At 68.2% G+C, this 55,984-nt stretch carries 52 protein-coding genes and 1 tRNA gene (2 of these 53 running past the window's edge); 17 read left to right on the top strand and 36 right to left on the bottom strand.

From position 1 onward, the window contains the following. Window positions 1-2,555, bottom strand: the 5' portion of a protein-coding gene (locus E5S66_RS06080; protein WP_138348392.1) for a GGDEF and EAL domain-containing protein. The gene continues 295 nt to the left of window position 1, outside the view; 2,555 of the gene's 2,850 nt are visible here — the first part of the coding sequence; it begins with the start codon at window positions 2,553-2,555; its stop codon lies beyond the left edge, outside the window. Window positions 2,556-2,679: 124 nt separating this feature from the next. On the opposite strand from E5S66_RS06080, the gene E5S66_RS06075 reads away from it, so the two are divergent. The 3 genes from E5S66_RS06075 to E5S66_RS06065 all read left to right on the top strand — a co-directional run bounded on the left by E5S66_RS06075 (window position 2,680) and on the right by E5S66_RS06065 (window position 6,010). Continuing rightward, entirely contained in the window at window positions 2,680-3,270 is a 591-nt protein-coding gene (locus tag E5S66_RS06075) for an RNA polymerase sigma factor (RefSeq protein ID WP_484421927.1), read from the top strand. Continuing rightward, complete coding sequence (locus tag E5S66_RS06070) at window positions 3,267-4,178, top strand: hypothetical protein (protein WP_138348391.1); 912 nt, start codon at window positions 3,267-3,269, stop codon at window positions 4,176-4,178. The genes E5S66_RS06075 and E5S66_RS06070 overlap by 4 nt, the downstream gene beginning before the upstream one ends. 71 nt (window positions 4,179-4,249) lie before the next feature. After that, window positions 4,250-6,010 (top strand): ABC transporter transmembrane domain-containing protein, encoded by a 1,761-nt coding sequence (locus E5S66_RS06065; protein ID WP_138348390.1) that lies wholly within the window; start codon window positions 4,250-4,252, stop codon window positions 6,008-6,010. 55 nt (window positions 6,011-6,065) lie between these two features. On the opposite strand, the gene E5S66_RS06060 is transcribed toward E5S66_RS06065, so the two are convergent. Then, window positions 6,066-6,683, bottom strand: coding sequence for a YdbL family probable chaperone protein (locus E5S66_RS06060; RefSeq protein ID WP_138348389.1), 618 nt, complete (start codon window positions 6,681-6,683; stop codon window positions 6,066-6,068). 34 nt (window positions 6,684-6,717) lie between these two features. After that, window positions 6,718-8,739: a translocation/assembly module TamB domain-containing protein gene (locus E5S66_RS06055; protein ID WP_138348388.1), complete on the bottom strand. Its 2,022-nt coding sequence runs from the start codon at window positions 8,737-8,739 to the stop codon at window positions 6,718-6,720. A gap of 33 nt (window positions 8,740-8,772) precedes the next feature. On the opposite strand from E5S66_RS06055, the gene E5S66_RS06050 reads away from it, so the two are divergent. After that, window positions 8,773-9,465 (top strand): Hpt domain-containing response regulator, encoded by a 693-nt coding sequence (locus E5S66_RS06050; protein WP_138348387.1) that lies wholly within the window; start codon window positions 8,773-8,775, stop codon window positions 9,463-9,465. A gap of 72 nt (window positions 9,466-9,537) precedes the next feature. On the opposite strand, the gene pgi is transcribed toward E5S66_RS06050, so the two are convergent. The 6 genes from pgi to pcnB all read right to left on the bottom strand — a co-directional run bounded on the left by pgi (window position 9,538) and on the right by pcnB (window position 15,244). Further along, window positions 9,538-11,061, bottom strand: a complete 1,524-nt coding sequence (gene pgi, locus E5S66_RS06045; RefSeq protein WP_138348386.1) for a glucose-6-phosphate isomerase — start codon at window positions 11,059-11,061, stop codon at window positions 9,538-9,540. 5 nt (window positions 11,062-11,066) lie between these two features. Beyond that, complete coding sequence (panD, locus tag E5S66_RS06040; RefSeq protein ID WP_038053446.1) at window positions 11,067-11,447, bottom strand: aspartate 1-decarboxylase; 381 nt, start codon at window positions 11,445-11,447, stop codon at window positions 11,067-11,069. A 112-nt stretch (window positions 11,448-11,559) separates the two neighbouring features. Further along, a complete protein-coding gene (panC, locus tag E5S66_RS06035) occupies window positions 11,560-12,420 on the bottom strand; it encodes a pantoate--beta-alanine ligase (protein ID WP_138348385.1) in 861 nt (286 codons plus the stop codon). 56 nt (window positions 12,421-12,476) lie between these two features. Continuing rightward, the gene (gene panB, locus E5S66_RS06030; protein WP_138348384.1) at window positions 12,477-13,292 is read right to left on the bottom strand and encodes a 3-methyl-2-oxobutanoate hydroxymethyltransferase; all 816 of its coding nucleotides are present in this window, start codon (window positions 13,290-13,292) and stop codon (window positions 12,477-12,479) included. 66 nt (window positions 13,293-13,358) lie between these two features. After that, a complete protein-coding gene (gene folK / locus E5S66_RS06025; protein WP_028839436.1) occupies window positions 13,359-13,862 on the bottom strand; it encodes a 2-amino-4-hydroxy-6-hydroxymethyldihydropteridine diphosphokinase in 504 nt (167 codons plus the stop codon). 20 nt (window positions 13,863-13,882) lie between these two features. Further along, window positions 13,883-15,244 carry a polynucleotide adenylyltransferase PcnB gene (pcnB, locus tag E5S66_RS06020; protein WP_138348383.1) on the bottom strand — a complete coding sequence of 454 codons (1,362 nt, stop codon included), beginning with the start codon at window positions 15,242-15,244 and terminating at the stop codon, window positions 13,883-13,885. A gap of 117 nt (window positions 15,245-15,361) precedes the next feature. Here pcnB and E5S66_RS06015 point away from each other — a divergent pair. Then, a tRNA-Glu gene (locus E5S66_RS06015) sits at window positions 15,362-15,437 on the top strand. A gap of 273 nt (window positions 15,438-15,710) precedes the next feature. Here the strand turns inward: E5S66_RS06015 and E5S66_RS06010 are convergent. The 9 genes from E5S66_RS06010 to E5S66_RS05970 form a co-directional block, all read right to left on the bottom strand. Further along, window positions 15,711-20,150 (bottom strand): DEAD/DEAH box helicase, encoded by a 4,440-nt coding sequence (locus tag E5S66_RS06010; protein WP_425472187.1) that lies wholly within the window; start codon window positions 20,148-20,150, stop codon window positions 15,711-15,713. Window positions 20,151-20,282: 132 nt separating this feature from the next. After that, window positions 20,283-21,419 carry a cyclopropane fatty acyl phospholipid synthase gene (gene cfa / locus E5S66_RS06005; protein ID WP_138348382.1) on the bottom strand — a complete coding sequence of 379 codons (1,137 nt, stop codon included), beginning with the start codon at window positions 21,417-21,419 and terminating at the stop codon, window positions 20,283-20,285. Window positions 21,420-21,458: 39 nt separating this feature from the next. After that, entirely contained in the window at window positions 21,459-22,295 is an 837-nt protein-coding gene (locus E5S66_RS06000; RefSeq protein ID WP_138348381.1) for a DUF3298 and DUF4163 domain-containing protein, read from the bottom strand. Window positions 22,296-22,461: 166 nt separating this feature from the next. Continuing rightward, window positions 22,462-22,671: a cold-shock protein gene (locus E5S66_RS05995; protein WP_028839440.1), complete on the bottom strand. Its 210-nt coding sequence runs from the start codon at window positions 22,669-22,671 to the stop codon at window positions 22,462-22,464. A 221-nt stretch (window positions 22,672-22,892) separates the two neighbouring features. After that, window positions 22,893-23,609, bottom strand: coding sequence for a pseudouridine synthase (locus tag E5S66_RS05990; RefSeq protein WP_028839441.1), 717 nt, complete (start codon window positions 23,607-23,609; stop codon window positions 22,893-22,895). Between the two features lie 30 nt (window positions 23,610-23,639). After that, window positions 23,640-23,912: a GNAT family N-acetyltransferase gene (locus E5S66_RS05985; protein WP_028839442.1), complete on the bottom strand. Its 273-nt coding sequence runs from the start codon at window positions 23,910-23,912 to the stop codon at window positions 23,640-23,642. 23 nt (window positions 23,913-23,935) lie between these two features. After that, the gene (locus E5S66_RS05980; protein WP_138348380.1) at window positions 23,936-24,535 is read right to left on the bottom strand and encodes a rhomboid family intramembrane serine protease; all 600 of its coding nucleotides are present in this window, start codon (window positions 24,533-24,535) and stop codon (window positions 23,936-23,938) included. A gap of 3 nt (window positions 24,536-24,538) precedes the next feature. Then, window positions 24,539-26,167: a POT-type proton-dependent oligopeptide transporter gene (locus E5S66_RS05975; protein WP_138348379.1), complete on the bottom strand. Its 1,629-nt coding sequence runs from the start codon at window positions 26,165-26,167 to the stop codon at window positions 24,539-24,541. 46 nt (window positions 26,168-26,213) lie between these two features. Further along, the gene (locus tag E5S66_RS05970; RefSeq protein WP_138348378.1) at window positions 26,214-26,849 is read right to left on the bottom strand and encodes a glutathione S-transferase family protein; all 636 of its coding nucleotides are present in this window, start codon (window positions 26,847-26,849) and stop codon (window positions 26,214-26,216) included. A 116-nt stretch (window positions 26,850-26,965) separates the two neighbouring features. Between E5S66_RS05970 and E5S66_RS05965 the strand changes: the two genes are divergently transcribed. Then, window positions 26,966-28,741 carry a M14 family metallopeptidase gene (locus tag E5S66_RS05965; RefSeq protein WP_138348377.1) on the top strand — a complete coding sequence of 592 codons (1,776 nt, stop codon included), beginning with the start codon at window positions 26,966-26,968 and terminating at the stop codon, window positions 28,739-28,741. Between the two features lie 4 nt (window positions 28,742-28,745). Here the strand turns inward: E5S66_RS05965 and E5S66_RS05960 are convergent, their stop codons facing one another. Then, window positions 28,746-29,342: a YdeI/OmpD-associated family protein gene (locus E5S66_RS05960; RefSeq protein ID WP_138348376.1), complete on the bottom strand. Its 597-nt coding sequence runs from the start codon at window positions 29,340-29,342 to the stop codon at window positions 28,746-28,748. 64 nt (window positions 29,343-29,406) lie between these two features. Between E5S66_RS05960 and E5S66_RS05955 the strand changes: the two genes are divergently transcribed. The 6 genes from E5S66_RS05955 to E5S66_RS05930 all read left to right on the top strand — a co-directional run bounded on the left by E5S66_RS05955 (window position 29,407) and on the right by E5S66_RS05930 (window position 34,157). After that, the gene (locus tag E5S66_RS05955) at window positions 29,407-29,877 is read left to right on the top strand and encodes a guanyl-specific ribonuclease (RefSeq protein WP_138348375.1); all 471 of its coding nucleotides are present in this window, start codon (window positions 29,407-29,409) and stop codon (window positions 29,875-29,877) included. Continuing rightward, window positions 29,874-30,317, top strand: coding sequence for a barstar family protein (locus tag E5S66_RS05950; protein WP_138348374.1), 444 nt, complete (start codon window positions 29,874-29,876; stop codon window positions 30,315-30,317). Before E5S66_RS05955 ends, E5S66_RS05950 begins: the two co-directional genes overlap by 4 nt. A 9-nt stretch (window positions 30,318-30,326) precedes the next feature. Beyond that, a complete protein-coding gene (locus E5S66_RS05945) occupies window positions 30,327-30,869 on the top strand; it encodes a GNAT family N-acetyltransferase (protein ID WP_138348373.1) in 543 nt (180 codons plus the stop codon). Beyond that, the gene (locus tag E5S66_RS05940; protein WP_028839451.1) at window positions 30,866-31,195 is read left to right on the top strand and encodes a non-heme iron oxygenase ferredoxin subunit; all 330 of its coding nucleotides are present in this window, start codon (window positions 30,866-30,868) and stop codon (window positions 31,193-31,195) included. Before E5S66_RS05945 ends, E5S66_RS05940 begins: the two co-directional genes overlap by 4 nt. Before the next feature lie 176 nt (window positions 31,196-31,371). Further along, complete coding sequence (locus E5S66_RS05935; protein ID WP_138348372.1) at window positions 31,372-33,522, top strand: TonB-dependent receptor; 2,151 nt, start codon at window positions 31,372-31,374, stop codon at window positions 33,520-33,522. 8 nt (window positions 33,523-33,530) lie between these two features. Next, complete coding sequence (locus E5S66_RS05930) at window positions 33,531-34,157, top strand: PepSY-associated TM helix domain-containing protein (protein WP_138348371.1); 627 nt, start codon at window positions 33,531-33,533, stop codon at window positions 34,155-34,157. Window positions 34,158-34,324: 167 nt separating this feature from the next. Here the strand turns inward: E5S66_RS05930 and E5S66_RS05925 are convergent, their stop codons facing one another. Together E5S66_RS05925 and E5S66_RS05920 are read right to left on the bottom strand one after the other, a co-directional pair. Continuing rightward, window positions 34,325-34,930, bottom strand: coding sequence for a HutD/Ves family protein (locus E5S66_RS05925; protein ID WP_246037159.1), 606 nt, complete (start codon window positions 34,928-34,930; stop codon window positions 34,325-34,327). 50 nt (window positions 34,931-34,980) lie between these two features. Next, a complete protein-coding gene (locus tag E5S66_RS05920; RefSeq protein ID WP_138348702.1) occupies window positions 34,981-35,319 on the bottom strand; it encodes a ComEA family DNA-binding protein in 339 nt (112 codons plus the stop codon). A 246-nt stretch (window positions 35,320-35,565) separates the two neighbouring features. Here E5S66_RS05920 and E5S66_RS05915 point away from each other — a divergent pair, with 246 nt between their 5' ends. Beyond that, window positions 35,566-37,074 carry a M20 family metallopeptidase gene (locus E5S66_RS05915; RefSeq protein WP_138348369.1) on the top strand — a complete coding sequence of 503 codons (1,509 nt, stop codon included), beginning with the start codon at window positions 35,566-35,568 and terminating at the stop codon, window positions 37,072-37,074. A gap of 75 nt (window positions 37,075-37,149) precedes the next feature. Here E5S66_RS05915 and E5S66_RS05910 read toward each other — a convergent pair whose 3' ends face one another. From E5S66_RS05910 to E5S66_RS05885, 6 genes are read right to left on the bottom strand one after another with little or no spacing between them, the layout of a single operon-like run. Continuing rightward, a complete protein-coding gene (locus E5S66_RS05910) occupies window positions 37,150-37,545 on the bottom strand; it encodes a type IV pilin protein (protein WP_138348367.1) in 396 nt (131 codons plus the stop codon). A gap of 14 nt (window positions 37,546-37,559) precedes the next feature. Next, window positions 37,560-41,093: a pilus assembly protein gene (locus E5S66_RS05905; protein WP_138348365.1), complete on the bottom strand. Its 3,534-nt coding sequence runs from the start codon at window positions 41,091-41,093 to the stop codon at window positions 37,560-37,562. Window positions 41,094-41,102: 9 nt separating this feature from the next. Further along, window positions 41,103-41,651, bottom strand: a complete 549-nt coding sequence (locus E5S66_RS05900; protein WP_138348363.1) for a pilus assembly PilX family protein — start codon at window positions 41,649-41,651, stop codon at window positions 41,103-41,105. Further along, window positions 41,648-42,691 (bottom strand): PilW family protein, encoded by a 1,044-nt coding sequence (locus E5S66_RS05895; protein ID WP_281278266.1) that lies wholly within the window; start codon window positions 42,689-42,691, stop codon window positions 41,648-41,650. The genes E5S66_RS05900 and E5S66_RS05895 overlap by 4 nt, the downstream gene beginning before the upstream one ends. After that, window positions 42,688-43,134, bottom strand: coding sequence for a type IV pilus modification protein PilV (gene pilV, locus E5S66_RS05890; protein ID WP_171033484.1), 447 nt, complete (start codon window positions 43,132-43,134; stop codon window positions 42,688-42,690). The genes E5S66_RS05895 and pilV overlap by 4 nt, the downstream gene beginning before the upstream one ends. Before the next feature lie 7 nt (window positions 43,135-43,141). Continuing rightward, on the bottom strand, window positions 43,142-43,711 hold the full coding sequence (locus tag E5S66_RS05885) for a GspH/FimT family pseudopilin (RefSeq protein WP_138348357.1): 570 nt from the start codon (window positions 43,709-43,711) through the stop codon (window positions 43,142-43,144). A 113-nt stretch (window positions 43,712-43,824) separates the two neighbouring features. On the opposite strand from E5S66_RS05885, the gene E5S66_RS05880 reads away from it, so the two are divergent. Beyond that, window positions 43,825-44,895 carry a sensor histidine kinase gene (locus E5S66_RS05880; RefSeq protein WP_246037158.1) on the top strand — a complete coding sequence of 357 codons (1,071 nt, stop codon included), beginning with the start codon at window positions 43,825-43,827 and terminating at the stop codon, window positions 44,893-44,895. Between the two features lie 73 nt (window positions 44,896-44,968). On the opposite strand, the gene ppnN is transcribed toward E5S66_RS05880, so the two are convergent. From ppnN to grxD, 5 genes are all read right to left on the bottom strand, one after another. Beyond that, entirely contained in the window at window positions 44,969-46,378 is a 1,410-nt protein-coding gene (gene ppnN / locus E5S66_RS05875; RefSeq protein WP_138348355.1) for a nucleotide 5'-monophosphate nucleosidase PpnN, read from the bottom strand. A 138-nt stretch (window positions 46,379-46,516) separates the two neighbouring features. Continuing rightward, window positions 46,517-49,756, bottom strand: a complete 3,240-nt coding sequence (locus tag E5S66_RS05870) for a TonB-dependent receptor (protein ID WP_138348354.1) — start codon at window positions 49,754-49,756, stop codon at window positions 46,517-46,519. Between the two features lie 203 nt (window positions 49,757-49,959). Beyond that, a complete protein-coding gene (locus E5S66_RS05865; RefSeq protein WP_138348352.1) occupies window positions 49,960-50,553 on the bottom strand; it encodes a YhgN family NAAT transporter in 594 nt (197 codons plus the stop codon). A gap of 133 nt (window positions 50,554-50,686) precedes the next feature. Next, window positions 50,687-51,424: an SDR family NAD(P)-dependent oxidoreductase gene (locus tag E5S66_RS05860; protein WP_138348350.1), complete on the bottom strand. Its 738-nt coding sequence runs from the start codon at window positions 51,422-51,424 to the stop codon at window positions 50,687-50,689. Between the two features lie 2 nt (window positions 51,425-51,426). Further along, the gene (gene grxD / locus E5S66_RS05855; RefSeq protein ID WP_138348348.1) at window positions 51,427-51,750 is read right to left on the bottom strand and encodes a Grx4 family monothiol glutaredoxin; all 324 of its coding nucleotides are present in this window, start codon (window positions 51,748-51,750) and stop codon (window positions 51,427-51,429) included. Window positions 51,751-51,883: 133 nt separating this feature from the next. Between grxD and E5S66_RS05850 the strand changes: the two genes are divergently transcribed. Then, window positions 51,884-52,462: a superoxide dismutase gene (locus E5S66_RS05850; protein WP_138348346.1), complete on the top strand. Its 579-nt coding sequence runs from the start codon at window positions 51,884-51,886 to the stop codon at window positions 52,460-52,462. Between the two features lie 66 nt (window positions 52,463-52,528). Here the strand turns inward: E5S66_RS05850 and E5S66_RS05845 are convergent, their stop codons facing one another. The 3 genes from E5S66_RS05845 to purE form a co-directional block, all read right to left on the bottom strand. Next, a complete protein-coding gene (locus tag E5S66_RS05845; protein WP_138348344.1) occupies window positions 52,529-53,032 on the bottom strand; it encodes a CcdC protein domain-containing protein in 504 nt (167 codons plus the stop codon). 61 nt (window positions 53,033-53,093) lie between these two features. Next, window positions 53,094-54,233, bottom strand: coding sequence for a 5-(carboxyamino)imidazole ribonucleotide synthase (locus tag E5S66_RS05840; protein WP_138348700.1), 1,140 nt, complete (start codon window positions 54,231-54,233; stop codon window positions 53,094-53,096). A 14-nt stretch (window positions 54,234-54,247) separates the two neighbouring features. Further along, window positions 54,248-54,754 carry a 5-(carboxyamino)imidazole ribonucleotide mutase gene (purE, locus tag E5S66_RS05835; RefSeq protein WP_138348342.1) on the bottom strand — a complete coding sequence of 169 codons (507 nt, stop codon included), beginning with the start codon at window positions 54,752-54,754 and terminating at the stop codon, window positions 54,248-54,250. Between the two features lie 60 nt (window positions 54,755-54,814). On the opposite strand from purE, the gene E5S66_RS05830 reads away from it, so the two are divergent. Continuing rightward, window positions 54,815-55,084: a Trm112 family protein gene (locus tag E5S66_RS05830; RefSeq protein WP_138348340.1), complete on the top strand. Its 270-nt coding sequence runs from the start codon at window positions 54,815-54,817 to the stop codon at window positions 55,082-55,084. Beyond that, a complete protein-coding gene (gene nadC, locus E5S66_RS05825) occupies window positions 55,081-55,959 on the top strand; it encodes a carboxylating nicotinate-nucleotide diphosphorylase (protein WP_138348338.1) in 879 nt (292 codons plus the stop codon). Before E5S66_RS05830 ends, nadC begins: the two co-directional genes overlap by 4 nt. 1 nt (window position 55,960) lies before the next feature. Here the strand turns inward: nadC and E5S66_RS05820 are convergent, their stop codons facing one another. Continuing rightward, window positions 55,961-55,984, bottom strand: the end of a protein-coding gene (locus tag E5S66_RS05820; protein ID WP_171033482.1) for an FHA domain-containing protein. 732 nt of this gene lie beyond the right edge of the window; 24 of the gene's 756 nt are visible here — the last part of the coding sequence; its start codon lies beyond the right edge, outside the window; it ends in the stop codon at window positions 55,961-55,963.

Genomic DNA, 55,984 nt, shown 5'->3' with positions numbered 1-55,984 from the left:
ACGCCATGGCTGCGCAGCAGCGCCAGGCTTTCCAGCGTGCGCGGGGCGTCGTCCAGCAGCGCCACCTCGGTGATCTCGATCCGCAGCCGCTCCGGCGCCACGCCCGCTGTCTCCAGCAGCGACAGCAGCCGGATGGCGAAGTCCGGCGCGCGGAAATGCCGCGGCGAGACGTTGATGGCCGCATAGCCGGGCAGCGGATGGCGCGACAGATCCTCGATCACCCGCGCGTACAGCAGCCAGTCGATCTGTTCGATAAGGCCGCTGTCTTCGCCGACGTCGAGGAACTCGCCCGGCACCAGCAGGCCCTGCTGTTCATGCCGCCAGCGCAGCAGCGCCTCCTGGCCCACCGGCTCGCCGGAATCCATCCGCACGATCGGCTGGTAGTACGGCACGAAGCGCTCGGCCTGGATCGCGCGGCGCAGGTCGGTTTCCATGTCCAGGCTGCGGGTTGCCTCGCGGTGCATCTGTTCGTCGAACATCGCGCAGCGGTCGCGGCCGTCGCTCTTGGCGCGGTACATCGCGGCGTCGGCGTCGCGCAGCATTTCCTCGCCGCTGCGGTAGCGCGGGTGCCACAGCGCGATGCCGATGCTGGCGCTGGGAAACAGCTCGCGCCCGGCCACCCACAGCGGCGCATTGAGCGACGAGAGCACGCGCCGGCCCAGTTCCTCGGCCATGCCCGGGCCGTCCAGCCCTTCGGCAAGGATGGCGAATTCGTCGCCGCCAAGGCGCGACACCACGTCGTCGCCGCGGACCGTGCCGACGATGCGCCGGCCCGCCTCGACCAGCAGTTCGTCGCCCGCCGCGTGACCGGCGCTGTCGTTGACCAGCTTGAACCGGTCCAGATCCATGAACAGCACGGCGAAGCAGGCCTGCGGGTCGTCCGCCGCCGCCGTGATCGCACGCGCCAGCCGTTCCAGCAGCTGCAGCCGGTTCGGCAACCCGGTCAGCGCATCGTGCCTGGTCTGGTGGATCAGCCTGCGCTCGGCGCGCATGCGCTCGCCGATCTGTTCGACCAGTTCCGCATTGGTCTCGGCCAGTTCGCGGGTGCGCTCGCTGACCCGCTGCTCGAGGTTGGCATGGGCCTGCATCAGCCGGTCCTGCGCCTGTTTGCGCGCAAGGCTGCTGCCGATATGGAAGGCCACGAAGGTCAACAGGTCCTGGTCGCGCACGCTGAAGTGGATGTCCGCGGAATAGCTCTGCACCGCGATCACCCCGACCACCTTGTCCTCGTGCATCAGCGGTACGCCCAGCCAGCAATGGGCCAGGCTGCCGTGGCTGCGCACCGTGCCCTGCGCCTGCAGCGCCTCGATGCGGGCGCGATCGGCCAGCAGCGGCTTGCCGTTGCCGAGAACGTATTCGGTCAACCCGGCAGCCAGCTTGCGCGGCGCGCGGTCGACGTCGCGTTCGTCCACCGAGTACGGGAATTCCAGCATGCTGCCATCGTCGGAAACCATCGCGATGTAGAAGTTCTGCGCATACAGCAGCTCGCTGACGATGTCGTGGACCTCGGCGTAGAAGCTGTCCAGGCTGTCGCTGGTCATCGACAGCTCGGCGATGCGGAACAGCGCGCGCTGGATCTCCTGCATGCGCTTGCGTTCGAACACCTCCGCCTGCAGCTCCTCGTTGGCGCGCCGCAGTTCGGTGGTGCGCTCGGCCACCCGCGCTTCCAGCCGCCTGCGCGCATCGCGCCGCTCCAGTGCGGTCAGCACATGCTGGGCCACGTAGGCCAGCAGCACGCGATCATCGTCGCTGTAGACATCGGCCTGATGGTAGTTCTGCACCACCAGCGCACCGGCGATGCGCTCGTCGCGGCTCATCGGCACGCCCAGCCAGTCCGCGCTGTCCGGCCCGCTGTCGTCACCGCGCGGGATACCGAACTGCGCGCGCAGTTCCGCCGAGGGTCCGCGCAGGGTGTCGCCGCTGCGCAGCAGGCGCATGGTGAGGGTGTTTTCCTCGTCGGTGACCGGGATTTCCTGATCCGGGTCGTTGCGCCACGGATCCAGCTGGTCGACGAAGTACAGGAAGCGCATCGTCCGGCGGATGTGGTCGTAGAGAACGATGTAGAAGTTCTCCGCATACATCAGCTCGCCGACGATCGCGTGCACCCGCCGCAGCATCACCGGCAGGTCGAGGTTGCTGCCGGCGAGATCGGCGATCTCGTAGAGCGCCTGGCGCAGCTGTTCGGAGCGCTGCAGCGAAGCGATCCGCTGCTCCGCCAGCGCCTGCCGCACCGCCTGCTCCAGCAGCTGCCGCGCACCCGCGAGCCAGTAGCTGGCTACGCCTTCCGGCCACGGCTGCGGATGGCTGGCAACGATGGTCAGGTCCGCGCCGTCCGGGCCGCGCCATTCCTGCCGCAACAGGCCGGCGCCCTGGGCTTCGCCGCCGGCCGAGTCGCTGCCCGCACCCAGCACCGACTGCCGCCATTCCACCCGCACGCACGCGCCCACGGGCAGCGTCTGCGCCAGCGTCCCGGCGATGCCGGCCAACGCGCCTTCTCGCCGCCGCTGGGCGGTTGGGATGGGCGTGGGCGGAATGGAGGCCGAGGAACCGTTCATCTGCGGGACATATTGCCTGCAACGGCAAACCCGCGCCATGCCGGCAAACCCCGCAGCGCCCGCATGGACGTTGGCGGTTTTCATGGACCGCCAACCGCTGCCTGCGCACCCCTTCCCGACAGCCGTGGCTGCCCGTAGGCTGGTGCCGGTGGATGCGCCGGAAAGCAGCGATGAATGCCTGATGCTGGCCTGGGTGGCCGGCGACGCCGGCGCGTTCGAGCAGCTCTACGCCCGCCACCGGCTCAGGCTCTACCGCTACCTGCTGCGCCAGCTGCGCGACAACGCCCTGGCCGACGAGCTGTTCCAGGACGTCTGGCAGCGGGTGATCGCCGCCCGCGCGGGCTGGTCGGTGCAGGAAAAAACCGCGGAAGCCGGGTTCGCCACCTGGCTGTACACCATTGCCCACCATCGCCTGGGCGACCACTGGCGCAGCCTCAAGCATCGCCCCGCCGCACCGGTGGACGCCGACGAGCGGCTGGCGCGGATTGCCGATGCCGACACACCCGAGCGCGTATTGTCGGAATTCGAGCGCCGCCGCCAGCTGCAGCTCGCGCTGGACGGCCTGCCCGAGGAACAGCGCGAGGTGCTGCTGCTGCGGCTGGAGCAGGAACTGACCCTGGAGGAGATCGGCGCAGTGACCGGGGTGGGCCGGGAGACGGTGAAATCCCGGCTTCGCTACGCCATGGACAAGCTGCGCGCGAGACTGCCGTCATGACCCGTCTGCCCCGCCCACCGCTGGATGCCGAGGAGCGCGCGCTGGCCGCGCAGCTGCCGCGTCCGCACGGCCGCGACGAGCCCGGCGCCGGCATCGATGCGCGCATCCTGGCCGCCGCGCACGCAGCCGCGGCAGCACCGGTCCCGGCCGCAAGCCGCAGGCGGCGCTGGCTGGTGCCGGCCGGGCTGGCCGCCTCGCTGTGCCTGGCGGTGGGGCTGGCCTGGCGGGTCCAGCTTGCGCCGCCGGACGCCGCGCCTGCGGCCGCCAGCGCCTACACGGAGCGGGCGCCTGCGGCAGCGCCCGTCGATGCATCGCCGGCACCGCCCGCAGCCGCGGTTGTGGCGGCGCCGGTGCAGCCGGCGCCGCAGCAGGTACCTGTAGCCGCGCCAGCGCCGCCGACTTCGCGCCGCCGGCCTGCTGCCGACGCGGCGCCGATGATCGAGGAGATGCCGTCGGCAACCGCCAGCGCGGCGTCCACGACCGGGATCGCAGCGACCCCGATGGCCGCGTTCCCCGCACCGCCTGCGCCGCCAGCACCGCCCCCGCCGCCAACTGCCAGCGATGCCGCGCCCCGCGCCTTGGCAACCGAATCGGCCGCGGCACCTGCCGCTCGCGTCGCCGCGCCGCCGGCGGCTCCCACCGCCGCCAAGGCGCGTGCCGCCCAGCCGGCAGTGCTGGCCGAGGACGCCGTTTCCGACGCGCCGGAAGCGGACATTCCCCCGGCCACCGCGGATGCGCCGGAAGTGCGCGAGGCGTGGCTGCGCCGGATCGGCGAGCTGCAGCGCGAAGGCCGGATCGCCGAGGCCCGCGCCAGCCTGGCGGAGTTCCGTCGCCGCTATCCGGACGCCGTGCTGCCGGCGGAGCTGCGCGCACTGGAAGCGTCGGCGGCGGAACCGGCTTCGCAATAACCCAACGACCGCTTCACATCCACCTGACCTGGATCGCGGCAACGGCGGGACGCCCCCGGTAAACTGCGCGCATGAACTCCACCGCCCCGGCGCCGGCAAAGGCGCCCATCGGTTCCCTGCGCACGCTGTGGCCCTTCATCCGCCGCCACTCCGGCCTGTTCTCCGCGTGGCTGGTGGCGCTGGCCTGCTCGTCCACCGCCACCCTGAGCCTGCCGGTGGCGTTCCGGCAGATGATCGACCACGGTTTCAGCAGCGGCGCCAACATCGACCGCACCTTCGCCTTCGTGCTGGCGGTGATCGTGGCGCTGGCGCTGGCCACCGCCGCGCGCTACTTCTTCGTCACCCTGCTGGGCGAACGCGTGGTCGCCGACCTGCGCAGCCGCCTGTACGCGCACCTGCTCGACCTCGACGCCGGCTTCTACGATCGCAGCCGCAGCGGCGAACTGGTTTCGCGCCTGACCGCGGATGCCGAACTGCTGCGCAGCGTGATCGCCTCCAGCATGTCGGTGGCCCTGCGCAGCAGCGTCACCGTGATCGGCTCGATGGTGATGCTGTTCGTGACCAGTCCGAAGCTGGCGGCGTGGGCCCTGCTGGGCATCCCGCTGGCGGTGGCGCCGATCGTGATTGGCGCGCGCCGCATCCAGAAGGTCTCGCGCGCCAGCCAGGACCGCATCGCCGACGCCAACGCGCTGGCCACCGAAGCGCTGGGCGCGGTGCGCACGGTGCAGGCGCATTCGCGCGAAGCGTACGAGCGCGGCCGCTACGCACAGGCGATGGCGAGCGCCGTGGCCACCGCGCGCAAGCGCATCGGCGCGCAGGCGCTGGTGACCGGGGTCGCCATCACTCTGATCTTCGGCGCGGTGATCGTGGTGCTGTGGTCGGGCGCGCACGACGTCATCGCCGGCCGCCTCAGCGCCGGCGCGCTGGGCCAGTTCGTGATGTACGCGCTGATCGGCGGCGGCTCGGTGGGCGCGCTGGCGGAAGTCTGGAACGAACTGCAGAAGGCCGCCGGCGGCATGGGCCGCATCCACGAACTGCTGCAGGAAGCGCCGGCCATCGCCGCACCAGCCCAGCCCAGGGCCCTGCCGGTGCCGGTGCGCGGCGAGATCGCGTTCGAGAACGTTACTTTCCACTACCCGCAGCGCCCCGACACCGCCGCGCTGGCCGGCTTCAACCTGCGCGTGCGCCCGGGCGAGACGGTGGCGCTGGTGGGGCCGTCCGGCGCCGGCAAGAGCACCGTGTTCGGCATGCTGCTGCGCTTCCACGATCCGCAGTCCGGCCGCATCGCGCTGGATGGCATCGACCTCCGCGACCTCGATCCCACCGTCCTGCGCGAAGCGCTGGCGCTGGTGCCGCAGGCGCCGGCGATCTTCGCCGCCAGCGCCGCCGACAACATCCGCTACGGCCGGCTGGAGGCCAGCGATGCCGATGTCCGCAAAGCCGCGGAATCGGCCGAGGCCGACGACTTCCTCGACGCCCTGCCCGACGGTTTCGCCAGCGAGCTGGGCGAACGCGGCGCGCGCCTGTCCGGCGGCCAGCAGCAGCGCATCGCCATCGCCCGTGCGCTGCTCAAGGACGCGCCGGTGCTGCTGCTGGACGAGGCCACCTCGGCGCTGGACGCGCACAGCGAGCGCGCCGTGCAGACCGCGCTGGAACACCTGATGGAAGGCCGCACCACGCTGGTGGTGGCGCACCGCCTGGCCACCGTGCTCAAGGCCGACCGCATCGTGGTGATGGACCACGGCCGCATCGTCGCCGAAGGCACCCACGCCGAACTGCTGGCGCAGGGCGGCCTGTACGCGGAGCTGGCGAAGCTGCAGTTCCTCGACTGACGGCGCAAAACAAAACGCCCGGCATTGCCGGGCGTTCTGCTTCACCTGCCTGCGCTTACTTCTGCTTCCAGCTGCCGCCGGACTGGTACCACCAGCCGGCCTTCGCGCTGGCGATCCACTGCTTGGCGAACACGCCGCGAATCTGCTCTTCCCACTCCGGATGGCCGTTCGCCACCGCCACTTCGCGATAGACCGCCTTGCGGTCGCGGTTGTCGTCGGCAACCGCCGAGTTCATCGCCACGCGATCCTTCAGCTCCACTTTCGAGGCGTCGCGCACGGTGATCAGGCCGTCGGCGGTAAAACCCAGTGCGCCGCTGTCGAAGCCCGCGCGCAGGGTCGCGTTGAAGCGGGCTTCCATGCGCGACTGGATGGCCTGGATGGCCGGCGTCTTCAGGCTGATGTCGGGCGCGGACTGCGCGCGCGCGCTGCCGATGCCGACCAGCGCCCACGGGTCGATACCGGACAGGTCCAGCTCGATGCGACGCTCCAGCATCGCCATGCCGCCACCGGCCGGGGGTTCCTTGATCTCGACCTTGTCGGCTTCGTTGATGACCTTCTCGACGAACTCCTTGGCCGCTTCCTTGGCTTCCGCCGCCGGGAAATACACGTTGATCGTCACGCACGCGCTGAGCAGCAGCACCGCCGCGACCGGCATGCCCATCCAGTGTTTCATCGCCTCGCTCCTTGGTTCGTCCAACTCGATTGCATCAGTCCACCACCGGCGCCACGTCGCCCTTGCCGGCCGCGATCAGGCGTTCCACCAGCGTCGGCCAGTCCACCGCACGATTGAAGCCCACCACGTCCAGGCGCGGCAGGCCGCTGCCTTCGACGATAGTAAAGGCGTTGCCCGCTGAACGCAGGCCCGACATCGCGCAGACCTGGTTCTCCAGCCGGCAGCCGATGCCGATGCGGCGGTAGCCGAAGTCGGAGAACAGGCCGATCAGCTGGCCCTGCAGGCTGGTGATGAAGGAGGCGTCGCCGACGCTGCTGATGTCCTGCACCGCGCGCTGGCTGATCCGCTGGCGCACGCCCGGCGCCTCGTCGGTGATGAAGCGCGCATCGAAGGCCACCGGCGTCCAGTCCACCAGCCGCAGGCCGTGGACGCGGCCATCCAGGCGCCCGGTGATGCTGCCGAAACCCAGCACTTCGGTCAGCCGCAGCAGGTCCAGATCATCCATCGCGATGTCGGCACTCAGGCTGGGCGCGGTGCCGAACGGGCGCTCCAGCGCCAGCGAGGAAAACGCCACCCGGCCGTCGAACAGGCCCAGCGACAGCCCACCGTCGAAATCGATGCGGTCGTTGGCGTAGTGCACGCGTGGCAGGTCGCCGTCCAGCCGCCCTTGGAACGCGGGCAGACCCAGTGCCTGCGAGACCTTGCCGAAATCGATGCCCGCCAGCCGCATGCCGAAGCGGATATCGGCACCGGCGCCATGCTGTGGCGGCCGGATCACCACGTCGCGCAGGCCCAGCCGGCCACCCAGCATCGGCATCTCCACCGTGCCGTCCACGCGCAGCGCACCATCGGCGCTGGCGAACGGCAGCCGGGCCGCGCCGAAGACCAGCCCATACAGCTGGCCGCCGTCCCACTGCAGTGCGCTGGCAACCGGCGCGCCGGCGGAATAGCGCAGGTCGCCGCGCAGGCCGTCGAACACGAAACGCCGGGCGGGGTCGCGCAGATCCACGCCGTGCAGGTGCGCGTCGATGCCGGCCAGCTGGCCGCCGGCCATCCGCGCGTCGATGTCGATGGCACCGTGCAGGTCGACCTCGCCCAGCCCCATCAGGCCCATCCAGCCGGACAGGTAGCGCGGCCGCAGCGGCGCCATGTCGGCGCTGCGCGCGTGCACGTCCAGCGCCTGCAGGGCGCCGTCCGGCGCCAGCGCGGCGCTGGCGTTGGCCACCAGCGCATCGCCGTCGCGCCATTCGATCCGCGGCAGCTGCCAGCCGGCGTCGCCGCGCCGCTCCGCCTCCACCCGCAGCCCCACCGGCGTGGCCGGCAGCGCAACGTAGGTGTTGCCGGCGAGGAACTCGCCGCCATGCAGTTCTCCGATCACCGCCACCTGCGCCAACCCGCCGCCGCTGCGGTAATCGAGCTGCAGGGCGCCGCCCAGCCCCTCGCCGACGATGCTGGAATCGGCATTCTCGAAGCTCGCGCCGCGCAGCCGCAGCGCGCCGTCCACCAGCAGCGGCGCGCGCGCGGGCGTCGCCAGCCGCAGCTGTCCGTCCAGCGTGCCCGCCTTCAGCCGCCCCTGCGGCCATGCCTGCGCCAGCAGCGCCTGTGCCCAGGCCAGCGGCACCGCGCGCAGGTCGAAGCGGGTGAGATCAGGCGCGGCGACGGTGCGGTCCAGCGCCAGCCGGCCATCGCCACGCGCCAGCGAGGCGTGGGTGGTCGCGGTATCGAAGGCCAGCGCCAGCCGCAGCGGCGCGGCGCGGCCCTGTCGCAGCTCCCCCTCGCACTGCCAGCCACCGCGCGCGGTGCGCAGCAGCGGGCAGCGCCAGTGCAGGTCGCGGAAGCGGTAGCCGAGGTCCGGCGCATCCACCCGGCCGGCCCACAGCTGCAGTTCGCCGGCCGACGCGCCATCCGGCCAGTCCAGCCGCAGCCGCACCTGTTCCAGCGTCGCCACCGCGGTGGTGACCTTGGCCACCCGCGCCTGCGCTACCCGCGCCGACGCCGCCGGAGCGGCAAGCACCGCCAGCAGGCACAGGCAAAGCGTTAGCATCGGGCGCGACATGCACGCAGCATACAAAGCCCCGATGGTGCCGCGATGAATCATTCCCCCGCCCCTGCACTGCCGCGCCTGCTGCTGGTCGAGGACGACCCCGTCAACGCCGCCTTCCTCGCCGGCGCCAGCGCCGCGTTGCCCGCCGAGGTGGTGCAGGCAGGCAGCCTGGTCGAGGCCGAAGCGGCGTGCCGCGACGCGGACTTCGACCTGTTCCTGTTCGATGCCAACCTGCCCGACGGCCGCGGCGAAGACCTGCTGCGCAGCCTGCGCGGCGCAGGCATCGGCACCGTTGCGCTGGCGCATACCGCGGATGTGGACGATGCGCTGCACACACGCCTGTTGGCGGCCGGCTTCGTCGCGGTGCTGCGCAAGCCGCTGCCGGTGGCGACGCTGCATGCCGCGCTGCGTCGCTGGCTGCCGGCTGCCGAAACGGCGCGGCCCTGCTGGGACGATGCCGCGGCGCTGGCCGCGCTGGGCGGCCAGGCCGCGCACGTGCAGGCGCTGCGCGGGATGTTCCTCGACGAGTTGCCGGCGCAGCGCGGACGCATCGCCCTGGCGGTCGCGGACGGCGACGCCGCGACGATCCGGGCCGAACTGCACAAGCTGGTCGCCAGCTGCGGCTTCGTCGGCGCGGCGCGACTGGGCGATGCGGTGCAGGCCATGCGTGCGGCGCCGCTGGATGCGGAGGCGCTGCGGGCGCTGGACGCTGCCGTTGCCGAGCTGTTGCCCGGATAACCACCCGGCGCGGAACCGGGCGGGCTGCGGCGCGTCGGGCACGGCGCGGGCGCTGCCTGCGCCGCGCATCCCTCAGGAAGCGGCGCCCCGCAGTTCCGCCAGCAGCGCGCGGGTCACCGGATCATCGGCATCGCGCTCACCGCTCAGCGCCGGCAGCAGCGCGTTGGCGACCTGCTTGCCCAGCTCGACGCCGAACTGGTCGAAAGCATTGATGCCCCACAGCACCGACTGCAGATAGACGCTGTGTTCGTACAGCGCGATCAGCATGCCCAGAGACTGCGGGGTCAGCGCGTCCAGCAGCAGCAAGGTGCTGGGACGGTTGCCCGGATAGCGCCGGTGCGGATCGTCGCTGTCGCGGCCATTGGCCAGCGCCTCGGTCTGCGCCAGCAGGTTGGCCAGCAGCGCAGCGTGGTTGGCAGCAAACGGATGGTCGGCTCTGGCCACGCCGATGAAATCCGCCGGCACCACCTGGGTGCCCTGGTGCAGCGCCTGGAAGAAGCTGTGCTGGGTATCGGTGCCGGCGCCACCCCACCACACCGGGACGGTGTGCCATTCAATTTCGCGGCCATCCAGCCGTGCCGACTTGCCCAGGCTTTCCATCACCAGCTGCTGCAGATAGCTGGGCAGCAGGCGCAGGCGATCGTCGTAGGGCAGCACGGCCTGGGTGGCCGCATGCAGGCCGTTGCGGTTCCAGATCGCGGTCAACGCATGCCAGACCGGCAGGTTGTCGCGCAGCGGTGCGTGCAGGGCGTGGGCGTCCAGCGCCGCCGCGCCGTCCAGCAGCGCCTCGAAGCGGTCCATCCCCAGCGCCAGCGCGATCGGGAAGCCCACCGCCGACCACAGCGAATAGCGTCCGCCCACCCAGTCCCACATCGGCAGGGTGCGTTCGGGCGGAATGCCGAAGTCGGCAACCCGCGACGCATTGGTGCTGACCGCGTACAGGCGCCCGCTCTCGGCAGAAGCGAGGTCGCCCAGCCAGGCGCGGACGATGCCGCCGTTGAGCAGCGTCTCCTGCGTGCCGAAGGTCTTGGAAATCATGATCGCGGCGGTGCGCCGCGGGTCCAGCCCGGCCAGCACGCGGCGCGCCGCGTTGCCGTCCACGTTGGACAGGAAATGCACCCGGAAGCGCGCATCCGGCTGCGCCAGCGCATCGACGATCAGGCGCGGCCCGAGGTCGGAGCCGCCGATGCCGATGCTGACGATGTCGGTGACGTCGCTGGCGGCCAGCGCGTCGACCAGCTCGCGCATGCGCAGCTGCGTGGACAGCGCCTGCGCACGCGCCGCCAGCGCGAAGGCAGTGCCGGCAGCGTTGCCGCGCAGAGCGCCGTGCAGGGCCGCCCGCCCTTCGGTGACGTTGACCTCTTCGCCCGCCAGCAGCTGACGCAGCGCCGCGGCCAGGTCCGCGCGTTCCGCGATCGCGAACAGCGCATCCAGCGCTTCGCGGTCATACCGCTGGCGCGCGAAGTTGGCGTAGAGCGGGCCGCAGCGCAGGGCGAAATCGCCGGCGCGGGCGGGATCGGCGGCCAGCAGCGCCGGCAGCGTGGTGCCGGAAAGCCGGTCGGCGTGCGCCTCCAGACCTTCCAGCAAGCCGGCCATCCCGGTCAGGCCGCCTGCTTGGGCATGGAGTGGTTGGTGTGGGTCAGCCGGTTGTCGCGGTCCACGTACACGCAGGTCGGCTTGTGCGCCGCGGCCTCCTCGGCATCGCACTGCACGTAGGCGCAGATGATGACCAGGTCGCCGACCCGCGATTTGTGCGCGGCCGCGCCGTTCACCGAGATCACCCCGCTGCCTTCCTCGCCGCGGATCGCGTAGGTGGAATAGCGCTCGCCGCTGGTGACGTCGTAGATGTCGATGCGCTCGTATTCGCGGATGCCGGCGATGTCGAGCAGGCGACCGTCGATCGCACAGGAGCCTTCGTAATGCAGCTCGGCGTGGGTGACGGTGGCGCGGTGGATCTTGCCCTTGAGCAGGGTGAGTTGCATGGTTTTCGACTCCGGTGGAACCGGCCGGATGTCCGGCCTGCGGGAAAAGTATAGGGCGGGCTTTCCGCGCTGCAACAAACAGGACCTTCACGGACCCGGCGCTGCGCCCGGGTCAGGCGTGCCCGGCGAGCCCGAATTCGAGATTGTCGATCAGCCGCGTACGCCCCAGCCGGGCGGCGATGAGCGCCACCAGCGGGCCGGGCTGGCCGTCCACCGGCTCGCTGAAATCCGGGCGCCGCAGCACCGCGTAATCGGGCACGAAGCCGGCGGCGCGCAGGGCGGCGTCGGCCTCGGCCTCGACCTGCGCCCGCGGCGCGCCGGCCTGCGCGGCATCGCGCATCGCCAGCAGGGTGCGGTGGATCGCCGGCGCGGTCGCCCGCTCCTGTGCCGACAGGTACTGGTTGCGCGAACTCATCGCCAAACCGTCGTGCTCGCGCACGATCTCGCCGGCCAGGATCTGCACCGGCACCTGCAGGTCGGCCACCATCTGCCGGATCACCGCCAGCTGCTGGAAATCCTTGCGCCCGAACGCGGCCACGTCCGGCTGCACCTGGTTGAACAGGCGCGTCACCACCGTACACACGCCATCGAAATGGCCGGGCCGGCAGGCGCCTTCCAGCACCGCGCTGACGCCAGGCACCTGCACCTTCGCCGCCAGCTCCACCCCGAACGGATACATCGCCTCCACTTCCGGCAGCCACAGCACGTCGCAGCCGGCGGCTTGCAGCCCGCTGGTGTCGGCATCGGGGGTGCGCGGATAGCGGGTGAAGTCCTCGCTCGGGCCGAACTGGGTGGGATTGACGAACACGCTGGAGACCACGCGGTCGCTGTGCTGCCGCGCCAGCGTCACCAGCGAATAGTGGCCGGCATGCAGGTTGCCCATGGTGGGCACGAAGCCGACCCGCAGGCCCTCGCGCCGCCAGTTGGCGATGGTGGCGCGCAGTTGTTCGAGTCGGGTGATGGTCTGGATCACATGGGTCGCCTGGATGGCCGCCGGCTCTCCCGCCCGGGGAAAGCGTGGCTGCGCTGCTAGCTGTAGGAATGCGCCTTGTCGGGGAAGGCGCCGCTGCGCACCGCCTCGGCATAGGCGCGCAGGGCGCCGGCGATGGAACCGCCTTCGGCAAGGAAATCCTTGACGAACTTGGGCTTGCGGTGGCCGGTATCGATGCCCAGCAGGTCGTGCAGCACCAGCACCTGGCCATCGCAGCCGGGGCCGGCGCCGATCCCGATGGTCGGGATCGGGCTCGCCGCGGTGATCTCGGCGGCAAGCTCGGCGGGCACGCCCTCCAGCACCAGCAGGGCTGCGCCCGCATCGGCCACGGCCAGCGCTTCCGCGCGCAGGCGCTCGGCGGCGGACTGTTCGCGCCCCTGCACCTTGAACCCGCCCATCTTCAGCACCGACTGCGGGGTCAGGCCCAGGTGCGCGCAGACCGGGATCTCGCGGTCGACCAGGAAGCGGATCGTCTCCAGCTTGTGACCAGCGCCCTCCAGCTTGACCATCGCCGCGCCGGCCTGGATGAAGCGCACCGCCGCCGCATGCGCCTGTTCCGGCGTGGCGTCGCTGCCGAACGGGAAGTCGGCGATCTTCAGCGCGTGGCTGGCGCCGCGAGCGACCGCGGCGGTGTGATAGACGATGTCCTCCACCCGCACCGGCAGCGTGGATTCGTGCCCCTGCACCACCATGCCCAGCGAATCGCCGATCAGGATCAGGTCGATGCCGACATCGTCCAGCACCCGCGCGAAACTGGCGTCGTAGCAGGTCAGCATGGTCAGCCGGCGGCCCGCCTCTCGTGCCTGGGCGAGCTGCGGCACGCTCCAGGACTTCTGTTCGGCATGTACGCTCATCGCGGTTTCCGGCAGGTCGGGGGCGGCATTATCGCGCAGAACCCGCAGCGGGCCGCTTGCGCCGGGTCAAGCACCTTCGATTGCGTCCACGCCGGCGCTGTCGACATGCCGCAACGCTTCGCCCACGCTGCCGTGGCCGGGGAACGGCTGGTCGGCGGCGATCTCGGCCAGCGGCACCAGCGCGAACGCGCGTTCGTGCAGGTGCGGATGCGGCACGCGCAAACCCGGAACATCGATCCGTTGCTGGCCATACAACAGCAGGTCCAGATCGAGCACGCGCGGGCCCCAGCGCGTTGCGGCCGCCTCGCCGTCGCGCAGGCGACCGGCCGCGCGCTCGATGGCCAGCAGCTGCGCCAGCAGCGCCTGCGGCGCGAGCCGGGTTTCCAGCAGCGCCGCCGCGTTGACGTAGTCCGGCTGGTCGGTGCGGCCCCAGGCCGGCGTGCGGTACAGGCGAGAGGTCGCCAGCAGGCGGCTCTCGGGCAGCGCCGCCAGCGCGCGGAAGGCAGCGCGCAGCGCCTGCGCGGGATCGCCGAGGTTGCCGCCCAGGCCGATGCAGGCCCTTGCCGGCATCGAGGCGGCTGGTTGTTCGCTCACGACCTGCGGCGGCGGCGACGGCGGCGCGGCGCGGCGGCGGCATCCGGATCAGCTTCGGCTTCCGCCTCCGCGTCGTCGTCCTCAGGCTCGCTCGCGTCGTCAGCCTCGCTGGCGGCCACGGCGACCGCCGGCTGCAGCTGCACTTCGCGCCAGAACGCGACATCGTCGGCATGTGAATCCGACGCGGCCAGGCGCAGTTCGAGGAAGTCGATGGCGGCGCGGAAGCGCGGATGCGCCAGCAGCCGGAACACGCGCTTGCGCTGGCGCAGCGAGAACCGCGGCTGCATCAGCCAGATCTCCTGCATCGGCAGCGAGAAGCGTCGCGGCAGCGCGGTGCGCGCGACCTGGTGCATGGTCACCCGATCAGCGGCGCGGCGCTGCGCCTCGACAGCGTGCACGCCCTGCGCCTGCAGCTGCGCCAGCGCGCGGCAGTAAGCCGGCCACAGCAGCACCGCGAACAGGAAGGCCGGCGACACCGGCTCGTCGTTGGCCACGCGTGCGTCGGTATTGCGCAGCCCCTGCACCAGCATCCGCCGCAGCGCGCCGGACTTGTTGGAAGTCAGCGCCTTGGCGGTTTCCGGCAGCAGCGCCGACAGCAGGCCGTGCGCTTCCAGGTGTTCGAAGCCGGCGACCGCATGGCCGGACAGGAACAGCTTGAGGGTTTCCTCGAACAGCCGCGCCGGAGAGGCGTCGGCAAGCAGCGGCGCCAGCCGCGGCAGCGGTTCGGCGGTGGCGGCCTCGATGGTGAAGCCCAGCTTCGCCGCCAGCCGCGCCGCGCGCAGCATGCGCACCGGGTCTTCGCGGTAGCGCGCTTCCGGCTCGCCGATCAGCCGCAGCAAGCGCGCCTCCACGTCGGCATAGCCGCCCACGTAGTCGCGCACCGAGAAGTCCTCGATCGCGTAATACAGCGCGTTGGCGGTGAAGTCGCGGCGCACCGCGTCGTCCTCGATGCTGCCGTAGATGTTGTCGCGCAGCAGGCGGCCACCGTCGTCGGTCTGGCGGTCGCCGTCGTCGTCGCCGCCGTTGGCGCGGAAGGTGGCGACTTCGATGATCTCGCGGCCGTAGACCACGTGCGCCAGCCGGAACCGGCGGCCGATCAGCCGGCAGTTGCGGAATAGCGCCTTGACCTGCTCGGGGGTGGCGTCGGTGGCGATGTCGAAATCCTTGGGCTCGCCGCCGATCAGTAGGTCGCGCACCGCGCCACCGACCAGATAGCCGCCGAACCCGGCTTCGCGCAGGCGGTACAACACCCGCAGCGCATTGGGACTCATCTGTTTGCGGGAAACACCGTGAACGTCGCGCGTGATCACGCGCAGCTCCGGGACGACGGGGAAGATTGGGCTTTCGGTTTGGGTCATGCGCTGCGATTGGCGGAAACGGGGGCGTTGCCAGAGGCAGACGCAGCCTTTTATACTAGCAAGCTCGACGCGCCATCCGGCAATGTCGGGCCGGTCGTCCAACCGGCTGCACCCAATGCTCCCTTCGTCTAGAGGCCCAGGACGTGGCCCTCTCAAGGCTAAAACACGGGTTCGAATCCCGTAGGGAGCGCCAATCATGAAAAAAGCCCGAGTCATTCGACTCGGGCTTTTTTCATGATGCGACCGGAGCGATGAGAACCCGCAGGGTTCGACAGATTCGCCGGGAGCGAATCTGGACAGCCGCAGGCTGCCCGAAGGGGTGAGCCGCCGCGCTTGCGCGCCACCGATGCGCGCGGCGGCAAACGCCCGGAGGCTATGCCGGAGGGCCGGAACGGCACATGGATGTGCCGCGTCTATCCCGTAGGGACGCGATCGCCTGCTTACTTGGTCGGGGCTGAAGCCCCTCCTATATAAGCCGCGAGGATTTCGCGGGTGCGTCGGCATGCAACCCCAACGGATCCGCCATCGGCCGCGATCCCGGTGCCTGCGACGCCCCGCCCTGCACCCCCGGCTCGCGCAGCAACGCCACCTTCGCCGCGTGCGTATCGGCGGGCGCCAACCCCGGCGAAGCGCGGAACTCACCGCCCACCAACGATGCCACCGGCACGCCGTCGCGCAGCAGCAACCGCGCGCCCGGCTGGCGCGGCACCTTGTCGCCGGCCAGCAGGATACCGGCCAGATTGAGCGGGTCGCTGGCCGACACCGCGATCATCACGCCATCATGCGGACGCTTGCGGATCGCGCGCAGCGCCGCCACCGCTTCCGGCAGGGCGAACTGCTGGCAGACCACACCGGCCAGGAAGCGCCCGCCGCGGATCTCGCCCCGCGCTTCCAACCGCTGGTACTCGCGCAGCAGTTCGCGCCAGGGCGGCAGCCACGCGGCTTCGCGTTCCAGCAGCCGCCAGCAGACCACGCCGTAGCGGCGCAGCAGCACGCGGGCGACGTGTTCGATGGCGGCGGGATCCTGCGCAGCCTCCGCCGCGGGCCGCACCATCAGGCTCCACCGCCCCGCATCCGCAATCCCGGTCAACGAAGCGCGGCGACCGTTGCGCGCATAGCTGGACGGCTTCTTCGCCGCCGGCAGCAGCAGCGCGCGCAGCCCGGAGAAGCTGTCGCAGCTGGCGCGGCCACGCGCAACCAGTTCAGCCAGCGCGTTCTCCAGCTCGGTTTCCAGCAGGCGCGCGGCGTCCAGCAGTTCCTCGAAGAACAGCGCACCGCGCTGGCGCAGGCAGTCCTCCACCTTTTGCGCACGCGACGACAGCGGCGCCTCTTCGCCGCCCTGTTGGCTTGCCGCAAGGCCTGTCCAGCGGCCAAGTTCTCGACGCGGCAGCAGCACGATGGGCGCGGCGCGCACCAGCGTCGTCCCGCCCTCGCAGCCCATGCGCAAACGCGTCCAGGCGATGCGCCCGGCGCCGCACAGGTCGTCCAGCCAGGCGATGGAATAGTCCTTGACCCTGGCAAGCAGCAGCTCGCTTTCCCACGCGCCGGCGGCGGCCTCGAAGCCCTCCAGCTGCGCCAGCACGCCGGCCAGCGCATCCGGGCCCTGCACGCGCGTGGCAGGTGACAGCCGCTGCCAGTCGCACAGGAAGCGCACGTAGTCGCGCACGTCCACCGGCTCGATCTCGCGCCGCAGCCGCGCCAGGGTGTTGCGGTGGATGCGCGCCAGCAGCAGCCGTTCGCACCACTCGTCGCAGGCGGCACCGGGACGGAAGCGGCCGCGCATGGCGTAGCCCTCCTGTTCCAGCGCCATCAGCGCGAAAGCGACCTCATCCGCTGGCACCGTCAGGATGGCGGCGAGCGCCTGCGCGGTGGTGACCCCCGATGCGGACAGCCGGCTGCGCACCAGTTCGCGCAGGGCATCCTCGCGCGACCAGTCCGCGGCATGGCTGGCGGGGACCGCGACATCCGGTGCGACGGCAGCGCCAAGATGCAGCGCGCGCAGCTGCGGCAGGCGTTCGGTGGCGGTCCACAGCCCTGCCCCGGCGCCCAGCACGGTGGCGCGCGCTTCATTCGCCAGCTGCCGCAGCAGCGGCGTCCAGCCCGAGGCCTCCGCTTCGCTGGTTGCCAACGCACCCAGCGCCATCAGCGCGTCGTGCATTTCATCAACGCTGCCGGCCAGCGGCCAGGCGTCCTCGGCCACTGCGTCGATCGCGGCGGGATCGAGCCTGCCGAGGTCGCCGGCTTGGCCGGCCCCGCCGCGGCCGCGCGCAACCACCGCCTGGGTGCGGCGCTCTTCCAGCGGGGCGTCGTCGAGGAAGGCGTAGGGCCGCGCGCTCAGCACCTCGGCGGTGAACGGCGATGGCCCGGTCAGGTCGCGCGCGGTCACCTGCACTTCGCCCGACTCCAGCCCGCGCAGCAGCGCCAGCCAGCCGTCCACGTCCATCGCCTCGAACAGACAGTCCTGCAGGGTCTGCGCCACCAGCGGGTGGTCGGGCACCTCGCGCTCGCCGACGATGTTCTCCAGGCACGCCACCTGGTCGGGGAACACCGTCGCCATCAGGTCTTCCGACTTCATCCGCTGCAGCTGCGGTGGCACCTTCCTGCCGCCAGTGAATCGCGGCAGCGCCAGCGCGGTGGTGGCATTCCAGCGGAAGCGCGCCGGGAACAGCGGCGCGTCCAGCAGCGCCTGCACCAGCACGTCCCGGGCGCTGGTCGAATGCAGGTAGCTGATCACCTCGATCAGCGGGAAGCTGTGGCTGGTGGACAGCGACAGGATGATCGCGTCCTCGGTGGCCGCCGCCTGCAGTTCGAAGTTGAACTTGCGGCAGAAGCGCTTGCGCAGGGCCAGTCCCCAGGCCTTGTTGAGCCGGCTGCCGTAGGGAGAATGGATCACCAGCTGGGTGCCACCGGATTCGTCGAAGAAGCGCTCCAACGCGATGTGTTTCTGCGTCGGCAGCATGCCGAAGCCCGCCAGCTGCGCCGCGGCGTAGGCGACGATCTGCGCGGCGGCGGATTCGCCCAGCGCCAGTTCGTCGCGCAACCAGCGCAGCGTCGCGGCTTCGCCCTCGTGCCCGAGCTTCTCCTGCAGCAATTCGCGCAGGCGCGACACGCTGGCCGAGAGCTCGATGCTGCGCCCCGGCGCCTCGCCCAGCCAGAACGGGATGCTGGGCGGCTGGCCCTGCGCATCTTCCACCCGCACCCGCCCGCTCTCCACGCGCAGGATCCGGTAGCTGGCGTTGCCGAGCTGGAACACGTCGCCAGCGATGCTTTCGATGGCGAAGTCTTCGTTGACCGTGCCGATGGTGATGGCCTGCGGCTCCAGCACCACCGCGTAGTCGCCGACGTCGGGAATGGTGCCGCCGGACTGCGTCGCGGTCAGGCGCGCGCCCTTGCGCCCGCGCAGCTTGCGGTGCACGGCGTCGCGATGCAGGTAGCTGGCGCGCTGGCCATAGCGGGTGGAAAAGCCCTCCGCCAGCATCTTCAGCAGGCCATCGAACCCCTCCCGCGGCAGCGACGCATACGGCCATGCCCGCCGCACCAGCGCGAACAGTTCGTCCTCGTCCCATTCGCGCGCCGCCACCTCGGCCACGATCTGCTGCGCCAGCACGTCGCGCGGCGCCGGCGGCATGATCAGCGCGTCCAGCTCACCGCGGCGCACTGCGTCCAGCAGCGCCGCGCATTCCATCAGCTCGTCGCGGGTGGTGGCGAACAGGCGCCCCTTGGGCACGCCGCCGACCTGGTGGCCGGCACGCCCAACCCGCTGCAGGAAGGCGGCGATGCTGCGCGGCGACCCGATCTGGCAAACCAGCTCGACATCGCCGATATCGATGCCCAGCTCCAGCGAGGCAGTCGCCACCAACACCTTCAGCCCGCCGCGCTTGAGCCGCTGCTCGGCATCCAGCCGCAGCTCCTTGGCCAGCGAACCGTGGTGCGCGGCCACGTGCTCCTTGCCCAGCAACTCGCCCAGGTGGCGGGCCGCGCGCTCCGCCATCCGGCGGGTATTGACGAATACCAGCGTGGTCGCGTGCTGCTCCACCAGCTCGGCGATGCGCGCGTACACCAGCTCCCACTGGGCGTTCGACATCACCGCTTCCAGCGGTACCGGCGGCAGTTCCAGCGCAAGATCGCGCTGGCGCGCGTGGCCGATATCGACGATGGCGCAAGAAAGGGGGTCAGGTTCACTTTCCACCGAAGTGGACCCGCCGGTCACGACGGCATCTTCGGAAAGTGAACCTGACCCCCTTTCTCCCCCAGCCAGGAACTTCGCCACCCCCTCGATCGGCTTCTGCGTCGCCGACAGCCCGACGCGCGTGGCCCGCCGCCCGGTCAGCGCGTCCAACCGCTCCAGCGACAGCGCCAGGTGGCTGCCGCGCTTGTTCTGCACCAGCGCGTGGATTTCGTCGACGATCACCGTGCGCACGCCGGCCAGCATCGCCCGCCCGGACTCCGAGCCCAGCAGCACGTACAGCGATTCCGGGGTGGTGGCGAGGATGTGCGGCGGGCGCTTGCGATGCAGGGCGCGCTCGGACTGCGGCGTGTCGCCGGTGCGCACCGCCGTGCGGATGGCGACGTCCGGCAGGCCCAGCGCCGCCAGCTCGGCGCGGATGCCCTCCAGCGGCGCGTCCAGGTTGATGTGGATGTCGTTGGACAGCGCCTTCAGCGGCGAGACGTACAACACCAGGGTGGCATCCGGCAGCCCCTGCGACAGGCCTTCCCGCACCAGCGCGTCGATCGCGGTGAGGAAGGCGGTCAGGGTCTTGCCCGAGCCGGTGGGCGCAGCCACCAGGGTGTCGCGGCCGGCGGCAATGGCCGGCCAGGCCGCGATCTGCGCCTGCGTGGGCGCCGGAAACGCGTGCGCGAACCAGCCGGCGACAGCTGGATGGAGGCCGCCCAGGGCTGCATGCAGCGGCACTTGCTCAGGCATGCCGGCATTATCCGTCGCCCCGGGAGGCGCAGGATGAATGGCGTGCTGAAAGGCGAAGCGGATCTGCGCGTTCACCCGCGCAGGCTGCGGCGCGTGTGTCTCACCGGCTGCGACTCAGCGGATCTCCTGCAGTCCGCCCGGCACCCCGCGCGGTGACAGCAGCAGCTGCCAGAGCTGGTTGCGGCGCACCCGGAAGCTGGCCATCGATGCCGCCAGGTAGAACCGCCACATGCGCCGGAAGCGCGCGTCGTAACGCGGCGGCAGCCGCTCCCAGGCGCTCTCGATATTGGCCCGCCATGCCTGCAGGGTGCGGTCGTAGTCGGGGCCGAAGCCGTGCCAGTCCTCGACCACGAAGCGCCCCTCCAGCGCCGCGGCGATTTGCGCGGCGGAGGGGATCATCGAATTGGGGAAAATGTAGCGGGCGATCCACGGGTCGGTATGGCTGGTCGAGGTATTGCTGCCGATGCAGTGCAGCAGCGCCAGCCCGCCGTGCTCTCCTGCCGGGTCGAGGCTGCGCCGGGCCACGTCGAAAAAGGTGGCGTAATTGCGCGCACCGACGTGCTCGAACATGCCGATGGACAGCACCCGGTCGAACGCGTTTGGCTCGATATGGCGGTAATCCTGCAGCCGGATCTCCACCGGCAGGCCCGCGCACAGCTCGCGTGCATAGGCCGCCTGCTCGGCGGAGATGGTCACCCCCACTCCCTGCACGCCGTAGCGTTCGGCCGCGAATTTCAGCGCCTCGCCCCAGCCGCAGCCGATGTCCAGCAGGCGCTGCCCCGGGCGCAGCCGCAGCTTGCGGCAGACCAGGTCGAGCTTGGCTTCCTGCGCGGCGTCGAGATCCTGCGCATCGCGCCAGTAGCCGCAGCTGTAGATCAACCGCTTGCCGAGCATGGCGGCGTAGAGGTCGTTGCCCAGATCGTAGTGGCGCCGGCCGACCTCGCGGCTGCGGCGCTCCGCCTGCAGATTGAGCAGCCGCGCGCGAAGGCCGTCAGCCAGGCTGGCCAGGCCGTGCACGCGCTCGTCGAGCTGCGCCGCCAACAGCCGGGCCAGCATGCCATCCAGCGACGCCACGTCCCACCAGCCGTCCATCCACGTCTCGCCCAGCCCAAGCGAGCCCTGCGCCAGCACCCGGGAATAAAAGCGCTGGTCGTGGATTGCCGGGTCGCATTCGCCGCCGCCATCCGGATGGATATCGGCGCCGGCCAGCAGCGCGGCCACGCGGTCTCGGAGCGGATGGATCGCAGGCATGTTCGCCTCCGACCGCCAGCTTAGCGCAGCCCGGTGAGGTCAGCCCTGACGGAACAGCGGACGATATTCGGAGGCCACCAGCGGCAGCAGCACCCGCGCCGGCACGTCGACGGTGACGGTGCCCTCCACGTACGGGGCGACCTGGTACGGCGGAAACACGAAGCGCAGCGCGCGGATGCTGCCATCGGCGTTCATCACCGGCTCGAAGCGGGCGAAATTCGCCGCCGACGGCGCGGTGCCGTCATCGATCATCCGACTGCGCAGCGACATCTGCCCGGCACGGGCGTCGCCCTCCAGCGCCTCCTCATCCAGCGATGCCGACAGCCCGGTCATCAGCTGCTCGCGCACGTAGGCGGAAACCGGCGTCCAGCCGTCGGCGGCGGGGATCAGCTGCTCCGCCGCCAGCATCTGCTGCAGCTGCGGCAGCCACACGAAGCGCTCTACCAGCGGGGCGCCGTGCGCGCCCCCGGTGTAGGTACTGCCGTCGGCGGCCACCGCCACCACCCGCGGGGTCGCAACCACCATGCTGAACTGCAGGCTGAGGTCGTACGGCGCGCGCGGTTTCGCCCCCTTGAGTCCGGCGACGGCCTGCATCAATTCGGCCCGCGCCGCCTCCGCATAGGCATGCAGCGCCTGCGCCAACGGCGGGTAGGCAGCAGCCTGCGACGGGTAGCTGATGCCGACGATGTAGCCCGGCGTGGTCTCGATGACGTCCTTCAATGCCGGCGGCGCGGCGGGCACGGCAGGCGTGGCGGCATGTCCCGGTGCAGGCGCGGCAGCGGCAGGCGGCGTATCGCCGTGGTTGCAGCCCGCCAGCAGGACCAGCAGCATGGCGAAGACCGCGGCGCGTGAACTCGGACGAAGGGAATCGCTCATGGCGGAACAGGGGATTGGAGAAGTGGCCGGGGGACCGCACGCATAGTTTGGCATGCACGCCGCAGGCATCCCTCACCGGGCCTTGCCCGCCCGCATTTTTTCAAAGCCCCGGAAACGACAAAGCCCGGCCGAAGCCGGGCTTTGCGTGCGCCAAGGCGCAGGCGAATTACTCCGCCTGCACTTCGTCGGCCTGCAGGCCCTTCTGGCCCTGCACGACCTTGAAGGAGACCTTCTGGCCTTCCTGCAGGGACTTGAAGCCGTTGCCCTGGATCGAGCGGAAGTGGACGAAAACGTCCGGGCCGCTTTCCGGGGTGATGAAGCCGAAGCCCTTGGCGTCGTTGAACCACTTGACGGTGCCGGTCTGACGATCAGACATGTTGTTACTCCATTGAACAGTTGGTCATGGAAACACGGCTGGCGATACCGGCCGCGACTGTCGAGCAAGGGGTAACGCACACGATGAGCGGATCACGACGGATCTACCACATCGGGTCACGATGTACCGTGATCCCGCTTGAAACAGTGGGCGAACCTTAACCTGTTTTTGACGGCAATGGGGCATTCCCGCGAAGATTTTTTTCGGCCAGTCGCGAATGCTTACCAGTCGGCGTGATCGGGCAGCAAACCGCGCAACTCGGGGTCGGTGAGGTTCCGCCATTGGCCAGGCTTCAGGTGCCCCAGCTTGACGTTGCCGATCCGCGCCCGGTGCAGTTGCTTGACCCGGTAGCCGAAGTGGGCGGCCATCAGCCGGATCTGCCGGTTCAGGCCCTGGGTGAGCACGATGCGGAAGCCGAATCGGCCCAGCCGGCCGGTCTTGCAGGGCAGCGTCGCCTCGCCGTGCACCGGCACCCCGCCGCGGGCCATGGCGCGCAGGAAATCGTCGGTGACCGCGTTGTTCACCGCCACCAGGTATTCCTTCTCCAGCTTGTTCTCGGCGCGCAGGATGCGGTTGACGATGTCGCCGTTGCTGGTCAGCAGGATCAGGCCTTCGGAATCCTTGTCCAGCCGGCCGATCGGGAAGATCCGCTGCTCGTGGCCGACGAACTCGACGATATTGCCCTTGACCGCCTCGTCGGTGGTGCAGGTGATGCCCACCGGCTTGTTCAGCGCGATGTAGATGTGCCGGCGCTTGCCCTTGGCGGCCACGCGGGCGGCCAGTGGATTGCCGTCGATACGAACTTCGTCGTCCTCCCCGACTTCGGCGCCAATGCGGGCGCGGATGCCGTTCACGGTGACGCGACCCTCGGCGATCAGGCGGTCGGCCTCGCGGCGGGAGCAGTGGCCGGTATCGGCGATGTGTCGGTTGAGGCGCATGGGGCGGGCATTCTACCCGCCTCTGGCTGCTCAGGCGCGCAGCGCGTCGAATTCCGGATGTCGGCGCATCCAGGTGTCGGCGTAGGAGCACTGCGGATCAACCTTCAGCCCGGCATCGCGGGCATAGGCCAACGCCGCCCGCACCAGCTCGCTGGCAATCCCGCGGCCACCGATTTCGGGCGGCACGATGGTGTGGGTGATGGTCAGGCGGCCTTCGTTCTCGATGTAGTCGAGGCGTGCGGCGTGGCCTTCGGCCTGGGTGACGAACCGCTGTTCGGGGACTTCGTGGAGGATCTCGGTCATGGCTGTTCTCCGTGTTTGCGGGCCTATCCCAGCAGGCTGCGCGTGAAGTGGCCGGCAACGCCGGGCCGCAGCAGCAGGGTGAACAGCACGCCGTAGGCCGCGCCCCACAGGTGCGCGCTGTGGTTGACGTTGCCGCCGCCGCGCCGGTCCATCCAGATGCTGTAGCCCACGTACAGGACCGCGAACAGGAAGGCCGGGATCGGCAGCGGGATCGGGAAGATGATCAGCTTCGACCACGGATCGAACAGGATCGCCGCGAACAGCACCGCCGCCACCCCGCCGGAGGCACCGAGGCTGCGGTAGTTCGGGTCGCGCTGGTGCTTCATGTAGGTGGGCAGGATCGAGACCACGATCGCCGACAGGTAGAACAGCAGGTAGCCGAGCGGCGAAATCCATTCGGAAAACACCCGCTCCACCTGCATGCCGAACGACCACAGGGTGATCATGTTGAACAGCAGGTGGGTCCAGTCGGCGTGGATGAAGCCGTAACCCAGCAGGCGGTCGTACTGGCGGCTGCGGGTGACCGCCGGCGGCCACAGGATCAGCCGGCCCAGCAGGCGCTGGTCGTTGAAGGCGCGCCAGCTGACCAGCACGGTGACGGCGATGATGGCGAGGGTGAACATGGCTCAGGCCGCCCGGTAGTTGTCCTGCATCGGATAGGTGCGCGCGTAGGCGGCGAAGGCCAGCGCGGCCACGAACGCGAACGCGGCGAAGAAGAACATCAGCACCGCGTTCTCGCTGTAGCCGGTGGCGGCGATTTTCGCCGTGACCACGTCGTTGCGCACCGCGGCGTTGGTGAGCAGCACCCACAGGCTGCCGAAGGTGCTGGTGAGGTACCAGAACGCCATGATCACGCCCTTCATCGCCACCGTGGCCTGGCTGTAGGCGAATTCCAGCGCGGTGGCCGAGACCAGCACCTCGCCGAAGGTCAGCAGCAGGTAGGGCCAGGTCTGCAGCGCCAGCGAGGTCTGCGCGCCGCTGTCGATCTGCAGCTGGATCAGGCCCGCGATGATCCACGCGACGCCGGAGAATGCGATGCCCCAGCCCATCCGCCGCAGCGGGGTGGGCTCGAAGCCGATCCGGCGCAGCGCCGGGTACAGCAGCATGTTGTTGAACGGGATCAGCAGCATGATCAGCAGCGGATTCAGCGCCTGCATCTGCCCTGCTTCCTTGACCAGCCAGCTGGGCCACCACCAGGCTTCGTGCGGCACGGTCATCGCCTTGCCCTGGATCACCCAGGTGCTGGCCTTCTGGTCGAACAGCGACCAGAACGGGGTGGTCAGGGCGAACACGATCAGGATCCGCAGCACCGCGCGCACGCCGTCCACCGCCGCATCCGGATGCAGGCCGCGCGCACGCTCCAGCTGCATCGACACGCCGATCCCGCCGAATGCGATCAGCGCGCCCAGCGCCAGGCAGGCGGTGATGACGAAGTGGAAGTCGGCCGGCCAATACGGCACCGAGATGCCGAACGCCGCCTGCAGCGCCCAGCAGGCCAGCATCGCCAGCGCCAACAGCACGCCGAAGCCGGCCACCAGCAGGCCGGCCCTGCCCTGCCCCGGCGCCTGCGCCAGCAGCGCGCTGCGCGCGACGTTGAAGAAGGAATGCGGGTCCTCGCCGCGGGTGGGCGGCACCCGCACGTACTGCTTGCGGCCCAGCCAGAAGATGAAGGTGGCGATGAACATCAGCACGCCGGGGATGCCGAACGCCACCGCCGGGCCGAAGTTGCGCAGGAACAGCGGCATCAGCAGCGAGGCGAAGAAGCTGCCGAAGTTGATCGTCCAGTAGAAGCCATCGAACGCCAGCTTGGCCAGGTGCTTGTTGGCCTGGGTGAACTGGTCGCCGCAGAAACTGACCACCAGCGGCTTGATCCCGCCGCTGCCCAGCGCGATCAGGAACAGGCCGGTGTAGAAGCCGTTGCGGCTGTCCTCGAACAGCGCCAGGCAGGCATGGCCGGCGCAGTAGATCAGCGAGAACCACAGCACCGTGTTGTATTTGCCGAACCAGCGGTCGGACAGCCAGCCGCCCAGCAGCGGGAAGAAGTACACGCCGATGACGAAGCTGTGGAACACGTCCTTGGCGACGCCCTGCCGCTCCGCCTCCGGCACGTAGGCCAGGATCACGCTGCTGACCAGGAACTGCACCAGGATGTTGCGCATCCCGTAGAAGCTGAAGCGCTCGCACGCCTCGTTGCCGATGATGAAAGGGATCTGCCGGGGCAGGCGTGCGGTCGGTGTGGCCGTCGTCTGGCTCATGCGGGGCTCTTTGCTTGAAGTGCGGGAAGCCTAACCGATGCGCGGCTTACGCCCATTCGGTCAGGCCTTCGCGTTCGTACAGGGTCTTGAAGCTGGGGCGCGCCTTCATCCGCCGCGCCAATGCCGCCAGTGCCGGCACGTCGGTCGCGGGCGACGGCGAATTGCGCGACCAGCGCATCAGCATCACCAGGTAGAAGTCCGCCACGCAGGGCGCCGTGCCCAGCAGGTACGGCCCGTGCGCCTGCAGATGGGCACCGATCCGCTGCCAGTGCGCGCCCAGCCGGCGCGCGCAGTGGGCATGCACCGCTTCGGCATTGGCCTCGCCGGCCACTTCGCCCGGATACCACCACTGCCGCAGCAGCGGTTGCACCTCGTTGGCAAGGTCGAACATCCACTGCAGGAAATCCAGCCGCTGCGGATCGCCGACAGCCGGCATCAGTCCCGCCTGCGGATGGGTTTCCGCCAGCCACAGCGCCAGCGCCGCCGCCTCGTGCTGCGGCCTGCCGTCGATCACCAGCGTCGGCACCACGCCATTCGGATTCAGCGCCAGATACTCGGGCGCCTTCTGCGCGCGACTGGAAAAATCCACCAGCCGCAGCTCGTGCGGCACCTCCAGTTCCAGTAGCAGCCAATGCACGAGGAAGCTGGCGGAACCGGGGGCGTAGTAGAGCGTGGCGGACATGGCGGGGATCCGATGGAATGAAGCCTTCATCTTCGCACGCCGTCCACCACGACTTCCGGCAGGCAACGCGCGGAGTGCGCTGGGCTACCATCGCCCGGCTCACCCGGAGATCCACGATGCGCCGCCACCTGCTCGCCCTTGCCCTGCTCTTCATCGCCACGTCCGCCGCGCCTGACTTGCACGCGGCCAAGCCCGACCTGGCCACCGTGGCCGAGCGCAGCGGCTACCGGCAGACCGGTCGCTACGACGAGGTGATCGCGCTGTGCGACGCCTACCAGCAGGCCTATCCGCAGGCGGTGCGCTGTTTCGACTTCGGCACCAGCCCGCAGGGCCGGCCGATGAAGGCGCTGGCGGTGTCCACCCGCGGCGCGCTGACGCCCGAGGACGCGCGCGCGCAGAACCTGCCGGTGGTGCTGGCGCAGGGCGGCATCCACGCCGGCGAGATCGACGGCAAGGATGCAGGCTTCGGATTGCTGCGCGACCTGCTGCGCGGCAAGGCGGGCAAGGGCCTGCTGGACAAGACCGTGCTGCTGTTCGTGCCGGTGTTCAACGTCGACGGGCACGAAAACTTCAGGGCCTGGAACCGCCCCAACCAGCGCGGGCCAGAGCAGATGGGCTTCCGCACCACTGCCCAGCGCTACAACCTCAACCGCGATTACGTGAAGGCCGACGCGCCGGAAATGCGCGCGATGCTGGCGCTGGTCAACGCCTGGGACCCGCTGGTGGCGCTGGACCTGCACGTCACCGACGGCGCCAAGTTCCGCCATGACATCTCCATCACCGGCGAGCCGATCAACTCCGGCGACCAGGCGCTGCGCGCAGCCGGGCGCGGTTTCCGCGACGGCATCATCGAGAAGCTGAAGCAGCGCGGCTCGCTGCCGGTGGCGTTCTATCCCAGCTTCGAGGAAGAAGACGATCCGACCTCGGGCTTTGTCGACGGCGTCAGCACGCCGCGCTTCTCGCACGGCTATTTCCCGCTGCGCAACCGCGTCGGCATCCTGGTGGAAACCCATTCCTGGCAGCCCTATCCCAACCGCGTGCGCGCCACCTACAACAGCGTGCTGGCCACGCTGGAGCTGGCCGCCGAACACGGTCCGCAGTGGCGGCAGCTGGAACTGGAGGCCGATGCCCGCGCCGCCGCGCTGGGCGGCCAGCCGGTAGCGCTGGACTACGCCACCACCGATGCCAAGCGCTTCATCGAGTTCCTGGGCTACGCCTATACCCGCACGCCGTCGGAGATCTCCGGCGCCAGCATGACCCGCTACGACGAGCGCACCCCGCAGCTGTGGATGCTGCCGCTGCGCGACACCGTCGTACCCGGTCGCAGCTTGCCGGCGCCGAAGGGCGGCTACGTGGTGCCGCCGGAATACGCCGCGCAGGTGGGCGAGCAGCTGCGGGTGCACGGCATCGACTTTCGCACCCTCGACGCCGCGATGCCGCAGGCCGCGGTGGAAGCCTTCGATGCCGACAGCGTGAAGTTCTCAGCCACGTCCGTGGAAGGCCACCAGCGCGCCACCGTGGCCGGCGCCTGGAAGCCGGCCACGGCCGACCTTGCCGCCGGCGCGCTGTTCGTGCCCATCGCGCAGCCGAAGGCACGCCTGCTGATGGCGATCCTGGAGCCGCTGGCGCCGGATTCGATGGTCGCTTGGGGGGCGTTCAACAACAGCTTCGAACAGAAGGAATACATGGAGGCTTACGTGGCCGAGGAGCAGGCCAGGCTGATGCTGGCGCGCGACCCGGCGCTGAAGGCCGAGTTCGAGAAGAAGCTGAAGGATGACCCGGAGTTCGCCGGCAATCCCCGCGCGCGGCTGGACTTCTTCTACCGCCGCCACCCGGCCTGGGACGCGGGCTACAACCGCTACCCGGTGCTGCGCACCGACGTGGCGCCGTGAGGGGCTAGCAGGCCTCGTATTTCCAGTTGCGGCGCTTGCCTTCGGCCATCCATGCGATGGCCTGCGCCAGGCGCCTGGCGCGGGTGTCCTCGCGCCTGGCCTCGACGATCCATTCGATGTATTCGCGCCGGCACCCCGGCGGGAAGGCGGCGAAAGTCGCTTGCGCCGCATTGTTGTTCTTCAGCGCGGCGGCGAGATCTTCGGGTGTTTCCGACGGCGGTTTCGGCGCGGCCTTGCGTGCGGGGGATTTCACCCCGGCTTCGTTGAGCCGCATCGCCTTGCGCAGGTGCATCAGCAGGGTCTTGTCCGGCGGCAGGTCCTGCAGCGAGGTCATCTTGCCGTAGCTGCCCATGCCGTCGCGCGGCTCGCCTTCGCCCACCACCAGCGCGTGCTTCCAGAACCCGAACGAGGCGTGCTGCTTGAACGCCGCCATCCCGCACAGGATGCCGCCGGCATGGCTGAAGCTTGGCATGCCCCATTTGATCGATTCCTCGACCCCTGGACAGGCCGCGTGCACCAGCTCGCGCACATGCCGCAGGATCGGCTGCGCGAACGGTGCGGCGTGTTCGATGTAGGCGTCGATGCGGGGATCGCGGGCCATGCGCTTGCCTGCCTGGGAAGTCCGCGCCATTCTGCACCCACCCTTCCATCGGCGACACGCGCCCATGCGGCTACGCAATCCGATCGTCTGGTTGTTGCTGGCCATCGCGCTTGCAGCAGGCTGGCAGCAGTGGCGCTCGCGGCAGCAAGCACCGGCGGCGACGCACGATTTTCCTGCCGCGCATGCGCCCGCGCTGCCAACGGCAGTCGGCGCAACAACCAGCGCGGATTCGTCTGCCAGCAACAACCCGGCGCTGCCCGCGTTCCTGCCACCGGAAGCCCGCGCCACCCTCGGCCTGATCCAGCGTGGCGGGCCCTACCCGTACCGGCAGGACGGTCAGGTCTTCGGCAACCGCGAAGGCCTGCTGCCGCGCCAGCCGCGCGGCTGGTACCGCGAATACACCGTCGATACCCCCGGCCTGCGCCACCGCGGCGCGCGCCGCATCGTCACCGGCGGCAACCCGCCGCGCGAGTGGTACTACAGCGACGACCACTACCGCAGCTTCCGCAGCTTCAGCGCCGGGATGCAGCCATGACCGGCCTCGCCCAGATGCTGGAGGACCCCCGGCAGGCCGGGGTGTACTTCGTCCTCGACGAGGACATCGCCCTGCTCGACATCGCCTGCGGGGGCGCCGGCCTGCACACGCTGCGCATCGACCTGCAGGGCTGCGACGGCAAGGAGGCTTTGCTGCAGCGGCTGGCCGAGCGGCTGGCCACGCCGGCCGGCCAGGGCCGCAACTGGGATGCGCTCAGCGACCAGCTGCGCGACCTGTCGTGGTGGCCGGCCTCCGGCTACGCCCTGCTGCTGCCGCACGCGTCGGCATTGCGCGATGCCGACGCAACCAGCTTCGAAACCCTGCTGGACATCCTCGATGAAGCCAGCGTGGACTGGCAGGCCCGCGACATCCCGTTCTGGGCGTTCCTGGCCCTGCCCGACCGCGAGCTTGCGGATGAACCGGAGCCGCCCGCACGCTAGCATGTGCGGATGCAGACACCCGCCTTCCGCAACGCCACGCCCGCCGACATCGACACCATCGTCGCCCTGGTGACCTCCGCCTACCGCGGCGATTCAAGCCGCGCGGGCTGGACCACCGAAGCCGACCTGCTGGACGGCAACCGCATCGACCCGGAGGTGCTGCGCACCGACTTGGCGCGGCCGCGCAGCCGCGTGTTGCTGGCCGAGGCCGACGACGGGCTGCAGGCCTGCGCACACGTGGCCGACGAGGACGGCGCCGGCTATTTCGGCATGTTCGCGGTGCGCCCCGGGCTGCAGGGCGGCGGCCTTGGCAAGCGCTTGCTGGCCGAGTGCGAACGCATCGCCCGCGACGAATGGGGGCTGCCGGTGATGCGCATGACCGTGATCGACGTCCGCGACGAGCTGATCGCCTACTACGAGCGCCGGGGCTACCGCCGCACCGGCGAGCTCAAGCCGTTCCCCTACGGCGACACCCGCTTCGGCCAGCCCAAACGCGACGACCTGCGCTTCGAAGTGCTGGAAAAACCCCTGCACGCGGAGGCGACGGCATGAGCGAGACCTGGACCTTTGTGTGCACCACCGCCGAGCTGCTCCCGGGGGAAATGAAGGTGGCCTTCGATGAGGTCACCGGCACCCCGATCGCGGTGTTCAACCTCGACGGCATGTTCTACGCGCTGGAGGACCAGTGCACGCACGAGGATTTCGAGCTGTCGGCTGGACATTTCGACGCCGCCTCCGGCCAGGTGGAGTGCGTCCTGCACGGCGCGAAGTTCGACGTTCGTGAAGGGACCGCGCTGTGCGCGCCGGCCTACGAACCGGTGGCGAAGTTCCCGGTGAAGGTGGAAGACGGCGCGGTGTTCACGCGCGACGACCGCTGACCGCGGCGCAGCTTCCCCTTCCTCCGTTCACAGCCGCCAGCTGGAGAACCTGCCGGAAAGGCAGCCCGGACGCTGCTGGAAGGGGTTTCCTGCACTTTTGATTGCCAATACGAATCGTTCGCATTAGCATGCGCGGGTCGCAGCATTCAGCTGCCTTGTCTGTCCCCGAGGATTCGATGCTCCAGCTCCAGCTCCAGCACCCGCGCCTGCGCTTCCGCCGTCCGTCCCCCGCCCCGTTGACCCTCGCCATCGGGCTGGCGCTGTGCGCACCTGCTTTCGCATCGGCGGTCGAGGACGACGCCAGCAAGCGGGACCCCGCCAAGGACGTGGACGCGGTGATCGTGGTCGGCCAGCGCTACCTGCCCGACTACCAGGTGCGCAACACCCGCGGCGCCACCAAGACCAACACGCCCCTGCTGGACGTGCCGCAGGCGGTCACCGTGGTCACCGACAAGCTGGTGGCCGACCAGGCCGTCACCAGCCTCAACGAAACCTTTCGCTACATGCCCGGCGTCGGCACCGCGCAGGGCGAAGGCAACCGTGACACCCCGGTCATGCGCGGCATCAGCTCCACCGGCGACTTCTACGTAGATGGCATCCGTGACGACGTGCAGTACTTCCGCGACGTCTACAACCTGGATCGGGTGGAAGCGTTGAAGGGCCCCAGCGCAATGATCTTCGGTCGGGGCGGCAGCGGCGGCGTCATCAACCGCGTCACCCGCATGGCCGACGGCATGAACCATCGTGGCGGCACCCTGCAACTGGGCTCCAACCAGCGCCAGCGCGGTACGCTGGACTTCGGCCAGGGTTTCGGCGAATCCGCCGGCTTCCGCGTCAATGCCGTGGTCGAGGATTCGCAGACCTTCCGCGATGACACTTACCTGAAGCGCTACGGCGTGAATCCATCGCTCAACTTCGATCTGGGCAACGCCACCCGCGTGGTGCTGGCCTACGAACGTTTCCACGACGACCGCACCACCGACCGCGGCGTGCCTTCGTTCAACGGCCGCCCGCTGGCCACCGATCCGGCGACCTTCTTCGGCAACCCGAAGCTGAGCCGGACCGAAGCCGACGTGGACGCCTTCGATGCGATCATCGACCACGCCTTCAGCGAAGGCCTGAACCTGCGCAACCACCTGCGCTGGGCCGATTACGACAAGTACTACCAGAACGTGTTCCCGAGTTCGGTGGATGCCACCGGCACCAGCGTGACGCTGGCCGCCTACCGCGCCGACACCACCCGTCGCAACCTGTTCAACCAGACCGACCTGGTCTGGGAAACCCGCAGTGGCGCGCTGCGGCATACCGTGCTGGCCGGCATCGAGCTGGGCAGGCAGGTCACCGACAACTTCCGCCAGACCGGTTACTTCGCGCCCGGCACCAATGTCGTGCCGATCTCCAATCCCAACGTGGACCTGGCGATCGACTTCCATCAGAGCGCCACCGATGCCGACAACCACGGCGTCGCCCGCACCTCGGCGGTATACCTGCAAGACCAGATCGAGTTCTCGCCGCAGTGGCAAGCGATCGTCGGCGTGCGCTTCGACAACTTTCGCGTGGACCTGCGCAACAACCGCAACGGACAGTCGTTCCGCAGCGACGACAACCTGCTCTCGCCGCGCGCCGGGCTGGTCTACAAGCCGCTTCAGAACGTGTCGTTCTACGCCAGCCTTAGCAAGGCGTTCCAGCCGCGCGCGGGCGACCAGCTGGCCTCGCTCAACCTGGGCAATGCGGCGCTCGATCCGGAGAGCTTCCGCAACCGCGAAATCGGCGCCAAGTGGGACATCCACAAGGACCTGCAGGCGACCATCGCCGTCTACCGCCTCGACCGCAGCAACGTGGCGGTCACCGACCCGGCCGACTCGACCAAAATGCTGCTGGTCGACGGCCAGTACACCGAGGGCGTCGAAGTGGGCCTGGCCGGCCGCATCACCGATCGCTGGCAGGTCATGGGCGGCTATGCCTGGCAGTCCGGCGAGATCACCACCACCCAGTCGGCCACCGCCATCGAGGGCAACCGGTTGGCGCAGCTGCCGCGCCATTCGGCCTCGTTGTGGAACCGCTACGACTTCAACGATACGTTCGGCGCCGGCCTGGGCATCGTGTACCGCGGCGAGATCTACGCCAACGTGGACAACAAGGTGGCGCTGCCGGCCTTCACCCGCGTCGATGCGGCGGTCTACTGGACGCTCTCGCCGTCCCTGCAGCTGCAGCTCAACGTGGAGAACCTGGGCAATACCCGCTATTTCGCCAGCGCCCACAGCAACAACAACATCAGCCCGGGCGCGCCGCGCAGCGCATGGGTCGGCCTCAACTTCCGCTACTGAGCTGACCCATGGGCCAGGACATCTCGGCACGTCGCCGCAATACCCGCTACCGCTGGATCCGCCAGATCCATTTGTGGATTGGCGCCTGGGGCGCGCTGGCGGCCATCCTGTACGGCATCACCGGCCTGGTGATGAACCACCGCTTCGGCGATGGCGCCTGGCCGCAGGGCGAAAGCAGCGAGACCTCGCGCGTCGAGCTTGCGATCCCGGCCGAGGCGCGCGCAACGCCCGAACAGCTGTCGCTGTGGCTGCGCGCCCGGCAGCAGCTGGATGCCCAGGTCATCCGCAAGGGTGGGCCCGGTGGCGGCGCGGGCAAGCCGCCCTCCAAGTGGACCTTGAGCGGCGGCACCGCGGGCAGCTCTTGGGCGCTGGAGTATGCCCCGGGCGACGAGAGCGCCACGCTCAAGCACAGCAGCCACTCGTCGCTGGCCGCCTTCAACCGCCTGCACAAGGCGGTGGGCGGTGGCCTGTTCTGGATCCTGCTGGCCGACAGCTTCGCCATCGGCATGCTGCTGCTCGGCCTGTCCGGGATCTGGATGTGGGCGCGCGGACGCAACCTGCGCCAGATGGCAGTCAGCATGATGGGGCTGTCTACCCTGGCGTTCGTCGCGGTGCTGGGGTTGGCATTGAGCTAACCCACCGGCCGATAGAACCAGGCGACAACGTCGCTCTGGCCTTCGGTGAAGAATAAAAAAAAGGTGCGGCACATCCCTGTGCCGCAGCGACGTCAATTCCTTCGACGCCGCCTTTGACCTTAAAAACCCCAGGGGGATGAGGGTTGAGCAAAGCCGCTCGGCTTTGGTCAAGCCTCGTCTCGCCCGACTACCCGGATCAGCAGCAGCTCACCAGCGCCATCCAGCGCAAACCGGTTGCGTGCACCGTGACCCCGCAGGATCGCGGTGTCGCCGCACTCCATCTCGCCCGGCCCGATCGAGCCGGGGAAATGCGCCTGCCCGGACAGCATGTGCACCACCCAGGTTTCCCCGGGGCCCGCAAACAGCACCATCGCCCCGGCCAGCGGCCGCCGCCACAGCTGCGCATCGACCTGCTCGCGCTTCCACATCAGGTTGAAGTCGCGGCTGGGGCCGTCCACCAGCTGCCCCACCAGCGGGCGTTCGCCGGAGAAACACAACACGTTCGACGATGGCAGCAGCTCCCGCGTGTCGCCATCGTCGAAATGCAGGCGCATGCCGTTGCCTTCCAGCAGCACCAGCGCGCGTTCCACGCCCGGGAACGTCGAGAACGGCGCGTCGGTTTCCACCTCGGCGATCGACAGCCGCCAGCCCCAATCGTCCGCATCGGGAAAGCGGAACACTTCCGAAGTCCAGCCTGCCCCGTTCTTCCAGCGCATCCGCCGGTAGTCCTGAGCGCGCAGCACCAGGGCTGCCGGCGTCGATCTTCCGTTCATCGCCGAAGTATCGCCGGCCCGGGAAGGGCCGGCGCAGATCCGATCTGCATTCATCGACGCACGACCCGCTGCGGCGCTGCCTTCGCAGGTGCGGCCGCGGTCTTCGGCGCGATGCGCTGTCCGCCCACCACGATCCGGTCGCGGTTCTTTTCCACCGTCTTCAGGCCGATGCCCTTGACCAGCGCCAGCTGCTCGGCGCTGCGGAACGCGCCGTTGGCCTTGCGGTAATCGATGATCGCCTGGGCCTTGGCCGGACCGACGTTCACCAACACGCGATCGATGGTGCCGGCATCGGCGGTATTGATGTTGACGGTCTCGCCGGCGATGGCGCTGCCGGCCAGAGCGAACAGCAGCACCAGCGGGGACAGCAGGGTGGTCAGCGACTTCATGTTCATGGCATGGCTCCTTGGTTGGGATCTGTAGCCGGTCCGCGCTTGCGATCCGGTGTGTACAGGTTGCCCACCGCGACAGGAACAGCCTATCGGCCGCCGCCCCGGCGCGCGTCGGGATTACCGCCCGGTTTTCCGTAGGAAAAGTCTGATCTCCTCCCGGCCAAGTACCGTCCGGACGAAGGCCGCCCTGCCCTGCGGCGCTACAATGGCGGCTTCAGATCACGCTTCGGAGACAGGCACGCCATGCATACCGCCACGTTCGACGCCAACCAGGTCCGCGACTTCGTCGGCGCCAAGTGGGATGCCGAAATCGTCCCGCAGCTGGTCGACTACATCCGCATTCCCAACAAGTCGCCGATGTTCGACGCCGACTGGGTGCAGAACGGCCACATGGATCGCGCGGTGGCGCTGATGGAGACCTGGGCGAAGGCGCAGGCCATCCCCGGCATGCAGCTGGAAGTGGTGCGCCTGGAAGGCCGCACGCCGCTCATCTTCATCGACATCCCAGCCGCCAACGGTGGCCGCAGCGACGACTGCGTGCTGCTCTACGGCCACCTCGACAAGCAGCCGGAAATGACCGGCTGGGACGACGACAAGGGCCCGTGGGAGCCGGTGCTGGAAGGCGACCGCCTGTACGGCCGCGGCGGTGCCGACGACGGCTATGCGATCTTCGGCTCGCTGACCGCGGTGATGGCCCTGCAGGCGCAGGGTGCCGCACACGCGCGCTGCGTGGTGCTGATCGAGGCCTGCGAGGAATCCGGAAGCTATGACCTGCCGTTCTACGTGGATCATCTGGCCGAGCGCATCGGCAAGCCCTCGCTGGTGGTCTGCCTGGACTCCGGCTGCGGCAACTACGAGCAGCTGTGGTGCACCACCTCGCTGCGCGGCCTGGCCGGCGGCAATCTCACCGTCAAGGTGCTGAGCGAAGGCGTGCACTCCGGCGATGCGTCCGGCATCGTGCCGTCCAGCTTCCGCATCATCCGCGACCTGCTCTCCCGCATCGAGGACGAGGACACCGGGCGCATGCTGATCGACGGCATGCACGTGGACATCCCCGCCGAGCGCCTCGCGCAGGCCGCCAAGGTGGCCGAAGTGCTGGGCGACGAAGTCTTCGACAAGTTCCCTTTCCTGCCCGGCATGTCGCCGATGCACGAGGACCGCACCGAGCTGGTCCTCAACCGCACCTGGCGACCGGCGCTGTCCATCACCGGCGTCGACGGTATCCCGCCGCTGGCTTCGGCCGGCAACGTGCTGCGCCCGCATACCGCCCTCAAGCTCAGCCTGCGCCTGCCCCCCACCCTCGACGGCAAGCGCGGCGGTGAACTGCTGCAGGAAGCCCTGTTGAAGGACCCGCCCTATGGTGCGGAGGTCAGCCTGAAGCTGGAGAAGGCCAGCACCGGCTGGAACGCCCCCGCACTGGCACCGTGGCTGGAAGCGGCCATCGACCAGTCCAGCCGGGAGTTCTTCGGCAAGCCGGCGATGTACATGGGCGAAGGCGGCACCATCCCGTTCATGGGCATGCTGGGCGAGAAATTCCCCGGCGCGCAGTTCATGATCACCGGCGTGCTGGGCCCGCATTCCAACGCGCACGGCCCCAACGAGTTCCTGCACATCCCGATGGGCAAGGCGGTCACCGCCTGCGTGGCGCGGGTGATGGCCGAGCACAATGCGGCCAGCCTGCGCGGCGAAACCACCGGAGTGGCGGCGGCAGCGATCAATTCGTTTGCGGATACGCCGGGGGGGTGCTGCTGACTACCTGCAGGGACGCTGGTAGCACAAACGAAAAACCCGCCTTTCGGCGGGTTTTTCGTTTGTGAAGACCGGGGCTTACCAGCAGCCTGCGGTGGTCGGCGACTTCGCACCGGCCTGGTCGATGGTCAACGTGCCACAGGCGCTGTCATTGCTGGCCTGCGTTCCCTGCGGGGTCGCCGAGATCGCGTAGGTGGTGGCCGTCGGTCCTGCAGAAAACGCGAACGCGTAATGCGCCGCCACCTCCGTCGTGCAAGGCGTAGCTGGCGCAGGTGCCCCGCTGTAGCTCATCGTCGTGGTGTAGTACCGCTCCATGAATTGGGCCTGCTCCAACAGGCACGATGCACCTGCGGAGCGCCTTGCCTTCACCATGTGCTGCGTATACACGGGAAAGGCAATCGCAGCGAGGATGCCGATGACGGCAACCACCACCATCAGCTCGATCAGGGTGAAACCACGCGTGTTGGATTGCATGCTGTGTCCTCTGCTCACTGCTTCGGCACGAGTTCGCGCCAGTTGACACGGCGGGGCTGACCGCCCACCGATGTGCCGAGTTTCTCGCTTACGGTATTCGTCGCGCCGCCTTCGCTGGAGAACGCGCCAGTGCCAACAGTCGCCAATCCGCTGGTGACGTTGACTTCGGTCGGCATGCCGCCGGTCACGCCGACAGAACCAACCAAACCGCCGGTCACGGTGCCCGAATTCGGGAAGTAACCCCCCGAGTTGGAATTGGGACTGGTCCCGGTGAAGAGGTTGATACCGTTGAGGAAACCACTGCCAGTTGCGGCTTCGCAGCCTTGCCCGCCAGAGGAAGGAATCACCGAGGCGACGAACATTGCCGTGCCATAGATCGTAGGCGCCGAAATCACCCGCTCCGGCGCCGTGAAGTCGAGGTACCAGCCCTTCTTCCCACCCGGCAGGGCGCTGTAGCCCTCGAAGCCGCGCAGCGGCCTGCCATCCGGACTAGTGCCGCTCAACGGGATCGTCCGCGCCTGCAAGTCATTGCGACCCGAAATGGTCGCGGCTTCATCAACCAGGCCGTACAGGGATTGAGTCCCGCCAGCAGCCAACGTCGTGGGAACATCGGAAGTCGAGATGAAGCGGCCGGTGCCGAAACCGACGAACACCTTGCCCGACAGCTCGTCGCGGCCGACACCGATACCTCCGGTGATCGGCTGACTGGTGCCGGTGGAATCCACCGCTTGGAACAGCTTCACTGCGGCAGTCGGGACATTGGTTCCCGAGAAGTCCCAGCGCCAGACGTTGCCCTTCAGATCGCCGCCATACACGGTATCCACGGTGCCGTCGCCGTTGAGATCGGCCATGCCCAGCGACATCAGGCCGTTGCCCGTCCCGGCGTCCGCCACCAGGCGAGTGGTGCTCACCACGGCACCGCTGGTGGCCAGTTCATAAACGAACAGCGTAGCGGAGCCGTTCGGGCTATCGATACCGTTGGGAACGAAGGCATAGGTTTTGTCACCGTTGCCCTTGCGGATCCGCACCGCACCCAGCACATAGCCCATGTTCGGATCGGTGGTGGTGTCCTGGGTGGTGTTGTCCCACAGGACGTCACCAGTCCCCATGCTGCCCGGCGCGGTCACGTTGAGCGCGAAGACGCCCCGCCCACCGCGCCCCAGCGCGCCCACCAGCACGTTGATGAAGTTGCTGCCGTTGCCGTCTATCTGGCCGACATCGAGCTGCCCATCGACGAAATAGTGGTGGTCATAGGCAGTGGAGCTCAGGTTGGCCAATGCCGTGTAATCGAGCCCCTTCGGCATATAGGAGAACAATACCTTGCCGTTGGCGGCATCAATTCCGTGCAACATGCCGTCGTTGGCACCGATATAGACGGTATTGGTGCCAGCCACGTATGCGGGCGAGGAGTCAACGATGTCGCCAACTGGATGGGTACGCTTACGCAGGGTGCCCGAAGTCTGGCCAAGTTCCTTGCTCTGGACGCCTCGCAGATAGTCGACGTTTTCAGCGGCGGTGACCGCATCGCTCTGGCCGGTGCGGGCGGCAAAGTCCGAATCACCGGTGAAATTGGCAGAGGTGAAAAGCTTCGCGGTGCCGCCCTTGCTGGTCAGGACCGTCCGGCCGGAGAAAGCCGCGTTTACACCGGTAGGCTCGAAGGTCTTCGACAGGACCCACAGCGGAGTAGTGGACACGCCGGTCAGGGCGGCATTGAACGGACTGGCGATCAAGTCGCCCAACCATGTGCTCGAGGTAAAGCCGGCCACGAAGGTCAACGTGGTGGTGTCTGTCTTGGTGGAGCTGGATGCGATATTGGAGCCCGAGGCAGTCCGGCCGTCGATCGCCTTCAGCGCGTCACTCAATGCCTGGGCAAAACGGTCTGTGTCCGAGGCCACAACGAACGCACCGCGACCGTTCAGGGCCGCGTGCCAAAGATCGTCAATGCGCTCGGCACCGGAATTGTTGATCGGATCGACGCTCCAGGGTGACGGCGGCGGGTTATTGGGATTGAGGGTTCCCTGCAAACCGATCGAAACGCCGAACGTCACCATGTGCTGCCAGTTGGCCGTATCGGAAGAACTGGTGCGGACGTTATCCGTCATGTCCGTACGCAGGTCATTGGCCCAATAATAGTAGGCGACGTCGGCGAGCGTGTTCGAATAACTGTCCCGGTAGCGCCAGGAAGCGACGTTGTCGGAATTGCCGACGTTGGTGTATCCGCTGTCGCTGTTCCAGTAGCCATCAGTGGTCAGGATGGCGTAGTTCTGCCGGCAGGTCAGAAGGCTCCCGTTGGAGTCCTTCCACGGGTCATCACTGTTCTTGAAGTATCTTGCTGCTCGCTGTAGCGCGCCCTTCAGGGGCGTGGTGCTGCTGGCACCGGCCGCATGGAGCCTGCTGTAGAAATCCGTACGGTTGGTCCCTTCAAAAAGGCCGCCGTTCGTCGCGAACGGAATTGGATAGGCCGGCGTCGACCCCGCAGTATTGGCGCCGCTACCGCCCCGATTCCAGATGGTGTCAAACCCCACCCGGTAATTCTTGCCCAGCTTCCCGAATGCCTCGGAAGCGCCCGCCTTGGCCATCTTGTTGCGGGTGCGGTGGTACTGGTACCAGTTGGCGAAATTCTTGAGCTCAGCCTGCTGCAGAGCGCTGGTATTGCCGGCAGGAGTCGTGTCGTCCCAGCGCAGCCCATCTGCCGTGTATGTAACCGTGTTGTTGCTGATGGTTCCATCCGCATTGACATCGAAATAAACAAAGTTCGCACCGCCATTCGGGGTGATGGTCAGGCTCTTTGGATTTCCTCCGCTCCGATCACGATCATACAAACCACTATTGCACGTGCTGGAGCTGTACACATAAAGGTCCGCACGCCCACTCCCACTAACGGAGATAGTGACCTGACTGTAACCAGACACCGGCACCGCGTAGCACTGCGACCAGTTCTCATCTTTAATCCCCGGCAGTTTCCCGGAGAGGATATTGGTAATGGTTTGTTTCTGGACAACACCACCGCTGTAGCTGGTGGATGAGGACGAACTAGTAATCCTGTACTTGTCGTAATTGCTCGGCGTCGTGCCGGGATTGGCAACCTTTGGCACGTAGAAATACGTTTCGCTCTCGTTGGAGCCGCTTGTCAGGTTGATCTTGCTCGATGTCGGACTGGTCGTACTGCTTGCTACCGACTTGAAATCAGCCTGAGTCAGGCGCGCATTCAAATCCGTACTGTCGGTGCGCCAAGGCAGGTAGGTCTTGCCAGGGTTGTAATAGAGCGTATTGTTCACGTAGGAACGGTCGACAACATTATCGGACAAGTTGTCCTTGTCCACCGTCCCGTCCTTGTCAGCGGTCATCCACGCGCCTTCCATCGACCCCGAGTCATCCAGAATCAGCAGGATGTTTGGCGGAATCGTGCTGCCACCGGTCATCAGCGGATATTGCGGGAACGATGTGGTGGCCGCATTGACCGGCAACCCCAACAGGGTGGCGACGGAAGCCGCAAAGACGACGCCGGCACGCTGCATCGGGTTCGACGAATTAGGCTTGATCTTCATGGGATTACCTCAGCGCCGATACAGCGACTGGAGAATGACCTCGGCGCCGTTCGGCGTCGCGGCATAGGACGTGATGCGATAGACGCTCTGGGACACGCCCGAAAAACAGGGTTTGGAAAGATCGATGCAGGACGAGGCACCCGACCCCGTCACCGCGGAAGTACCAAAGTTTTCAATGACGAATTTCGGGGAAATCGACATGTCCTCGCTGATCTTGACCGCGGTGCCCGTCTGGTAACCCCCGCCACCGTCGCTCCAGAAACCGGCCACGTCCCAGGACGCGTCCGCACAGCGGCCGCCGGCGCAACCACCGCCGGTGGGGAAAGTAATGGTGCCGTCACGTGCGATGACCTCAGCCTGGCGCAAACCAGCTTCCGCGACCTGGAACGACATGCCGCGAGTGGTGATGTTTGCGGCCATTCGCTCCTGCATGATCGCGCCGCGCATGGAGGCGATGCCGAGTACGGTAATGATGACCAGCAGCATCAGCACGACGATCAGCGCGGCGCCCTGCTGGCGGCCGCGTTTCGGGACGGATATAGAAGCGACCTGTTTCATTGGATGTCCTGGTGATTCCGAAGCAGGATGTAATCATTCAGCGCCCGGGTAATGACCCCGTCATCAGTGCCCTCGGTGTCAGCCTTGGTCAGCGTCCCCTGCGCGGCGCGGAACACCATGTTCACGTGCACGGCAGTAACCCGCCCCCAATCCAGACCAGCCGAAGCGTCCACATAAGCGGCGGCATCGCCCACCTTGTAGGTAATCTGCATATTGGTGACGCCTTCGGCGATTTCGTTGCTCGTCCCGACGGTCGCGCCACCGTTGCTGGTCTCCTGGCGGTAAAGCGAGGTGCCCCCGCGCCCGTTGGCAGCCAGGAACCATCGCACCGCCGTGGGCTTGACCACCTGGACAGGAGATTTGCTGGGCTCGTTCAGGCAGTTCGAGTTTTTGGGCGTTTCCGGGAGGAAACAGTAGCCTGGCGCGTTAGTGCCGCCCACCGACGCATCAAACGCTTCCTGGGTGATCTGGAACGGCTTGGCGAGATTCCCGGGAGTGCCCTGGCCACTGTTGTGCTGGATGGACGTCCCCGAGGGCAGCGCAGTCGCCTGGAAGATGGCAGCGACATCGGCGTTACATACCATCAGGATGTCGCCCGCCGCCAAACCCGTGGTACCGGTGACTTCGATATTTGCGCTGGGCGTCTCGTTCTTGGTGACTGCAATGGATGTGCCGGTAGCCTGACTGAGCGTGATGCTGTCGGATCCGTTCGGCCCGCCGTTGTTCGCGCCGGACACGCCGTTCTGCCAACCCGCGTAGTAGGAGCCGCCTGGCTTGGTGGTATCCAGCATGTTGACGACATTCCGGGTGCAGGGATTACCACCCGCTTCGCGGATATCGCGCGCAAGCATTTCATACGCGCTGCGCTGGTTTTCCTGGATGCGGCTGATCGCTTCCGTGGAGCCGTAAACCTTGCGGTTCGAGAAGAACATGCTGCCGGCCGCGCCAATCACCAGGATCCCCAGCAACAGGCTGATCATCAGCTCCACAAGCGTGAAACCCCGCTGGCGACGCTGCACCACTCGATCCGTATGAGTCATAGCTGGCTCGTGATGTTGATTTCTGACGGAGTGCTGCCGCCCCCTGTAGCGCGGGCATCGCTCCACTGGATGCCGACACTGCAGGTCATGGTGTCGGCGTTGCATACGACTTGGCCTTTCGCATCCGGTGCCACGGTGACTTTCAGCCCGTCCAGCCAACCGGCCATCGTGCCGGGCGCGCCGTCCCCGGGACCGTCTGCATAGATATTGGTGTTGTAGGCACTCAGGTTATTCCGATCGGCGCGGATGATGTCCATCATCGAGTACATCTGCAGCGCAGCCTGCGTGCGATACGCCGACGCGCCCGCATTCTTGAGCGTGATCGACTGCATGGCGGCGATTCCAAGCATGCCTACCGACAGGATAAGCACGGAGATCATCACCTCCAGCAGACCAACGCCACGTTGCCGCTGACCGCCGATTACATGGTTGCTACGCGTCATATTCACCTCAGTTGTCAGTCGGAGCAGTACAACCGGACGATGCCGCACGTCGCGCCGTACTGATTCGGCCAATACTTGCGGATACGTCGGCCGCATTCAGTCCGGACATTGCCGGGGAGCAGAGGCTCACCGTTCCGCTTCCGTTGGCGCCCACCGACGAGAATCCCGAAGGACTGAAGGTGAACTTGTTGGATGCGCCGGACAGGTTGGCACTGGCACTGACGGTGATAGCCGGAGACAGGCTCGCTTCGCGTAAGACGGTGACCACGTCGCCACCGCCGGTCTTCTTCGTCATCAGCGCGATCCAGCGGCTGCCGGCGCCGGCGGCGCAAGTACTGCCCGTACTGGGGCAGACCTCGACGCGGGCCCTGTTGGTGATAGCTGCAGAACGCGCTGCCTGCAACATCGCCACCATTTCATTGGCGGACGAGGTCAGCCGGTTGGCGCGGATGAGGTTGGTGAAGCTGGGAACCGCGACAGTCGCGATGATGCCCAGGACCGCGACGGTCACCATCAGCTCCACCAGGGTGAAGCCGCGCGAACCGCGGTGCAGCGGGTGTGGGTACAGGTGTGACAACGTGGCGCCCCTCCCAATTTGGCTAGTCAACCTTATCCATCGTGCCACGGGGTTGCCAGTCAGGACCGACGGGCGGGCGCTCGCCGGGGGCAGGCGGTGGGTGGCCGCACCCCTTGGCCAGCTCAGGCATCCCCAATGGCGCCTCTGCTACCCTGAGAAAAAGCTGCCGACCCGCCTTGAACGCCTCCCCGGATCCCCTTGCCGCGCTCTGGCGCCCGCCCGCCCTTCTCGGCGTGATGCTGGGTGGCGAGGCATTGGCGGCGATCCTGGCGCTGGCACCGGCCCAGAACGGTGGCCGGCTGGTGCAATTCGGGCTGGCCTCACTGGGCATCCAGTGGGTGGCCCTGGGCACGCTCTGCGCACTGTATCTCCTGCGCAACCGCCTCGGCCGACTGCCACCGATGACATTGGCCTGGGTCTGCCTTGGCTTGTTCCTGGCAATGAGCCTGCTGGTGTCGATGGCGGCCTGGAGCGTCCTGGCCGTGGGCGGACTCGGTGACGGCAGCCGCCGGGCCTTCGTCCTGCGCACACTGGCGATCGCGCTGGTGGTGGGATTGATCGGCCTGGTGAGCTACCAGAACTACTGGCATTCGCGGCGGCTGGCGGTGCGCGCCAAGCAGTTGGAACTGGAGGCACTGCAGGCGCGGATCCGCCCCCACTTCCTGTTCAATACCCTCAACACCGGCGCCGCCCTGGTGCACGCGCGGCCGGATGAGGCGGAACGGGTGCTGCTGGACCTGGCCGATCTGTTCCGCAGTGCGCTGCGCGGGCCGCAGCTGATCCCGTTGGCTGAGGAGTTGGCGCTGACGAGGCGTTATCTTGAGATCGAAGCCCTGCGCTTCGGGCCACGGCTGCAGCTGACCTGGAATGTTCCGGCAACGCTACCGGAGGTGCAGGTGCCGTCGCTCTCGATCCAGCCGTTGGCCGAAAATGCGATCCGCCACGGCATCGAACGCCTGCCAGAAGGTGGGCGGCTGGATATCAGCGTGCATGCGGGCGAGCGCGGCGGGATCGAGGTCGTCATCGCCAACGATCTGCCCGCCGTCGAAAGCAGCCACAAGGGCCATGCGGTGGGCTTGGCCTCGGCACGCGAGCGGGTGCAGGCGATGACGGACGGTCGCGGGCGGATCGATGCGTCGGTGGAGGATGGGCGCTTCGTGGCGCGGATGCGTCTGCCCGCGTGAGTCCCAGCCGGAGCGCGCCGGATTGTCGGCGCGCCAAACGCATTCGCTGCCACGAGCAGCCCGCCTTGCAGGGTCAGCCCACCACGCGATAGCAGGGCCTGTACTCGCCGGAGATCTTCATCCGGCGCTGCTCCACGAATGCGCGCAACAGCGCGTCCAGCGCCTGCATGATGTCCGGATCGCCATGGATCTCGAACGGCCCGTGCGCCTCGATCCGGCGCATGCCGTCTTCCTTCACGTTGCCGGCGACGATGCCGGAGAACGCGCGGCGCAGGTCGGCGGCCAGATCACACGGCTTGCGGCCGTGGTGCAGGTCCAGACCGGCCATCAATTCGTGGGTGGGCACGAACGGCTGCTGGAACTCCAGCGGCACTTCGATGCCCCAGTTGAAGAAGAACGAGTCCTTCTGCGCGATGCGCTGGTCCTTGACCTTGCGGATGCCCATGTCCATGCGCTTGGCCACGCGCGCGGGATCGGCCACGATGATCTCGTAGAGCCGGGCCGCATCCTCGCCCAGCGTCAGCCGGATGAAGCGATCGATCTGCTCGAAGTAAGGCGCCGCGCCGGTCGGCCCGGTCAGGATCAGCGGGAAGCGCAGGTGCGCGTTTTCCTCGCGCAGCAGGATGCCGAGCAGGTACAGGATCTCCTCGGCGGTACCCACGCCGCCCGGGAACACCACGATGCCGTGACCCATGCGGACGAAGGCCTCGAGGCGCTTCTCGATGTCCGGCATGATGACGAGGTGGTTGACGATGGGATTCGGCGATTCGGCCGCGATGATGCCCGGCTCGGTGACGCCGATATAGCGGCTGCGGCGTCGGCGCTGCTTGGCGTGGGCGATGGTGGCGCCTTTCATCGGCCCCTTCATCGCACCCGGGCCGCAACCGGTGCAGATGTCCATCCCGCGCAGGCCCAGCTCGTAGCCCACCTGCTTGGTGTACTTGTATTCCTCCTGCCCGATCGAGTGGCCGCCCCAGCACACCACCAGGTTGGGGTCTGACGGCTGCAGCACGCGCGCGTTGCGCAGCAGCCGGAACACCGCGTCGGTGATGCCACGGGAGGTGTTCAGTTCCTCGTCGCCGTTGAGATCGATGGCGGTGAAGGCCAGGTCGCGCACCACCGCGAACAGCAGCTCGGCCACGCCGGCGATGATGCGATCATCGACGAATGCCATCGCCGGCGCATTGGTCAGCTCGATGCGCACGCCGCGGTCCTGCTGGCGCACCTGGATGTCGAAATCCGGGTACAGCTCCTGCGCCGCGCGCGGGTCGTCCGACGCGCTGCCCGAGGTCAACACCGCCAGCGCGCAGCGGCGCAGCAGGTCGTGCAGGCCACCGGCAGAGGCGTCGCGCAGGCGCGCGACTTCCTCGCGCGACAGCACGTCCAGCCCGCCGCGCGGGTAGATGTGGGTCGAAACGGTGGGAAGCGTGGGAGTGAAGGGAATGGCCGCGCCCTGCGGCAAGGTGGTGGTCGTATCGTTCATGCGGTCAGTCTAGCGCGCGGCCGCGGATCCGGTCAGGGGGCCGCGACGATCAGTGCCGATAGCGTGCCGTTTGCAAGCCGCAAAAGAAAACGGCCGGGTTGCCCCGGCCGTTCCGTGGAACCATCCTGATCGTGCGGATCAGAACTTGTACTTGAAGCCCACCTGCACCGACCACTGCGAGATGCCCTGGTCGAAACCATCGGCGTCGCCGTTGGCAACGGTCGGCTCGTCGGCGAAACGGTAGTTGTACACGTACTTGCCGTTGTAGATGCCCTGGAGGGACGCCACGCGCGAATCGGCATAGAAACCGTAGTCCAGCACGTTGCCCCAATCCTTGTTGAGCATGTTGCCGACGTTCTGGATGTCCACCCAGATCTCCGACTTGTGGCCGTTGAAGAAGCCCGGCAGTTCCTGCGCCAGGCGCAGGTCAAAGGTGTTGACCCAGCTCGCGCGGAAGGCATTGGTCCCGGCCACCGAACCACGCAGCTTGTTGAGATCCTTGTTGCCATCCAGCCACTCGAAGAACGCCTTCTCCATCGCGGCATCGGCGGTGAACACGCCGCTAGTGTTGAGGGTGCCGAACAGCACGTCACCCGGGCCGGTCGGCACGTAGAACAGGTCGTTGGCGCTGCGGGTGTCGCCGTTGGCGTCGTTCACGTAGACATAGCTGAACGGACGGCCGCTGCGCCCTTCGTAGACCAGGCCGACGCGGGTCTCGTAGTCACCGAAGAACTTGTGCTTCCAGTTCAGGCTGCCGCTGAAGCGGTCCTTGATCTGGTAGCGGGCGGTGGTTTCGACTTCGTCGTTGGTGTTGAACGCGTACTGGTAGTTGTAGCCCGAGCTGGCGGTGGAGCTGGTCAGCGGGCCCACTTCGGTGGCATGCGTGTAGGTATAGCCGATGTTCCAGTACCAGTCGCTGTTGCGGCTCCAGGGCTTGCTCAAGCTGACGGTCAGCTGCTGGGTGCCGCCCTTGTCGGTGTTATCGATCAGGTAGACGTTGTTGAAGCGGGTGTCCCGACCGAAACGCGCGTCGCCCGAAGCCCAAGCCTTGCCGGTCTTGGACGGGTTCCAGTACAGCTCGCGGCCGTCCGGACCAAGCAGCGCATAGGCCGGATCCTGGCCCGGCGCGTTGATCTTGCCGATGCCGAGGCTCTTGTAGAACAGAGCCGCCTTGACCTTGGTCACCATCAGCTCGGTCGAGAACACGGTGTCCATCCAGCCCGTCTCGGTATCGAACGCCAGATTGGCCTTCCAGATCGACGGCAGTTCGAAGTCGTTGCCGACGAAGTTGACGTTCTGCGCACCCGCGCTGCCACCACCCGCCGGCACGGTCTGGTTCTGGCCATCCGGGTTGAACGGGAACAGCGCGTTGTAGGTCTTGAAGTCGTACGAAACGTAGTTGAAGCCAGTGGTGTTGTAGCTGTTGCCGATCCACACCTGCGGGGCGTCGCCCTGGAACAAGCCAATGCCACCGCGCATCTGCATCTGGCGGTCGCTGTCGAAGGTGTAGTTGAAGCCGAAGCGCGGCTGGATCAGGAAGCCGCCGCCGAACACTTCACTGTTGTTGTATCCGAAGTACTCGGAGGCGGCCTGGTTGTAGGCCGGGTCCGGCGTCGCCGTCGGCTTGTCGGCGCGCAGGCCGAAGGTCAAGGTCAGGTTGCTGTTCAAGTACCAGGTGTCCTGGACGAACAGGCCGAGATTCTTGCTGTTGTAGTTGACCGCGATCGAGCCGGGCGCGGTTTCGGCGCTCAGCACGTAGGTGTTCCACTTGCCGGTGGCGAAGTTGTCCAGGCCCCAGAAGGTGTAGGTGCCCCAGGAGTTGGCGCCGTAATAGTTGTAGATCTTGTTGTCGCTGTAGTTGAAGCCGAACTTCAGATCATGGTCGCCCATGGACAGCTGGCCGGCGCCATAGGCGTCCCAGGTTTCGGTGGTCAGCGCGTTGCCGTGGGTGTTGGCCTCGGTGCCGAGGTAGAGCGAATCGCCACCCGGCTGGGCTTCGGTGCCGCCGAAATAGATTCGGATGCTGGGCGCGGTGCTGTCGGTCACGCGCAGCGCGGCGTAATCCCGATAGGACACCTTGAACTCGGTACTGAAGTTCTCGGTCCAGTCACTGAAGATCTGGCCGACGTAGCTTTCCACCGACTTCTGGTGGGTGTACCAGTAAGAGCTCAGCGACACGCCGCTGGAGCTCATGCCCTGCACGCGCAGCTTGTTCTGCTCCAGCTTGCTGTAGCGCAGGCTGGCGCGGTGGTTGTCGTTGATGTTCCAGTCGAGCTTGAGCGCGTACTCTTCCAGATCGGTATTGGCGTTGCTATCCAAGCCGCCGGCGTTGATGTTGTAGCCGGTGGCGATCTGCTGGGCGCGCGCAACGTCATCCATGTCGATCATGGGGTTCGTCTTGCCCAGCGCGGTGGTGCTCAGGTCGACGCCCGGCGCCTTCTGCTCGAACTTCTCGTAGTTGGCGAAGAAGAACAGCTTGTCCTTGACGATGGGGCCGCCGAAGGTCACGCCGTAGGTCTGCTCACTGTCGAAGCCGTTGAACTCCTGACCGACCGGGTTCTTGCCGAACCAGCCCTTGTCACGATAGGTGCCGTAAAGCGAGCCGTGGAATTCGTTGGTGCCTGACTTTGTCACCGCGTTGACGGTGGCGCCCGAAGCCGCCGGCGTGCTGACGTCGTAGCCCGACAGCTTGATGTCGATCGCCTCGATGGCTTCCATCGACACCGGCTGGCGGCGCGTGGTCATGTTGTTGCCTTCAAGACCGAAGGTGTCGCTGGCCGACACGCCATCGATCGAAATCGAGTTGTAGCGCGGATTCTGGCCACCGGCGGAGATCGCGCCCGACGCGCGGTCGATGAAGGTCACGCGCGGATCCAGGCGCATGAAATCCTGGATGTTGCCGCCGATCGAAGGCAGCGACTCGATGGTGGTCTGGTCGATGTTGGTACCGGAGCCCATCTTGGTGGCGCTGAACACTTCCGAGCCGCCGCTGAAGCCCACGACCTGCACGCTGTCCAACGTGGTCACGCTGTTGTTGAGCTGCGCATTGACCGTATTGATCTGGTTCAGGCCGAGGAAAACGTTGTCTTCGGTCTTGCTGCCCTCGCCCGCCTTGTTCACGACGATCGTGTACGGGCCACCCACGCGCAGGCCGCGGGCGTTGTAGCGGCCGCTGGCATCGGTGGTAGCGCGGCTGACCGTGCCGGACTCTACGTGGGTGATGGTGATTTCGGCGCCAGCCACCGGCTGCCCGCCTGCCCCGACGATCTGGCCGCCGACGCCGGCGGAGGTGCTCTGGGCGAAAACGGGAGCCGCAGCGAGCGCGACCATCAGGCCCAGCGACAGCTTGGAGAGCCGGGCGCGGTTCGGATGCTTCATGGTATGACCTCTGAGGATGGAGAAATGACGACGGGCTGTGAACGGCAGGCCGGCACGCCCGTCATGCGACGGTTGTCGGCATTTTCGTGGGGCTCCCGCCGCCGTACCGTGGCGCACGGGATTACCAAAGTTTAACACGGTACCCCGGGCGGATGACCGCGACATGACAGCGGCGTGACCCCCGTCATCCTATGGCGTACGGCTCAGGAGGCGACGCGCAGGTAGGAGGCGATGCCGTCCAGCAGCATCTGCACGGAGATGGCCACGATGACCATGCCCATCAGGCGTTCGACCGCCGTGAGCACGCGGATCCCCAGCCATTTCTTCAGCCAGGTGGCGGAGAACAGGATGGCCGCGGTGGCGCCCCAGGCCAGCACCAACGCCAGCATCCAGTCGCCCATGCGGTCGGGCTCCTGGCTACCCAGCAGCATGACCGCCGCCATGCCCGAAGGGCCGGCGATCATCGGCACCGCCAACGGCACGATGAAGGGCTCCCCGCCTGGCACATCCCCCATCACCCCATCGGCGGTCGGGAAGATCATCCGCAGGCCGATCAGGAACAGCACGATGCCGCCGGCGATCGATACCGACTCTTGCCGCAGATGCATCACGTTGAGGGCGTACTGGCCGCCCCACAGGAACAACATCAGCACCGCCAGCGCAATCAGCAGCTCGCGTGCCAGCACCGTGCGCTGGCGGGCCGGCGGCAGGTCCTTGAGCACGCTCAGGAACACCGGGATGTTGCCCAGCGGATCGAGGATGAAGAACAGCAGCAGGGCGGCGGCAGCGATGGTCATCGGCGGATTCTCGCACGCGGGCGATGGCGGGGATATTGCATGGAGGGCGGCAAGAAACGCCCTGCGCAAGCGTCTTGCGCTGCGGCACGACCTCCCACGCGCCCTGCCCGGATGATCGGGGTCGAAGCCGCTCCTACGGTGCGGACACGTCGCGGATCGCGCCCCGCCACGCCGCACCCGCCGGCGACAGCAGCTCCACGCAGGCCGCGGCGTAGTGCTCGGCTGGACGCGCCTTCAGGTCTGCATTGGCCTGGTAGGCCTTGGCGCGCAGGTTGGTCCGCATCGGGCCGGGTTGCAGGCCGCTGATGCGCGGGCCGTGTTCGCCCAGCTCGGCCTGCAGCATGCGGATCAGTGCCGACTGCCCGGCCTGGGCGATACCGTAGCCGCCCCAGAACGCGCTGCCGCTGCGCGCCGGGTCGTCCAGCACGAACACCGCCGCGCCGGCATCGGATTTCGCCAGCAGCGGCAGGCAGGCCTGGGTCAGCCACCAGCGCGCGGTCAGGTCAACGTGGATGGCGCGGGCGAAGTTGGCCGGGTCGGTATGCGCCAGCGGCGTCAGGCCCTTGAACTCGGCGGCGCAGTGCAGCAGGCCATCGAGGCGGCTGAACTCGCCGTCGATGGCCTGGCCCAGCTGGTCGAAGTCATCGGGCGAAGCGCCCTCCAGATCCAGCGGATACAGGATCGGCTCGGGGCCGACCGCTTTCACCGCGTCATACAGGCGATTGAGCGGCGCCAGCTTGCGTCCCAGCAGCACCAGCGTGGCGCCGGCCTGCGCGCAGGCAAGTGCCGCGGCCGAGCCCAGCCCGCCGGCCGCGCCGGCAACCAGCACGATGCGCCCATCCAGCGCCCGGCCCTGCGATGCGTCCGCCATGCTCAGGCCTTCCGCGCGTCGGCGACCAGGCGCGCCAGTTCGCCGGACTCGGCCAGCTCCACGGTGATGTCGCAGCCGCCGATCAGTTCGCCGTTGACGAACAGCTGCGGGAAGGTCGGCCAGTCGGAAAACCGCGGCAGGTTGGCGCGGATCTCGGGCTCTTCCAGCACGTTGACGGTGTGCAGGTCGGTGGCGCCCGCGGCCTTCAGCGCCTGCACCGCGCGGCTGGAAAAACCGCACATCGGGAACAGCGCGGTGCCCTTCATGAACAACACGATGGGATGGGCTTCGAGCTCGGCGCGGATGCGCTCTTCCACGGACGACATTGGCAAAACTCCTGCAACGGTGTGGCCCGCGCGCTTCACCGCGCGGCAACGGACGAGGGGGATACAATCGCTGATTGTAATTGTTCGCGCGGCCCCGGCCGCATCCCCATCCGTCATGCACCAGGAGCTTTCCGTGGCCATCGAACTGCCCGCCCTGCCCTACGACCGCACCGCCCTCGAGCCGCACATCTCGGCCGAGACCATCGACTTCCACTACGGCAAGCACCACCAGGCCTACGTGACCAACCTCAACAACATGATCGCCGGCACCGAGTTCGCCGACATGTCGCTGGAGGAGATCATCCGCAAGTCGCAGGGCGGCATGTTCAACAACGCCGCGCAGGTGTGGAACCACACGTTTTATTGGAACTGCCTGAAGCCCGCCGGCGGCGGCGCGCCGGAAGGCAAGCTGCTTGAGGCCATCAGTGCCGCGTTCGGCAGCTTCGAGGCATTCAAGGAAGCCTTCACCAAGACCGCCGTCACCACCTTCGGCTCCGGCTGGGCGTGGCTGGTGCAGCGCCCGGACGGCGCGCTGGCGCTGGTGAGCACGCCGAACGCAGCCACGCCGCTGACCGGCGAAGACACCCCGCTGCTGACCTGCGACGTGTGGGAGCACGCCTACTACATCGACTACCGCAACGCCCGCCCGAAGTACGTGGAGGCGTTCTGGAATCTGGTGAACTGGGACTTCGCCGCGGCGCAGATGAAGTAAGCCGCGCAGCGCGCGACACGCGAACGGCCGGGGCGACCCGGCCGTTTTCATTTGCCTGCCCGGGCCTCAGGCCTGCGGGGGATGTTCGCCCAGTTCGCGCATGCGCAGGATCAGGCCGATGCTGTAGTACAGGGTGTATGCCACCAGCGCGGCGGCGATCGCCATGGTCAGCACGCTGGGCTGTTGCTGCGCGCCCTGCATGCCGCCGCCGTGGGTGAAGCGCCAGATCATGCGCACGGCCAGCGCCAGCGTCAGCAGGGCGCCCACCCATGGATTCGGTATGTAGGTGCGCACGCCGTTGCGCCACTCGGCATGGGTGTGGCGCAAGCCCACCCAGCCCAGCAGGACGCCCACTGCCGCGCCGCCGGCCATCGGCAGCAGCGCATGCGGGACGAAGGCGGCGGCCACCGCGAGCACCAGCGCGACCAGCGTGATCAGGACCAGACGGAACCAGGTGCGCTTTGGCTTCCACGCCTGCGGCCCGAAATTGCGGCGCACGCGCCGGTACAGCACCCAGCCGACGAGCACCGGCATCGCGTAGGGCAGCATCTGGCTGGGTTGCAGGATCATCGGCATTCGCTGGCGCGGGCTCGCCCGCATCCTGACATGGATCGCCGCGATCCCGCAGCGGTCAGCCGAGGCGTTCGATGACCGGCGCCACCTGCGCCCGACGATCCAGCGCATCGCCGATACGCCGCAGCGCCTCGGCCAGCTCCTGCCGCGAGTCGGCGCGCAGCGTCGCGTGCCCGACCTTGCGCCCTTCGCGCGGCGCCTTGCCGTAGTCGTGCCAATGCCCGCCGGCTTCGCGCAACACCGGCTCCGGATCCGGCATCTCGCCCAGCCAGTTGAGCATGCAGGCGTGGCCGACCATGCGGGTATCGCCGAGCGGCATTCCCAGCACCGCGCGCAGATGGTTCTGGAACTGGCTGGTCTCGCTGCCCTCGATGGTCCAGTGCCCGGAGTTGTGCACGCGCGGCGCCATCTCGTTGGCCAGCAGCTCGCCGTCGCGGCAGAACAGCTCCAGCGCGAACACGCCCACGTAGTCCAGCGCCTCGGCCAACCTGCGCGCGTGCGCCAGCGCGGTGTCGCGCAATGCGTCATCGACCTGCGCCGGGGCGAGACTGGCGGACAGCACGCCATCGACATGCCAGTTCTCGGTCAGCGGCCAGGCGCGGAATTCGCCGTCGCGGCCGCGCACCGCAATCACCGACAGCTCGCGCTGGAAGGCGACGAAGCCCTCCAGGATCAACCCGACCTTCGCTGCCTGCGCACCCAGCGCGCCCCACGCGGCATCGACATCGTCCGGCGACTTGATGCGGAACTGGCCCTTGCCGTCATAGCCCAGCCGGCGGGTCTTGAGGATGCAGGGCGTGCCGATTTCCGCCACCGCCGCCTGCAGCTGCTCGCGGGTGTCGATGGCAGCGAACGGCGGCACCGGGATGCCCTGCTCGCGGAACAGGGTCTTCTCGGCCAGCCGGTCCTGTGCGGTGGCCAGCGCGCGCGGGTTCGGGAATACCGGCACCCGCGCGGTCAGCCACTGCGCCGATTCCGCCGGCACGTTCTCGAAATCGAAGGTCGCCACGTCCACCCGGGCCGCGAATTCCGCCAGCGCGGACTGGTCGGTGTAGTCACCCACCACCATCGGCGCGAACTGGCCGGCGCAGGCGTCGCCCACCGTGTCCAGCACCAGGAAGCGCAGCCCCAGCGGCGCGCCGGACAGCGCCATCATCCGCGCCAGCTGGCCGCCACCAAGGATGCCGACGGTGGTCAAATCACGCGGCTCGCTCATCGGCGCGGATCGTCGTGGGCCACGACGTCCTCGGTCTGCTTGGCCCGGAACGCAGCCAGCGCCTCGGCGATCTGCGGATGATCATTTGCCAGCATCGCAGCGGCGAACAGCGCCGCATTCGCCGCACCCGCATTGCCGATGGCGAAGGTGGCCACCGGGATGCCGGCCGGCATCTGCACGATCGACAGCAGCGAATCCATGCCGTTCAGCGCCTTGCTCTGCACCGGCACGCCCAGCACCGGCACGGCGGTCTTGGAGGCCAGCATGCCCGGCAGGTGTGCAGCGCCGCCGGCGCCGGCGATGATCGCGCGCAGGCCGCGCGTGGCGGCGGTCTCGGCATAGGAGAACAGCACGTCGGGGGTGCGATGGGCGGACACCACCCGCACCTCGTGCGGCACGCCCAAGGCTTCCAGCCGCGAAGCAGCGTGCTGCATCGTCTCCCAGTCGGAGCGCGATCCCATGACGAGGCCGACCAGCGGTGCGGCGTTGTTGGCTGCGGACATGACAATCCCCGGTCGCTAAAGACGTATTCTAACGGCCCCCGTTTCTTGTTGCCTCTGCCGATGGATCGCAAGCTGCTCGACATCCTGGTCTGCCCTGCCACCCGCCAGCCGCTCTCGATGCTGGACGGGGCCGGGCTGGACGCCCTCAATCGCGCCATCGCCGGGGGCGGCGTGAAGCGCGGCGACGACAGCCCGCAGGCCCAGCCGCTGCGCGCCGCGCTGCTGACCCGCGACCGCAAGACCGTCTACCGCATCGACGACGGCATCCCGGTGCTGCTGGCCGAGGAAGCGCTGGCCACGGCGCAGGTGCCGGACTTCCCCGGCGCATGAACAGCGCGCACTGCGCCCCGCCGCCGGCGGACGTGGTGGCCGCCAACGTCGCCGCGGCGCTGGCCGAGGACATCGGTCCCGGCGATGCCACCGCCGCGCTGCTGGACGATGCCGCCGACAGCGCCTACCTGCTGTGCAAGGAAGACTGCGTGGTGGCGGGACGACCGTGGTTCGACGCCTGCCACCGCGCGCTGGATCCCGACGTGCGCATCGACTGGCGCTGCGAGGAAGGCGAGCGCATCGCCAAGGGCACCGTCATCGCCACGCTGGCGGGCCGCAACCGCGCGCTGGTCAGCGCCGAGCGCGCGTCGCTGAACTTCCTGCAGACCCTCAGCGGCACCGCCACCATCACCGCGCGCTACGTGGACGCGGTGCGCGGCACCGGCGCGGCGATCCTGGACACCCGCAAGACCCTGCCCGGCCTGCGCGTGGCGCAGAAATACGCGGTCCGCGCCGGCGGCGGCATGAACCACCGGCTGGCGCTGTACGACGCGGTGATGCTGAAGGAGAACCACATCCGCGCGTTCGGTTCGGTGGCCGCGGCCATCGCCCGCGCGCGCGCGCTGCACCCGGCGCTGCCGCTGATCGTCGAAGTGGAAACGCTGGACGAACTGCGCGAGGCGCTGGCGACCGGCTGCACCCGCGTGCTGATCGACGATTTCGATGCCGACGCGCGGCGCGAGGCGGTGCGCATCGCCAAGGGCGCGCCATACCACGGCCGCATCCCGCTGGAAGTCTCCGGCGGCGTGGATCTGGCCGGCCTGCGCGCGATCGCCGGGGACGGCGTCGACTGCATTTCGGTGGGCGCGCTGACCAAGCACGTCCATGCCGTCGACTTCTCGCTGAAGCTTGGCCCGCCGCCGCGCGCGGATTGATTCAGCGCGACAACCAGTAAGCCAC

This window comes from Thermomonas fusca (genome assembly GCF_005862345.1).
In the GTDB taxonomy this organism is placed as follows: Bacteria; Pseudomonadota; Gammaproteobacteria; order Xanthomonadales; family Xanthomonadaceae; genus Thermomonas; species Thermomonas fusca.
This window is presented reverse-complemented; position numbering and strand designations above follow the sequence as displayed.

What these genes read in the sequence shown, in the direction of transcription:
- E5S66_RS06070 (WP_138348391.1), top strand. Translation starts at nt 3,267, where the DNA reads ATGACCCGTCTGCCCCGCCCACCGCTGGATGCCGAGGAGCGCGCGCTG.
- E5S66_RS06065 (WP_138348390.1), top strand. Translation starts at nt 4,250, where the DNA reads ATGAACTCCACCGCCCCGGCGCCGGCAAAGGCGCCCATCGGTTCCCTG.
- E5S66_RS06060 (WP_138348389.1), bottom strand. Translation starts at nt 6,683, where the DNA reads ATGAAACACTGGATGGGCATGCCGGTCGCGGCGGTGCTGCTGCTCAGC.
- E5S66_RS06055 (WP_138348388.1), bottom strand. Translation starts at nt 8,739, where the DNA reads ATGTCGCGCCCGATGCTAACGCTTTGCCTGTGCCTGCTGGCGGTGCTT.
- E5S66_RS06050 (WP_138348387.1), top strand. Translation starts at nt 8,773, where the DNA reads ATGAATCATTCCCCCGCCCCTGCACTGCCGCGCCTGCTGCTGGTCGAG.
- pgi (WP_138348386.1), bottom strand. Translation starts at nt 11,061, where the DNA reads ATGGCCGGCTTGCTGGAAGGTCTGGAGGCGCACGCCGACCGGCTTTCC.
- panD (WP_038053446.1), bottom strand. Translation starts at nt 11,447, where the DNA reads ATGCAACTCACCCTGCTCAAGGGCAAGATCCACCGCGCCACCGTCACC.
- panB (WP_138348384.1), bottom strand. Translation starts at nt 13,292, where the DNA reads ATGAGCGTACATGCCGAACAGAAGTCCTGGAGCGTGCCGCAGCTCGCC.
- folK (WP_028839436.1), bottom strand. Translation starts at nt 13,862, where the DNA reads ATGCCGGCAAGGGCCTGCATCGGCCTGGGCGGCAACCTCGGCGATCCC.
- pcnB (WP_138348383.1), bottom strand. Translation starts at nt 15,244, where the DNA reads ATGACCCAAACCGAAAGCCCAATCTTCCCCGTCGTCCCGGAGCTGCGC.
- cfa (WP_138348382.1), bottom strand. Translation starts at nt 21,419, where the DNA reads ATGCCTGCGATCCATCCGCTCCGAGACCGCGTGGCCGCGCTGCTGGCC.
- E5S66_RS06000 (WP_138348381.1), bottom strand. Translation starts at nt 22,295, where the DNA reads ATGAGCGATTCCCTTCGTCCGAGTTCACGCGCCGCGGTCTTCGCCATG.
- E5S66_RS05995 (WP_028839440.1), bottom strand. Translation starts at nt 22,671, where the DNA reads ATGTCTGATCGTCAGACCGGCACCGTCAAGTGGTTCAACGACGCCAAG.
- E5S66_RS05990 (WP_028839441.1), bottom strand. Translation starts at nt 23,609, where the DNA reads ATGCGCCTCAACCGACACATCGCCGATACCGGCCACTGCTCCCGCCGC.
- E5S66_RS05985 (WP_028839442.1), bottom strand. Translation starts at nt 23,912, where the DNA reads ATGACCGAGATCCTCCACGAAGTCCCCGAACAGCGGTTCGTCACCCAG.
- E5S66_RS05980 (WP_138348380.1), bottom strand. Translation starts at nt 24,535, where the DNA reads ATGTTCACCCTCGCCATCATCGCCGTCACCGTGCTGGTCAGCTGGCGC.
- E5S66_RS05975 (WP_138348379.1), bottom strand. Translation starts at nt 26,167, where the DNA reads ATGAGCCAGACGACGGCCACACCGACCGCACGCCTGCCCCGGCAGATC.
- E5S66_RS05970 (WP_138348378.1), bottom strand. Translation starts at nt 26,849, where the DNA reads ATGTCCGCCACGCTCTACTACGCCCCCGGTTCCGCCAGCTTCCTCGTG.
- E5S66_RS05965 (WP_138348377.1), top strand. Translation starts at nt 26,966, where the DNA reads ATGCGCCGCCACCTGCTCGCCCTTGCCCTGCTCTTCATCGCCACGTCC.
- E5S66_RS05960 (WP_138348376.1), bottom strand. Translation starts at nt 29,342, where the DNA reads ATGGCCCGCGATCCCCGCATCGACGCCTACATCGAACACGCCGCACCG.
- E5S66_RS05955 (WP_138348375.1), top strand. Translation starts at nt 29,407, where the DNA reads ATGCGGCTACGCAATCCGATCGTCTGGTTGTTGCTGGCCATCGCGCTT.
- E5S66_RS05950 (WP_138348374.1), top strand. Translation starts at nt 29,874, where the DNA reads ATGACCGGCCTCGCCCAGATGCTGGAGGACCCCCGGCAGGCCGGGGTG.
- E5S66_RS05945 (WP_138348373.1), top strand. Translation starts at nt 30,327, where the DNA reads ATGCAGACACCCGCCTTCCGCAACGCCACGCCCGCCGACATCGACACC.
- E5S66_RS05940 (WP_028839451.1), top strand. Translation starts at nt 30,866, where the DNA reads ATGAGCGAGACCTGGACCTTTGTGTGCACCACCGCCGAGCTGCTCCCG.
- E5S66_RS05935 (WP_138348372.1), top strand. Translation starts at nt 31,372, where the DNA reads ATGCTCCAGCTCCAGCTCCAGCACCCGCGCCTGCGCTTCCGCCGTCCG.
- E5S66_RS05930 (WP_138348371.1), top strand. Translation starts at nt 33,531, where the DNA reads ATGGGCCAGGACATCTCGGCACGTCGCCGCAATACCCGCTACCGCTGG.
- E5S66_RS05925 (WP_246037159.1), bottom strand. Translation starts at nt 34,930, where the DNA reads ATGAACGGAAGATCGACGCCGGCAGCCCTGGTGCTGCGCGCTCAGGAC.
- E5S66_RS05920 (WP_138348702.1), bottom strand. Translation starts at nt 35,319, where the DNA reads ATGAAGTCGCTGACCACCCTGCTGTCCCCGCTGGTGCTGCTGTTCGCT.
- E5S66_RS05915 (WP_138348369.1), top strand. Translation starts at nt 35,566, where the DNA reads ATGCATACCGCCACGTTCGACGCCAACCAGGTCCGCGACTTCGTCGGC.
- E5S66_RS05910 (WP_138348367.1), bottom strand. Translation starts at nt 37,545, where the DNA reads ATGCAATCCAACACGCGTGGTTTCACCCTGATCGAGCTGATGGTGGTG.
- E5S66_RS05905 (WP_138348365.1), bottom strand. Translation starts at nt 41,093, where the DNA reads ATGAAGATCAAGCCTAATTCGTCGAACCCGATGCAGCGTGCCGGCGTC.
- E5S66_RS05900 (WP_138348363.1), bottom strand. Translation starts at nt 41,651, where the DNA reads ATGAAACAGGTCGCTTCTATATCCGTCCCGAAACGCGGCCGCCAGCAG.
- E5S66_RS05895 (WP_281278266.1), bottom strand. Translation starts at nt 42,691, where the DNA reads ATGACTCATACGGATCGAGTGGTGCAGCGTCGCCAGCGGGGTTTCACG.
- pilV (WP_171033484.1), bottom strand. Translation starts at nt 43,134, where the DNA reads ATGACGCGTAGCAACCATGTAATCGGCGGTCAGCGGCAACGTGGCGTT.
- ppnN (WP_138348355.1), bottom strand. Translation starts at nt 46,378, where the DNA reads ATGAACGATACGACCACCACCTTGCCGCAGGGCGCGGCCATTCCCTTC.
- E5S66_RS05870 (WP_138348354.1), bottom strand. Translation starts at nt 49,756, where the DNA reads ATGAAGCATCCGAACCGCGCCCGGCTCTCCAAGCTGTCGCTGGGCCTG.
- E5S66_RS05865 (WP_138348352.1), bottom strand. Translation starts at nt 50,553, where the DNA reads ATGACCATCGCTGCCGCCGCCCTGCTGCTGTTCTTCATCCTCGATCCG.
- E5S66_RS05860 (WP_138348350.1), bottom strand. Translation starts at nt 51,424, where the DNA reads ATGGCGGACGCATCGCAGGGCCGGGCGCTGGATGGGCGCATCGTGCTG.
- grxD (WP_138348348.1), bottom strand. Translation starts at nt 51,750, where the DNA reads ATGTCGTCCGTGGAAGAGCGCATCCGCGCCGAGCTCGAAGCCCATCCC.
- E5S66_RS05845 (WP_138348344.1), bottom strand. Translation starts at nt 53,032, where the DNA reads ATGATCCTGCAACCCAGCCAGATGCTGCCCTACGCGATGCCGGTGCTC.
- purE (WP_138348342.1), bottom strand. Translation starts at nt 54,754, where the DNA reads ATGTCCGCAGCCAACAACGCCGCACCGCTGGTCGGCCTCGTCATGGGA.
- E5S66_RS05830 (WP_138348340.1), top strand. Translation starts at nt 54,815, where the DNA reads ATGGATCGCAAGCTGCTCGACATCCTGGTCTGCCCTGCCACCCGCCAG.
- nadC (WP_138348338.1), top strand. Translation starts at nt 55,081, where the DNA reads ATGAACAGCGCGCACTGCGCCCCGCCGCCGGCGGACGTGGTGGCCGCC.